44 protein-coding genes (1 of these 44 cut by a window edge) are annotated in these 51045 nt (G+C 43.9%); 27 read left to right on the top strand and 17 right to left on the bottom strand.

Features of this window, described 5'->3' with window-relative positions:
• Together DFQ01_RS16630 and DFQ01_RS16625 are read right to left on the bottom strand one after the other, a co-directional pair.
• Nucleotides 1–267, bottom strand: a 267-nt coding sequence (locus tag DFQ01_RS16630; protein ID WP_110045018.1) for a transposase, incomplete at its 3' end; no start/stop codon positions are given.
• 396 nt (nucleotides 268–663) lie between these two features.
• Complete coding sequence (locus DFQ01_RS16625; protein WP_110045017.1) at nucleotides 664–1110, bottom strand: hypothetical protein; 447 nt, start codon at nucleotides 1108–1110, stop codon at nucleotides 664–666.
• A 242-nt stretch (nucleotides 1111–1352) separates the two neighbouring features.
• Between DFQ01_RS16625 and DFQ01_RS32205 the strand changes: the two genes are divergently transcribed.
• A complete protein-coding gene (locus DFQ01_RS32205; protein WP_217490335.1) occupies nucleotides 1353–1550 on the top strand; it encodes a GNAT family N-acetyltransferase in 198 nt (65 codons plus the stop codon).
• 376 nt (nucleotides 1551–1926) lie between these two features.
• Here DFQ01_RS32205 and DFQ01_RS16615 read toward each other — a convergent pair whose 3' ends face one another.
• Nucleotides 1927–3147, bottom strand: a complete 1221-nt coding sequence (locus DFQ01_RS16615) for a protein kinase family protein (RefSeq protein WP_110045016.1) — start codon at nucleotides 3145–3147, stop codon at nucleotides 1927–1929.
• Between the two features lie 296 nt (nucleotides 3148–3443).
• On the opposite strand from DFQ01_RS16615, the gene DFQ01_RS16610 reads away from it, so the two are divergent.
• The gene (locus tag DFQ01_RS16610; protein WP_110045015.1) at nucleotides 3444–5708 is read left to right on the top strand and encodes an nSTAND3 domain-containing NTPase; all 2265 of its coding nucleotides are present in this window, start codon (nucleotides 3444–3446) and stop codon (nucleotides 5706–5708) included.
• Nucleotides 5709–6321: 613 nt separating this feature from the next.
• Here DFQ01_RS16610 and DFQ01_RS16605 read toward each other — a convergent pair.
• Entirely contained in the window at nucleotides 6322–7518 is a 1197-nt protein-coding gene (locus DFQ01_RS16605; RefSeq protein ID WP_110045014.1) for an IS110 family RNA-guided transposase, read from the bottom strand.
• Nucleotides 7519–7745: 227 nt separating this feature from the next.
• Here DFQ01_RS16605 and DFQ01_RS16600 point away from each other — a divergent pair, with 227 nt between their 5' ends.
• The 5 genes from DFQ01_RS16600 (at nucleotide 7746) to DFQ01_RS16580 (ending at nucleotide 9867) form a co-directional block, all read left to right on the top strand.
• Complete coding sequence (locus DFQ01_RS16600) at nucleotides 7746–7955, top strand: MafI family immunity protein (protein WP_110045013.1); 210 nt, start codon at nucleotides 7746–7748, stop codon at nucleotides 7953–7955.
• Nucleotides 7952–8332 carry a helicase C-terminal domain-containing protein gene (locus DFQ01_RS16595; protein WP_245946745.1) on the top strand — a complete coding sequence of 127 codons (381 nt, stop codon included), beginning with the start codon at nucleotides 7952–7954 and terminating at the stop codon, nucleotides 8330–8332. Before DFQ01_RS16600 ends, DFQ01_RS16595 begins: the two co-directional genes overlap by 4 nt.
• Before the next feature lie 130 nt (nucleotides 8333–8462).
• Complete coding sequence (locus DFQ01_RS16590) at nucleotides 8463–8891, top strand: metal-dependent hydrolase (RefSeq protein WP_110045012.1); 429 nt, start codon at nucleotides 8463–8465, stop codon at nucleotides 8889–8891.
• A gap of 30 nt (nucleotides 8892–8921) precedes the next feature.
• Complete coding sequence (locus DFQ01_RS16585; protein ID WP_110045011.1) at nucleotides 8922–9548, top strand: hypothetical protein; 627 nt, start codon at nucleotides 8922–8924, stop codon at nucleotides 9546–9548.
• Nucleotides 9538–9867 (top strand): hypothetical protein, encoded by a 330-nt coding sequence (locus DFQ01_RS16580; protein ID WP_110045010.1) that lies wholly within the window; start codon nucleotides 9538–9540, stop codon nucleotides 9865–9867. Before DFQ01_RS16585 ends, DFQ01_RS16580 begins: the two co-directional genes overlap by 11 nt.
• 871 nt (nucleotides 9868–10738) lie before the next feature.
• Here DFQ01_RS16580 and DFQ01_RS16565 read toward each other — a convergent pair.
• Entirely contained in the window at nucleotides 10739–11875 is a 1137-nt protein-coding gene (locus DFQ01_RS16565) for a hypothetical protein (RefSeq protein WP_110045007.1), read from the bottom strand.
• A gap of 1130 nt (nucleotides 11876–13005) precedes the next feature.
• Between DFQ01_RS16565 and DFQ01_RS16560 the strand changes: the two genes are divergently transcribed.
• The 15 genes from DFQ01_RS16560 (at nucleotide 13006) to DFQ01_RS16490 (ending at nucleotide 27982) form a co-directional block, all read left to right on the top strand.
• A complete protein-coding gene (locus DFQ01_RS16560) occupies nucleotides 13006–14541 on the top strand; it encodes an amino acid adenylation domain-containing protein (protein WP_110045006.1) in 1536 nt (511 codons plus the stop codon).
• A 76-nt stretch (nucleotides 14542–14617) separates the two neighbouring features.
• Nucleotides 14618–14878 carry an acyl carrier protein gene (locus tag DFQ01_RS16555; RefSeq protein WP_174812664.1) on the top strand — a complete coding sequence of 87 codons (261 nt, stop codon included), beginning with the start codon at nucleotides 14618–14620 and terminating at the stop codon, nucleotides 14876–14878.
• A 40-nt stretch (nucleotides 14879–14918) separates the two neighbouring features.
• Complete coding sequence (locus DFQ01_RS16550; protein WP_110045004.1) at nucleotides 14919–15974, top strand: hypothetical protein; 1056 nt, start codon at nucleotides 14919–14921, stop codon at nucleotides 15972–15974.
• Between the two features lie 9 nt (nucleotides 15975–15983).
• The gene (locus DFQ01_RS16545) at nucleotides 15984–16871 is read left to right on the top strand and encodes a phytanoyl-CoA dioxygenase family protein (protein WP_110045003.1); all 888 of its coding nucleotides are present in this window, start codon (nucleotides 15984–15986) and stop codon (nucleotides 16869–16871) included.
• A gap of 52 nt (nucleotides 16872–16923) precedes the next feature.
• Entirely contained in the window at nucleotides 16924–17667 is a 744-nt protein-coding gene (locus DFQ01_RS16540) for a YqcI/YcgG family protein (protein WP_110045002.1), read from the top strand.
• Between the two features lie 57 nt (nucleotides 17668–17724).
• Nucleotides 17725–18903: a DUF4915 domain-containing protein gene (locus tag DFQ01_RS16535; protein WP_174812663.1), complete on the top strand. Its 1179-nt coding sequence runs from the start codon at nucleotides 17725–17727 to the stop codon at nucleotides 18901–18903.
• Between the two features lie 41 nt (nucleotides 18904–18944).
• Nucleotides 18945–19475 carry a DinB family protein gene (locus tag DFQ01_RS16530; RefSeq protein ID WP_110045000.1) on the top strand — a complete coding sequence of 177 codons (531 nt, stop codon included), beginning with the start codon at nucleotides 18945–18947 and terminating at the stop codon, nucleotides 19473–19475.
• Nucleotides 19476–19538: 63 nt separating this feature from the next.
• Nucleotides 19539–20243 (top strand): adenylyl-sulfate kinase, encoded by a 705-nt coding sequence (gene cysC, locus DFQ01_RS16525; protein WP_245946743.1) that lies wholly within the window; start codon nucleotides 19539–19541, stop codon nucleotides 20241–20243.
• Nucleotides 20230–21051: a 3'(2'),5'-bisphosphate nucleotidase CysQ gene (gene cysQ / locus DFQ01_RS16520; protein WP_110044999.1), complete on the top strand. Its 822-nt coding sequence runs from the start codon at nucleotides 20230–20232 to the stop codon at nucleotides 21049–21051. The genes cysC and cysQ overlap by 14 nt, the downstream gene beginning before the upstream one ends.
• Nucleotides 21052–21087: 36 nt before the next feature.
• Nucleotides 21088–21483 carry an ectoine synthase gene (locus DFQ01_RS16515; RefSeq protein WP_110044998.1) on the top strand — a complete coding sequence of 132 codons (396 nt, stop codon included), beginning with the start codon at nucleotides 21088–21090 and terminating at the stop codon, nucleotides 21481–21483.
• 15 nt (nucleotides 21484–21498) lie between these two features.
• Nucleotides 21499–22035, top strand: coding sequence for a diaminobutyrate acetyltransferase (gene ectA, locus DFQ01_RS16510; protein ID WP_245946738.1), 537 nt, complete (start codon nucleotides 21499–21501; stop codon nucleotides 22033–22035).
• Nucleotides 22036–22112: 77 nt separating this feature from the next.
• Nucleotides 22113–23393 carry a diaminobutyrate--2-oxoglutarate transaminase gene (gene ectB / locus DFQ01_RS16505; RefSeq protein ID WP_110044997.1) on the top strand — a complete coding sequence of 427 codons (1281 nt, stop codon included), beginning with the start codon at nucleotides 22113–22115 and terminating at the stop codon, nucleotides 23391–23393.
• A gap of 101 nt (nucleotides 23394–23494) precedes the next feature.
• Nucleotides 23495–25273 (top strand): ABC transporter ATP-binding protein, encoded by a 1779-nt coding sequence (locus DFQ01_RS16500; protein WP_110044996.1) that lies wholly within the window; start codon nucleotides 23495–23497, stop codon nucleotides 25271–25273.
• Nucleotides 25260–26963: an ABC transporter ATP-binding protein gene (locus DFQ01_RS16495; protein WP_110044995.1), complete on the top strand. Its 1704-nt coding sequence runs from the start codon at nucleotides 25260–25262 to the stop codon at nucleotides 26961–26963. The genes DFQ01_RS16500 and DFQ01_RS16495 overlap by 14 nt, the downstream gene beginning before the upstream one ends.
• A gap of 50 nt (nucleotides 26964–27013) precedes the next feature.
• The gene (locus tag DFQ01_RS16490) at nucleotides 27014–27982 is read left to right on the top strand and encodes a fibroblast growth factor (RefSeq protein ID WP_146216890.1); all 969 of its coding nucleotides are present in this window, start codon (nucleotides 27014–27016) and stop codon (nucleotides 27980–27982) included.
• 374 nt (nucleotides 27983–28356) lie between these two features.
• Here DFQ01_RS16490 and DFQ01_RS16485 read toward each other — a convergent pair whose 3' ends face one another.
• Nucleotides 28357–28596, bottom strand: coding sequence for a TetR-like C-terminal domain-containing protein (locus tag DFQ01_RS16485; protein WP_245946737.1), 240 nt, complete (start codon nucleotides 28594–28596; stop codon nucleotides 28357–28359).
• 750 nt (nucleotides 28597–29346) lie between these two features.
• Here DFQ01_RS16485 and DFQ01_RS16480 point away from each other — a divergent pair.
• Complete coding sequence (locus tag DFQ01_RS16480) at nucleotides 29347–29952, top strand: P-loop nucleotide/nucleoside kinase family protein (RefSeq protein WP_110044992.1); 606 nt, start codon at nucleotides 29347–29349, stop codon at nucleotides 29950–29952.
• A 61-nt stretch (nucleotides 29953–30013) separates the two neighbouring features.
• On the opposite strand, the gene DFQ01_RS16475 is transcribed toward DFQ01_RS16480, so the two are convergent.
• Together DFQ01_RS16475 and DFQ01_RS16470 are read right to left on the bottom strand one after the other, a co-directional pair.
• Nucleotides 30014–30661, bottom strand: coding sequence for a peroxiredoxin-like family protein (locus tag DFQ01_RS16475; protein WP_110044991.1), 648 nt, complete (start codon nucleotides 30659–30661; stop codon nucleotides 30014–30016).
• Nucleotides 30662–30935: 274 nt separating this feature from the next.
• Complete coding sequence (locus DFQ01_RS16470; protein WP_110044990.1) at nucleotides 30936–33218, bottom strand: glycoside hydrolase family 3 C-terminal domain-containing protein; 2283 nt, start codon at nucleotides 33216–33218, stop codon at nucleotides 30936–30938.
• A 153-nt stretch (nucleotides 33219–33371) separates the two neighbouring features.
• Between DFQ01_RS16470 and DFQ01_RS16465 the strand changes: the two genes are divergently transcribed.
• Entirely contained in the window at nucleotides 33372–34553 is a 1182-nt protein-coding gene (locus tag DFQ01_RS16465) for a helix-turn-helix domain-containing protein (RefSeq protein WP_174812662.1), read from the top strand.
• Between the two features lie 59 nt (nucleotides 34554–34612).
• On the opposite strand, the gene DFQ01_RS16460 is transcribed toward DFQ01_RS16465, so the two are convergent.
• The 5 genes from DFQ01_RS16460 to DFQ01_RS16440 form a co-directional block, all read right to left on the bottom strand.
• Nucleotides 34613–35989: a GerAB/ArcD/ProY family transporter gene (locus DFQ01_RS16460; protein ID WP_110044988.1), complete on the bottom strand. Its 1377-nt coding sequence runs from the start codon at nucleotides 35987–35989 to the stop codon at nucleotides 34613–34615.
• Nucleotides 35990–35993: 4 nt separating this feature from the next.
• Nucleotides 35994–36254: a hypothetical protein gene (locus tag DFQ01_RS16455; protein WP_110044987.1), complete on the bottom strand. Its 261-nt coding sequence runs from the start codon at nucleotides 36252–36254 to the stop codon at nucleotides 35994–35996.
• Nucleotides 36255–36274: 20 nt separating this feature from the next.
• Nucleotides 36275–37459 (bottom strand): Ger(x)C family spore germination protein, encoded by a 1185-nt coding sequence (locus DFQ01_RS16450; protein WP_245946750.1) that lies wholly within the window; start codon nucleotides 37457–37459, stop codon nucleotides 36275–36277.
• A 37-nt stretch (nucleotides 37460–37496) separates the two neighbouring features.
• Complete coding sequence (locus tag DFQ01_RS16445) at nucleotides 37497–39077, bottom strand: spore germination protein (RefSeq protein WP_110044985.1); 1581 nt, start codon at nucleotides 39075–39077, stop codon at nucleotides 37497–37499.
• Between the two features lie 141 nt (nucleotides 39078–39218).
• Nucleotides 39219–40391 (bottom strand): YhgE/Pip domain-containing protein, encoded by a 1173-nt coding sequence (locus tag DFQ01_RS16440; RefSeq protein WP_110044984.1) that lies wholly within the window; start codon nucleotides 40389–40391, stop codon nucleotides 39219–39221.
• 187 nt (nucleotides 40392–40578) lie between these two features.
• On the opposite strand from DFQ01_RS16440, the gene DFQ01_RS16435 reads away from it, so the two are divergent.
• Nucleotides 40579–41232, top strand: coding sequence for a TetR/AcrR family transcriptional regulator (locus DFQ01_RS16435; protein ID WP_110044983.1), 654 nt, complete (start codon nucleotides 40579–40581; stop codon nucleotides 41230–41232).
• 152 nt (nucleotides 41233–41384) lie between these two features.
• On the opposite strand, the gene DFQ01_RS16430 is transcribed toward DFQ01_RS16435, so the two are convergent.
• The 4 genes from DFQ01_RS16430 to DFQ01_RS16415 are packed head-to-tail and all read right to left on the bottom strand — an operon-like array spanning nucleotide 41385 to nucleotide 49437.
• A complete protein-coding gene (locus tag DFQ01_RS16430) occupies nucleotides 41385–42719 on the bottom strand; it encodes a DUF4129 domain-containing protein (RefSeq protein WP_110044982.1) in 1335 nt (444 codons plus the stop codon).
• Nucleotides 42716–43819, bottom strand: coding sequence for a DUF58 domain-containing protein (locus DFQ01_RS16425; RefSeq protein ID WP_110044981.1), 1104 nt, complete (start codon nucleotides 43817–43819; stop codon nucleotides 42716–42718). Before DFQ01_RS16425 ends, DFQ01_RS16430 begins: the two co-directional genes overlap by 4 nt.
• 11 nt (nucleotides 43820–43830) lie before the next feature.
• The gene (locus DFQ01_RS16420; RefSeq protein WP_110044980.1) at nucleotides 43831–44793 is read right to left on the bottom strand and encodes an AAA family ATPase; all 963 of its coding nucleotides are present in this window, start codon (nucleotides 44791–44793) and stop codon (nucleotides 43831–43833) included.
• A 60-nt stretch (nucleotides 44794–44853) separates the two neighbouring features.
• A complete protein-coding gene (locus tag DFQ01_RS16415) occupies nucleotides 44854–49437 on the bottom strand; it encodes a DEAD/DEAH box helicase (protein WP_110044979.1) in 4584 nt (1527 codons plus the stop codon).
• Between the two features lie 189 nt (nucleotides 49438–49626).
• On the opposite strand from DFQ01_RS16415, the gene xerS reads away from it, so the two are divergent.
• Entirely contained in the window at nucleotides 49627–50703 is a 1077-nt protein-coding gene (gene xerS, locus DFQ01_RS16410; protein WP_110044978.1) for a tyrosine recombinase XerS, read from the top strand.
• 22 nt (nucleotides 50704–50725) lie between these two features.
• Nucleotides 50726–51045 carry the 5' end (the start) of an LLM class flavin-dependent oxidoreductase gene (locus DFQ01_RS16405; protein WP_110044977.1) on the top strand. Its footprint extends 685 nt past the window's final position, so only the first 320 of its 1005 coding nucleotides appear in the window; the start codon lies at nucleotides 50726–50728; the stop codon falls past the right edge of the window.

The following is a 51045-nucleotide window of genomic DNA, read 5'->3' as shown; positions in this document are numbered from 1 at the left end:
AAAACCGAGTGCGTCCTTGAGAATCTCATTCGCTCTACGCAACTCGCCTATTTCTCTTTCTAGTTCGATTTCACGCGCTGTCTTATCAGCAGATGAATAAGCGCGGCCGCTCCCTATGTGCGCTCCGTCGCCGTGTAGGGTTCTACGCCTTCTCCATTCTTGCAACGTATAGTAGGCCACGCCTAATTGCTCGGCGGCTTTCTTTGGTCCAATCTCATCACTCAATCTTACTGCTTCTTCTTTGAATACTTTGTCGTACCGTTTCATTGTCTCCCGTCCCCTCGTCAGCTTTCATTTTATTTCATACGAGGGTGTTTTTCGACTGCATTTTTATCGTAGCACTCCATACCTAGCTGGCCACAAATTCAATATAAATGAAAAGTGGTGAAGCAGACTCTACCTGATATGAAATGTAGCGGATTGGTGTGAAATCATATGAATAAAAAAGTACGGATCATAATATTCATTGTTGCTTTAATTGTATGTCTATTACCGTTGTCCTTGTTAATAGCAGGTGTGGGGAAAGAAGGGGAAACCTAAATACTGGATGCAACAGGGCGTCTCATTTTACTGGATTTTCGCTAGATAACAATAAGTGAAACAGCGGAAGTCCAGGACTTATAAAGTCCTAAACTGCCGCTGCACTGAGCCATTCAACGATCGTTAAAAGTCCGAATAAGCTGCTGCATTAAAGCTTTCCGGACCGACCCGTGACGGCAGCGTGCTGCTGGAGCTAATGAATGCGGAATACGTAAGCTGGTTGTTAAGAGGAGCCGGGACGTTGTAATCCGATCCTGTAGCGGACATAGGAATAATAAGAGGCCCGGCTCCCGGTGCTGTTGCCGGTACGGTTAGATTAGCCGAGTACACTACGGGATCCGATATCAAGGTTCCTCTTACAACATGGAATAAGATAGGCATATTTGTTGCGACGGTGCCTGGAAACGAAATGGTCGCAGTTACAGTAAATTGAACACGTATAATTCCGCCTGGATTTACGCATTCCAACCCCACCTGTCCAAATAATACAGGAACAAGTGTGATCGGCGTACTGATCGATTGTTGTAGACTGGCATTTTGCGATGTTCTGACATCTAGTAATCTTGGCATTAAAATCACTTCCTTACTTTCAAGCTACTCTATTATATGAAGCCTAGTGGGACAAGGTGCGCTGCTGATCGCCCGAGAATGCCCTAAGAAGCAAATGTTATAGAGTCATACTTAAACGTGAAGCAGAACTTCGCTCCCACATGCTTCATTACCAAAAGGATATTCATTAGTTACATTCAAGTCAGGGGATGAAGTAGCGTGGGCAGAAATTGAAGCTTCTGTCTTGGAATTTGATACGAAGGATGTTGCATTGGAAAATTGCTACATTTACAGCTTGGTGGAATTATACGGGAATTCGTCGATGTCCATTTGTTCATTGGGTTGCAGTGAAACCACATTTTCAAGGACAGGGAATTGGTAAAGCGATCATTGCTGCAGGCGTGAGACATATGATCGATTTAGAAGTTGATACTTTCCTGGTGGATACAATTCGGTTATAAACTGCGTTGCGCGTGCGCGTAAGAGGGAAACGGGAATGTTATAAAGTTCTTGTCATTTACTTAAAATCATTTGAGAAACTGCTTTTTAAGAAAACCTTAGCTAAACACAAACATTGCATTAAAAGATTCACTGGCTTACATTTAACGTGGCAACTGGCAAGAAATTCATATGAGGCATGGCTTAACGTTGCAAGAGAGCATGCAGCGCAAGCAATACGGCCAATTACAAAGTACGATGATGTAGGATGACAAGAACTTATATCGTTAGCCGAAAAGGGACAAGAACTTATATCGTTAACCGACGACAACATAGGCTTCGTAAATAATTGTCCTTGGAACTTCATGCAGGCACCAAGGTCAAATACCGTACGGACGTTCAAAGCCTTATTTTACTTAAATTTCGTATATAAGGAGTTAACTTTCTAAACGCTTCAGCCATTTCGTCTACAGATTTAAAACGAATATTGATCTCAGGATTTGTGGCAGTTTCAAAAAAACGGAAAATCATCTCATCCTTTATAGCAGAAAGTTCTTTTTTTCCAGTAAGGATATAGCAGATGATGAACGCAAGAGCAAATACTTCATGTCGTACTTCGTATTTTTCAAACCCGATTACTCTCAAGTTAGAATCGTTCAATGAACCTTTAAACTCTGTTCCTGGACGAGTCAATCGAATATGTGGGTGTTTGGCTAAGCCAAAATCGGCAACCTTCAAAAAGACACTGTCATCATCAAAGGACTTGATAAGAATATTGGTGTAAGAAATATCACGATGTAAGAAGCCTTTAGCGTGGATGTAGGAGAAGGCCCGAAACAGCTGTGTTATAAGTCGAATTCGTTCTTGCATAAATAACCGATCATTCCATATAAAGATGTATTTGTCGAGCGTATGAGAAGCTAATTCCATTGTGTACGAATTATTTGTATCGTCGTACTCATACGCCTTGATAATGAAAGGAGAGTCAAGTTGTTTCAAGTCATCAAATTCATTTCGAAATCGTATGAGTTCTTTAGAAGTTAGGTTACTTAGTGCTCGTTTATGAGCGACCCATAGGTCATAACACTCATCTCTATATTTAAATACATGAGCATATGAACCTTCTCCGACCAAAATCAACGGATACGCCTTCAAAGGATTGTTTGGTACTGAAACCGATTGTTTTATATAGAAAATATTTCTATGGTCAATCAGCTCGATCTCTTCCAGATCATCCGGGATAGGGCTGCCGTTGGTTGGTCGTAGAAATGATTTACATTTCTTTAATAGCTCATCATAGGTTGAGTCCAGATCAAACTCAAATTCCGTCTTTTTTAATGTTGACTTTAGTGAAACAATCATTTGAATAATAGCTGATAGCCTACGGCTTTCTTCTGCATTATAATGGCCATTTCCTTTGAATTTTGCAAATAGATGTCGTAAAAGTTGGTTCACCTCATAATGTAACGCGGAGAATAACCATTGCTGATCCTGATGGGGGAACGAGGCATAATAATCTTCATATATCCTGAGATTATCAGGTCCAAATGTATCTTTGACATCACGCAGCTTACGTTTCATCAGAACAACACTATCGTTATGAGCATGAATAGAACTCACAGATTATTCAACTCCTTAGGGCTGTTATAATTCAGGATATATATTTTTCTATTCTATCACAACAATCTACAGAAAATGGGAATGATTAAATCATATCTAGATACGCTCTCCTGATAGGCTTCTTGAAGCATTGACCTAGTATGCAAACCCGTCGGTACCGAGGGCGCTTGCTTATATTCAAACAAAAGGTAACCAGCACCATAAAGTCATCCAATAAAACCCACATAGATAGACAATGATGTGCTAAAATTATCCAAGTGTACATCGCTATTAACCATGAATGGAGATAACCTGACATGACTAACTATGACTTCACTTCGCTGTCAAGTTTTGACTTCGAGGTATTGGTCAGAGATATATTACAGAAGGAACTATCTTATATCACTTTGGAAAGTTTCAAAAGTGGTAGAGATGAGGGAATTGATCTTAGGTACAGTAAAGATAGAAAAAATGAGATTATAGTACAATGCAAACATTATGCGAATTCAAAGTTTTCAGACTTAATAAATTCTTTAAAAAACGAATTACCCAAAATACAAAAATTAAAACCAAAAAGGTATTTAATTGTAACATCATTAGGATTAACACCTGCTAATAAAACTACAATTATCAATTTATGTAACCCTTATATCCAAGATACGGGCGATATCATAGGTGGTACAGATCTAAATAACTTACTAGGGAAGTTTCCTGAAATAGAAAAAAAACACTTCAAGTTATGGTTATCAAGTGAAGCAGTTTTAAGTAGGGTACTACATAACGATATCTACAATATCACTAACATCGGCATTGATAATATAAAAGATAAAATTAAATACTATGTTCAAAATCAAAGTTTTTCAAATGCTAAGAGAATTCTGGATGACAGTAATTACTGTATCATCGCAGGATCTCCTGGAATAGGAAAAACAACATTAGCTGAGATGTTGATTCTAGACTACTTGGCACATGGATATGGAGCTTTTAAAATTTCTAGTATAAATGATGCTCTAAAAGTGTATAATCCAGCAATTAAACAAGTTTTTTATTTCGATGATTTTTTGGGTCAGACTAGTCTTGAACAGAAACTAAATATTAATGATGATGAAATTCTAATCTCCTTTATTACTAGGATTAGAAGAACAAAGAACACAAAGTTCATTTTAACTACGAGAGAATATATATTAAATCAAGCAAAGATGACATATGAGAAACTATCACATTCTGATTTCGACCATAATAAATGCATAATCAATCTATCTGATTATACTTCTTTTAATAAAGCTGAAATTCTATACAATCACTTATATTTTTCTGGTATGCCAAAAATGAATATTGAAAAAATCATTGAAAATAAAAACTACTTAAGAATAATTACGCATCCAAATTACAGCCCTCGAATTATCGAGTGGATGACCAAACTAAACACTACTGAGGACACAAAGTATGTTAGTACATTTTTAGGCCATCTAGATAACCCCTCCAAACTATGGGAACATGCTTTTGAATATCAAATTACAGAAGATGCACAAAGAATATTAATCGTATTAAGTACCCTGACTGATAGTGTATTAATTAATGATCTTGAAACAGCATTTAATGAATACAACAAAACTAATTCAAGGAATTCTAGTAATACTGAATTTAAAAAAGCATTACGTCAATTAGAAGGTAATTTTATCAACATAAGAAAAGTAAGCCATGAGTTCATAATCTCTTATAGCAACCCTTCAATCAGAGATTTTATTGAAAATTACTTAAATGACAATTTATACGAACTTAGGAAGCTGTGCCATTCACTTTATTTTTTTGATCAACACATATCACTATGGAATAACAAAAAATGCATTAACAAAATACATCAAAATTTATCTCAACAGTATATGAACTCTATACTAAAGCAATTTAACAACGACACTTTTAGATTACGAAATCTTGGAGTAGGAAATAATCACAAAAAAGAATCCTTAAAATTGATTGATAGGTTTGTTTTTATAATTTCGGCTGCAATTGGTTTTAACTATCCTCTTGATTGTCAGGACTTTATAGATATCGAAAATCAGTTATATAATGAAATCAGAACTACGAATTATACAGATAATTCAAAGTTACCACAGTTGCTTGAAAAACTTACTATAATTAATTTTCAAATAGGTATTTCTAAAGATAAATGGATAGATGCTGTTAAAGATTTAGTATTTCGTGCTTTAGATGAGTTTGATACTTATGAACTCATAAATAAAATAGACAACATCATTCCCGATTTTCTAGACTCTAATGAAATTCAAATATTAAGAAATAAGTTTAATGATGTTATTGATTCCGAACATAGATATTATCTGGATCAGGTAAATGAAAAGGATTATATTGAGGGCTTTTGTTCGACTCTAGAAGAGGTTTCTAGCTTTCTTAATGTAGATTCACAAGTAATAATGGACTCGTTATCTCGCAAAGTTCAACAAATGGATGAGAGCTCTCAAGAATTTGATGGGTCTGATTTCGAGTATGATTACTGGAAAGAATCTAGATATGATAAAGAAAGTACAACATCAATCGAATCCCTTTTTGATTCATTAAAATAATTCAGCATAATTAAATATAGGGAATTACTTGAAAGTATTTAATGACAGAATTCATCAACGTATAACAAAAAGAAGCGCGCGATAGATCGCAAGCTTCTTTTTGTTTGTTGACCTTAGATATTCTATTTGCAATCGGAAGGGCCGGGGGAGGTGGTACTCACTTGGCTTTGTGTGTGCTGCAGTAATCGTCGTCCGTTCCCTTTGGCGCCCGGATCGTGGTGCAAACTGGCCAAAGGCATTAAGCTCCCTCGAAATGATTCGGTTTCCTCACTCAGACTCATGAATTCGCAGGATTTCATCCTGTAGTTAAAGTGAAGAAGATGATGATGAAGGAGCCAGTAGCTGGGAGATAGAGAATTGGGTATGCGGAAATAAAGGTGTATAAGGATCACCCATAATGTTCCATTATACGCACGTCTCCACTTCGCCCTAGCGATTCTCACTCCCATGTCTCAACGGGTCTTAGCCCTTTCATTCCTTCGTCACATCTAACTACGGGGTGGAGGTCGGTCTTTCTAACGGAACGGGTCCGAGCCCTTTTGCGCAATGTCTCCCGATACTCCGTGCTTCTTGTCATCCTGCGAATACTTGAGCTGGTGAGGATCGTTAGGTTTTATGCTGCTTGCGGGAATACCCTGATTGGCTCGTATGATGAATTGTTCTTTGCCAGAGCTACGAGCATTCGTGCTACTTTACCGATTAATTTCATTATGGATTTCATCTTCTTTAGCTTTTTTTCCTCCACATTGTAACGGTGTTCCGCTCGGATTTCTGGGTTTGTCATCACCATACTCATCGTCATGAGATAAAGAAAGTGACGTAAACGAGGTCGGCCTCGTTTGCTGAGAACCATCTTTCCTCGCCATTTCCCTGAACTAGCCTCAGCTAGATTTAATCCAGCATGGCGAAGCAAAGCATTTCCGTGCGCATATCCGCTTAGATCACCAGCTTCGCCGAGTACACCCGCTAAATTTGTGACATAGACGCCTCGTATTTCAAGCAGCTGCTGTGCATATGGAATATGCTCAAGAATGAGATGAAGCTTGTAAGCATGGAGTGCTTGAGTGGTGCCTACACTGGTTTTTGCTAGTGAAATGAGCAGTTCAGCGCGTTTCACACCAGCATGACGTTTCACATATTGCTTCCAACCGGCAAGAACTTGTTCCGTGTTTAAACGACTGATTTCTTTTGGTAAAGGGAAGAGTCTAAGTGTTGCGATTGCACTGGTGCAAGTAAGGATTTTAAAGACATGGCGAAGCTCAGGGAAGACAATATCTACCCAGCGATGGATCTGATTAACCGCAGCATTGAGGCGCTTGGTAACCGTCTCTCGGTTTGCCATAAGAATGCGCAGTTCCTCATAAGATTCGGGATGAAAACGAACAGGAGAGTAGTAGCCGTTTTTGACCATGTCTGCAATGACAAGTGCATCTTTATGGTCACTTTTAGACGGTGTATTATCTCGGTTTTCCTTGTTCTTTTTGACGAGATGAGGGTTAACCAGAACAGCCTCAATGCCTTGATCGAGAAGCCAATGTGCTAGGCTGAACCAGTAGTGGCCAGTAGATTCCATGCCGACTATGACGCTGCTAAGCTTGTAGGATTTAAGTAGATCTTGAATCCAACGTCCGAGCAGATTGAACCCTTCACGATGGTTACCGAACTCGAGAGGAGTTCCCAGAGCTATTCCGCGGAAACTGACAGCGCGGGCAACATGAACTTCTTGTGCGATATCTACGCCGATGACTAGGTGAGAAACGGTAATGTTTTCAATGAGTTGATTTTGCTTGTCTTGTGACTTAAACTTCATAGTAGAGCGACCTCCTGATGGGCTTTTTGAGGCTTTTGACCTCGTGTGCAACCCCATCTTACTGGAGGCGCTCGTTTTTGTTCAAACGCCAAATTATTCGTATTACAGGAATTCTAACGGGAGACGTTAGCACCACGACATGACGGCTGCCGGCCACGCGATCGGTTGCCGTTGTCCTTGAAGAAGTAACTGGGGCGGGGCGTATAAGCACATAGAGGTGATAAACCTTGAATATTGAAAAAGAAATAAGAAACTTAACTGTTGAAATAACGGAATTAACTGAAGCGGACAGAGCCACAGTAAAAGAACTTTTAGAGCACAATGAGTGGGGAGTAGCATTTGAACATCTTTGTGCTGCGATATTTGAATTGAGCGCGGTTATAGCTTACTTGTTCAATTCCCCGGCTGCGATCGTGAGAAGATCATTCATCAATTGAAGACTAACCCTCGTACGATCGTGCTTGGTTGTTCTAGCTTTTGGACCGGTGTCGATGTAGCAGGGGATGCATTGACGACAATCGTCATCGTGAAGTTGCCGTTCCCGATGCCAAACGAGCCTTTAATCAAAGCTCAGATCGATTTGATCGAGAAGGCAAAGCGTAACAGCTTCGTCGACTATATGTATCCGAAAATGATGATTAAGCTCAAGCAAGGGTTTGGTCGATTAAATCGGTCTGTTAAGTGCCAAGTAGCTGTCATCATCTTGGATAGCCGTATGCGGACGAAGAGATACGGTAAGGCCGTATTAAAAAGCTTGCCTAAATGTAAGTACAGTGAAAAACTTGAGGACATTGTTCGAATTTTACCAGTTTAGTGGGGAGTGGAATACATATGATGGGTAAATCCCATTTAATCTTGGCTTAGCGGTTCTCTTGTATTTCTTCGGACAAGCCTTTGCACCTTGGAATATCGTCCTTGCTGGGCTCGTCGGGGTAGTGTCGTTTATGCCAAAGCGCTCACTTCGCAATATTGTGATGATTTTGATCGGCGTTGGCCTGATTGCATTCGGCCATACATTTATGCCTTGGAATATGATTGCGGGCAGCTTATTGATTATCTGTGCGCTGATGCCGCATCGAAGGCTGACACATTCGGTATATGCTGTGGTCGGCTGGACTGCACTGCTGTACTTAGCGACTCTGGACTACGGCAATACGATCTGGATTGCAGGTGTACTCTCGTACTTGCTTAATCTATTAGCGGACACTCTTACAAACCGCGGAATCCGCCCGATCCCGCCACTGGATTGGCGGCTTAAAATCAACCTCATGAGTACAGGCACGGCTACAGGCAAAATCGTTGAGAGTGGATTTATTCTGCTCACGTTTGCGATCGTTTTCTTCGTATTCTTTCGGCATATGCCAATCATGTAATCTCAATTCATAATAGGGGAGCTGATATAGATGGAACCTTATACGCCCCTCATCACGGCAATACTAACAGCTTTTACGACGTATATTCCGTTTTATATGAAGGACGTAATTCAGAGCAAGAAGAAGAATAAGCAAGCACTGACAAAAGAACGGCTTGAGAAATGTTATACACCGTTGTACTTGCGACTTCGTAGTTTGACTGATATGCAGCCCGGCAATGTACGAGAGTGGCTCGAGCCTATCCTTGCAGGTCATGGTTACCTTATCAGCGAAGCATTGATGAATCTATATGTTCAAGTTGCAAATACAAAGGATCGTATGATGCTCATTTCAAAAGAGATCGATGAATCGAATCAAACCTATGAACAAGCTATTCAGAAATTGAATGATAATAAACGACCCGCTTATCCTGCAACTCTTGTTTGTCACTCTTTATCGTATATTGCCGATGTGCTATACTTGCATCATTACATCGATTTAACTAATCTTCGCCGTCCATTTTCGGCAGAAGAACGAGAAGTACGGTATTTTACCGTCATTAAGTATCTAGTACGTTATAGACCAGGAGAACAGAAGTGTGCCTATTTCGGTGCGCTTTTTTTGTGCTTCTGGTCTTTTTTGCGTACCAAAACAAGGAGGAATTCGAATGAAACTTGATCTATCTCTGTTTAAAGAGAACCTGCCGGCACGTGAGGAGTACTTGCAATCTTACACTCCTGGTTTATTCCGTGCGATCGAAGCCGCACATACGATCACAACTAGTGCGAACGTCGATTGGGACAGTTTCACTGTGTCAGAAGCTAAAGCAGCTTTAGACATGGCTATGAACTATCTGGATACAGAGACACTCGATGAGAATGACGACGTTGCTAATAATGGAAATGCAATACATGAATTCCTTCATAGCAACTATTTCGTCAACGCATTTCGTCATCTAGTGCCAGAAAAAGAGACAGATGAAATTACCTTTATTTAAGGGGTGAGGAAATTGGAAATATCTTATATTTGGCCCGAGCAGATGGGAGAATTCCAAGCTTCTTACGATGCATTTGTTCTCGTTAAGATCGCGCATGATGCAGGTGCAGATGTGATATCCACGCCTATTGACTACTCATGCGACAATTTTGGAGATCAATGCTCTGTATTCTCGGAATGTCTACAACGAATATTCCCACACACCCAGGTGGTCCAAGAAGGAGAGAACGAGTATGGTGAAAGTGAGATCTTTTGAAAAATTCCACTCCCCACACTTAAACCATTCTTCGCGCTTTTAACTGAATCGGAGCGGAATCTGTATATTAATCGGTTTAATAACTCTCTCGAAACTTCAGATGATTACTTTTGTGAGTTTCGTTCTGAAGGAATGATGGCAGGAAACTGTTTCTACCTCACTATCATAGGTGGATATGGTTTATATTCGTCTATTCTTGAGAAGGTAGTGGAAATTCGTAAAACCGTTACTCGCGTTATATGTGAGAAACAAGAAAAACTGGTCGATAATCTGCGCAAGATCCTTGTGTCCAAATTGATTTATGAGCAAATTGGAACAGTGGTTGATGATCTCTTCGAAATATCCTTCAGTGAGTTACTAACAAGGATTGTTGAAAAGCACAACATCCCCTTATCGCTACATCATGAAGGATCGACAATCGTCTTTGATGAGATATTAACCAGCTTAAATTGCGCGATCACAAAGCCGGGAAAGCAATCGCCGGCCTAGGCCGCTTAGCCGCGCTGGATTTGCTGGTGTATGGGCTCTGTACTGTAATTTTTAATGATCAGACTATTGAATAAAATAATACCTCAACAGGCTTTTTATAATATATTTTCCACTCAAATAAGTTTTTTTAAACAATAGGTAGTAGTACAGTTGTATCCTTTGTTTTTTTTGACAATTCGTCAAGGAATGTTAAGATAGCATCTTTTTCGGATAGTTCAATGTTTTTATATATTTCATCTACTTTCTTGAGTATGCGTTTATCGGCTGTGAGATTATATTTTAGAACATAATTCCTAGCTTTCATGCAATTCGTACTAATATCATCAAACATCTGCAACAGTCCATTGTGATCTCTTATGCCAAACTCTTCTACGAAGCAAGCAAATAACGTTTTTAACACTGCTTTATGATTGCACATTAAGTGATAACTTCTAATGTCTAATTTCCCGCCATGCTCCATGTTGTAGGCTATGGCCTTATGAAATTGCTTGTATGTATGATGTCCGTATAAAAAGCCTTCATGTTTATAATGAAAATCATAAACAAAGTTATGATGTGAATAAGAATATTGATTTGTTGTTGATGAATCATAATGAGTGATGAGTCCATAGTTTGATCGATCCGTTCCGGATATATAATCAACTAAAATATTATATATGTTAGTATAATCAAGCGTGAACCTGCTATCAGGCAGTACAACTATCTTTATCGCAGCCTTTAATTCAATATTCTCAGACGATCTTCGTGCCTTCACTAAATCTATAAAGTTGACCTTAAGCGTTAAATATTTACCTTGAACAAAATTATCTGCTACATAAAATTGTTTATTGCCAAGATCATAGCCAAAAATGATCGCTTGGTGGTTTCGTTGGAACTTATGAAATGCGTCGGACCCTTCAATATAGAAATGATTGAGATGAATAGTTATGTATGCACCCTTATTAATATATTCAATTATCGTATCGCATAAATTATCATTAAGGATTTCATTTGTTACATCCTCTTCCGACAAAAAGTTATGGTTACTATATTCTAAAAAATACTTTTTGTTGTCACAGTATTTTGTGCGACATCTGTAATAGTCGAAATAATCACCATCACAAAAATCAAGATAATTGTTGTCATTGGCATAAGCGATTCTTATAAACCTAGTTAAGATCCAAGACTTTAACTGATCATGCTTAGAAATGATAGCAACGATATTAGCTTGATTACTATACGTATCAATAATTGGTGTGTCATCAAAGTCCAGTACTTTCTTCATAATGGCCCCCGTTCTGTAACATACAGATTTTTAATTAATTGTATAAAAATATACATTAATTTATACCCCCATGTCCATCGGTGTCTTTCAGCAATAGTGGCTAACTCCTCAGTCATTATACCGAATTTATGATTTTCGCAAGAGGGGCAGTTATCGAGCGGGCCTGAAAGAAAACAAGTACGACGTTTTTTACAGTGCTCTAAAAATGGCTCTAGCAATGAAAATCCTCCTAAAGGGAGGATTGAATACTAGAAGAGAACGCATGGTCGTTCAATAGTCATTTATCTCGAGGTAAACTCCATCACAACAGATTCCGAACTGATAATTTAATTATAGTGTGCAAGATTGAAAAGTATTGGATTAGATATTGATTATAGTTTGTGACTTGGACGACTATTTTGACAACGTAATGCTGAACGCATATCTGTTATCGGATAAATTTCTAGGAAGACTACTTCCAGCCCTGACAGCCCATCAAAGGTGCAGACCCACCTCCACGGTTTTTGAGACTCTTAAGTCCCTCACTCCAACCTGTTTGAACTCACATGACCTCCCACGTAAAAATTTGAAAATGTAGTGAGCGGTTGGACTCTTGTGGAATTCAACTGTTCCATCCTCGGGATATTATTTAATTTACGAAGCATCAGTTCCAGCCATTACTTGCAGTAATGTCGTAACAATATTTTAAAAGAGAATGTGCTCCGCATTTTTTTGGTATAGTACCCCATCAAGAGTATGGTTCTATCTTGGTGATCAGCAAGCAATTCTTGAGTATACCTTTTTCTTTATGTTCTGAGAAGACTCCGATTCCTACTACACAACTACTCTAAATAATCTGGTGACCGAGCTCATTCGGTCTCTGAAATGGTTAAAAAATGGTTAATAGTTACTATATGTTCTTTACATTAATAGATATATAAGGATATAATGACTTGGTGTCCAAAATATTGAAATCAAAAGCGTCGATTTTTAAATATGTGTTGTTATGTTGTAGGTGTCTTATCATTATCAATATTATCAAAATATTCAGTTTTAAATTGATATGTTGATATATCAAAGTGAAGGTAGTTTCTGCTTATGTTTCTGCAATTTCGATATCTTTTTTGACTAGTAAGGAGGATTTAATCTGTATGAGAAATGCAGCAACTTCTATACCACAATTATTCGAAGAGATCGTATCATGCCAGCCTCATAGCACAGCAGTACTATTCGACAAGAACTCAATGACCTATCAGGAATTAAATGACGAAGCTGATAGAGTAGCGGACAAGCTTATCGATATCGGGGTCGGGCCGCAGCAAAGCATAGGGGTATTCATGGAGAGATCTCTTCAATTAATTTCATGTATACTCGGCATTTTTAAAAGCAGGTCAGTCTATGTTCCCATCTCTGTGGAGTATCCCGAAGAACGAATTAAATACATTTTAAAAGATGCTGGAATTAATGTAGTGATTACGCAAGAGAATTTGGCGCCTTTATTCAGGAATATAGGAGGAATCGTACTTCTAGATATTAACCAAATCTGTTCGTACAGCTCGTTATCCGACAGTTACAGTTCTCCAAGAATGTACGATGCTAATGACACAGCGTACATTTTATATACTTCGGGAACAACCGGTAACCCCAAAGGCGTACCTATTCAACATGCAGGCATTTGTAACCGGCTTGTATGGATGAAAGAAACATATAAATTGCAGCCTGATGAGGTTTTACTTCACAAGGCGCCGATTGGCTTTGATGTATCTGTGTGCGAGATTTTTTATCCTTTAACAAGTGGTGCGGTTGTGGCTGTTGCAAAACCGGATATTAATAAAAACATTCGCAAGCTGATATCGGAAATCAATGATCATCGTGTGACAATGGTTCATTTCATCCCGCCTTTGCTTGATCTGTTTTTGGATTTTCTTGATCCGGGAGATTGCGAATCGATCAGAATCATTGTGTGCGGCGGTGAAAAATGGTCGTTTTCTCTTGGCGAGAAAACATTAGAGAAACTTAACAAAGCGGAGCTATATAACGGTTATGGGCCCACGGAAGCATCTGTTGGTGTCGGCTTTTGGAAGTTTGATGGTACTTATCCGGACAGGTTCGTTCCTATTGGAAAACCTATTTCGAATACACGCTTCTATGTATTGGATAGTAAGCTCAATAAAGTTGGAGATGGGGAAATTGGTGAACTTTGTATATCGGGAGTGTGTCTTTCGAGCGGCTATATTAATAAACCGGACGCAACCAAAGATAAATTTGTATCTAATCCGCATAACCATGACAACATCCCTTCTTATGCAAGATTGTATCGGACAGGCGATCTGGTCCGTCAACTAAGAGACGGCAATATCGTATACGTTGGTCGGGCGGACGGGCAAGTGAAGCTTCGCGGCATGAGGCTGGAACTGGGTGAGATTGAGAATGCTCTGCTATCTAATGAAGCGATCACAGGTGCTGTCGTTCTGTATCATGAATGTAATGGAAAAACATTTTTATCTGGTCATGTGGTAGTATCCAAGTTAAGTTCTGATGTGAATGTTAATCAATTACAGGATTATCTCAGAGATAGACTTCCCGAATTCATGATTCCTGGCTCTATTACGATACATAACAGATTTCCTACGACATTAAATGGGAAAACCGATAAAGAACAGTTAAAGAGACTGGTTGAAAAATGACATCGATAATACAACATATTCATAGGCGTGATGTGAAGATATGGAACTATTATTTATGAATAGGTGGGGAAACTTTATGAATGTGCAAGACAATATTATTAGCATTAATCACTCCGTAACTCGCATTGTTAATGCTGTCATTCAATCAAATCGTGAAATAGGTCAGATTGATTCTTTGTTTGAACTGGGCTTAGATTCCATTCAATGTATGCGAATAATTATCGAATTGGAAAAAGAGTTTAATATAGAAATCGAAGATGATGATTTGCTTATTAAAAAATACGAAACGATTAGCAGCATCTCGGAATTAGTCAATAAATTAGTATCGAAAATATAGTACTAAGCTCACGAACTATACAGGATTTGGAGGATTCCGATTGCAATCCGTATTGCTTCCATTAAATACGCCCTTGTCTAAAGCTCATCCTCATAATGCATATCAACTGTCAATATTGGCATGCAAAGAAGAAACACGAACATGGATCTACATGAATTATATACACTTGGTGGCTGAGGCTAAAAACGAAAATCATCCCATTGCATTCTTTTTACCAGATAATTCGGGTTACAATTGGAACTGCGTGACGCCTTGGTTTGAGTATAACGTTTTAACAAGAGATTTTATCAGTGAATGCCGCTGGGATTTTAGCACTATCGTGAAAAAAGCGATTTTTAACAATAACTATATTTATCTCTACATCAATGAGAAATACATACCGGGAACCTATTGGCATTCTAAAGGCATAGATTATAGTCACAGTCTTCTATTGCACGGGTATAACGAATTAACGAATGAGGTTTCTTTTCTCATCTATGATGCCAGTAGAGCATTATCTGTAAGAAGTATCCCTATGAATGAGATGGAAAAGGCGTTTTATGACAATCAATATCGATGTGAAAGATACGAGAATCAGATATATCTCTTGAAGCTGCGTGAACAATTAGGTTATAAGCTAGGCTTTGATCTTAAGTATATGATTGAACAATTGGTTACTTATCGGGACGAGAAACCTGTTGTATTTAACGTGCTGGATCGCCATACCGACGATAGATACAGGTATGGTCTGGCTGTCTATGACAGTATGATCAATTATATGGACATGATCTGTCATGGGCTTGTTACCAATGCCCGGGAAGGCATAATAATCCCGATGCACTTACTCATGGAGCATAAGCACATTATGGTAGAACGTTTGAAATTTTTAGCCGAACACTACACTCATTTAGAAGTAAGTTCATTTATTGAGGAGTTTGAATATTTAAAAAAATCGTTTGAATCGTTAAGAAACAACGCGCTTAAATTCGAGTTGACAGGTAACCCCGTTATTATATCAAAGTTAATTGGGTGCATGGCTGAGTTGAAGGAAAATGAAAGGAGCTCGTTAACTAAGTTGATTAACTTCCTGGAGAGTAATTATACAGAAAGCGAGTGAAATAATACATTGATATTAACGAACGAACAAATCGAACATTTCATTGAAAAAGGTTGGGTAAAAATTATAGGGGCGATTCCAAGGGAAATAGCATTAAAAGCGCAACAACAGCTATGGCAAATAGCAGAGCAGAAATTCGGGATTACAGAGGATCGCCAAACCTGGGGGGAACCCTTGTACCAATTATCAGAAAATTATAGAGATGGAGTATTCAGTCAATGCAGTACACCGAAATTGATGGATTCAATCAAAGAATTGCTAGGGCATGGGCGTCTCGATGAAAGCTACGAGAAAAAGGGAATTCCATTCGGCTGGTGGCCGATAAACCTGAGCGCAGGCGCTACAGAGGAGTGGAATGTACCCGTTCATACATGGCATTGGGACGGAATTCACTTTCGCTCGCACGTCCATAATCCTGACCATGGACTATTAATGTTTGTGTTGTTTTCTGATATAGGGCCTAGAGGAGGCGGAGCCTTGCTGGCCGAGGGATCACACAAGCTAGTCATCCAATTTCTTCAGAATTATTTGGACGGTACAATTGAATACAAAGAAGATGCCTTAACTCTTATTGATAAGAGTAACCCCTGGTTGGCTGAATTAACGGGCAACTTTACACAGCAGCGCGCTTCTGAGAGAATAGGCAAGTTTATGGAGCAAGAGTATTTGGATGAATCGGGAGCTCGACTTAAAGTCGTCGAATGTGTTGGCGAGACAGGGGATGTATTCCTGATCAACCCATTTATTTACCGAACGGGCTCTCAGAATCATTCTGGCAAAGCACGCATAATGTGCAATTTTCCAGTTCCTCTCAAAGAAAAGATGAATCTCCATCGAGAAGATGACGCAGGCTATTCGTTATTAGAACAAAGTATTAGGCGGGCATTTCGAACATAAATTCGGATTTGCTCCATTGCTTTGTTCAATATTTTCAAGAGGGAAGTGTGCCATGCAAACGATAGATAATGTTCTAATGTTAACTCATAAGGACATGAACGATCATACCAAAGTTCCCGAATGGTTGGAAAATGAATATGAGACCTTCAGCAAAATGGTTTTGAATCCAAAATTTCCGTGCTACTTCGGGACACTTGCTGAAAAAAGAGGTGAAATCCGATATACGTACGTTGAAAACAACGACTATAGCAAATTACCTACTACCTTAGCTTCTTTTTTAAACCTATCACGTGAAAATCCAGATAAACGTCAAAATTTAACTGTTTTTTTTGAGCCGGAAACAAAAGAAAGGCCATTGGAGTTTTACAAAAACAAGATGTGGGAAGTTCTTCAATATCTTCATAAAAACGATTCGAGCCCTTGGCCGGAGCATGTGCCCTATGATCCGCAACACCGATCCTGGGAATTTTGTTTTAATGGAGAACCTGTATTTGTATTCTTAGGTTCACCGGCTTACCTTAAGAGACATAGCCGCAACTACGGGAATTCGCTCATTTTAATTTTTCAACCAACTAGGATTTTCAATGGATTTGAAAGTGATGCCCCCGAGGGAATTAAGGCACGGAGCATCATACGTTCTCGCTTGTTGGAATGGGATGCTAATGAAGTAGATATTCCTGCGGACAGCTCGAAACTGGGTGAAAAAAAGGATTATTATTGGAAACAGTATGTTATTCCTGATAATAATGAACCGACAAAGGGCGGCTGCCCATTTCATACGAAAGATAATGATTGAACATGCACATCGAGTATAGCGATGAATATTTCATATTTAATAATTCGGAGGAAGCTAATGGATAAGAGGTTTTTAAATTTTAGACATATGCTTAATCTTAAACAAAGCTTGATAGCTTCGGAAAAAGAAGAAATTATTGTGTTCGGGACTGGAAGCGGATTGGATAAAGTGTTTAGCAGCTTGCCCCTCAATAAAATAAAATATGCTGTAGATGTCGATCAGAAAAATTGGGGGACTTGCACCGAACAAGGGTTGGAAATTAAGGATCCGAGTTGCTTACTACATGAAAATAAAGATCGTATATTCATACTTATCACTACTTCTCATTACTATGAGGCATATTCCCAACTTACGAACTGGGGATTTTGTGAAAATGTAGATTTTATGTATGCGCTTCAGAATGTTCCGGTTCCAACGGGACTTCATCCTGAGAAAGAGCTTCTTGTTTCTTGCTGTGGAACTGGGGGAGGGGTATTTCATATAAATCTGCGGGACGATAAGATCACCAAACTAATGAGCGGGGATTTTAGAGGTATTAGTTATACGCCACACGGCTATTGTGTGTTGAATGAAGCGTCAATGTTCTTTTTAGATGACAAGTTCTCCCTATATAGGGAGGAGAGGCTGCACGATAGCGATTATGATCTGCATGGTGTCGTCTATGATGACGGGCATTATTATATCATCGAAACAGCAACCAACACGTTAACGGTATATAACGAGCATAGCATGACAATTGAGAAAAGAATTAGTTTTAGTAAAACGGATGAAGATTTAAATCATATCAATGACATTTTTGTAGATGAAGAGAGTATCTATCTTTCCATGCTCTCCATGAAGGGATTAACTAAAAATCTTTGGACCGATAGACAGGATGGCGCGATCGTTGAACTAGATAAAGAGACATTGGAACCAAAGAATATATTGAAAGAAAACCTTAACTTTCCGCATAGTGTGAAGGTTTTTAATGGAGACCTTTATTATTGCGAATCGTTGAATTTCAATGTGATGATGAAGAACAAAGAGCTAGTGACATATGGAGGGTTCACAAGGGGAATTGAATTTGACGGCAAGTTATTATATATCGGACAAAGTACTTTTAGAAATGCAATTGCCGACACAGTAACAAGCGTCTCGATGGATGCGGGAATACATATCTTTGATCCTATGCATAGAACAACAAGAATGATAAAGTTGGATACTGATAACGTATACGGAATAATTCTTGTCAAGTAGTATAGTAACACTTTGTTAAAAGCAGGGGAGGGAAAGTATAGATGTTCTTCGATTTAAAAGGTGATGCCAGCATGTCTCCGATTGTAGGAATGTTATATTCGGCCGTAAAAGAAAACAGTGAACGACTAAAATTGATAACTGATGGCATGTCACAAGAAGAAGTGGATTATAAAGGTCCGAATACTAACTACAATAGTACTGCCCAGCTAATGAGACATGTTATGTACGTAGATCTAAATTGGATCTATCGAATAAAAGGACAATCTCTTCCAAATGCTTTGAGAGACCAATACGGCCCTCTGATCGATGTGAATAACAAGCTGCCGATGATTAAGGGTACAGCCTGGGATACACTTATATCTCAATATGAAACTGTAATCGTAATGTTGGAAGAAACATGCCAACAATTACACGACTCTGATCTTGATAACGTTGTTAGGTTTGGACATGAGAACGAAAAGCAAGCAACGATTCGGTGGGGATTATGGCATATGGCTGACCATAGCCGTTATCATCAGGCTCATATTAATCAACTTAGAAGATGGTATAAGCAAAATTTAACTACAGAATAGAATTGGGTAATGTTGACGACAATTTGATTCATTTAAAGCATTATGCATGGGGTGGGGGATCGAATGTCCAATGTCGCATCGACATATGAGGCCATGCAGCAATTGCATCATAGTTCAACGAATATTGTATGGCAAGAGACTGTTATCACAAGAGAGATCCGATCTCGGCAAAAAATGCAAACGCCGTTAACATTATGGTTTACGGGGCTTTCCGGTTCGGGAAAGTCGACGCTTGCCAACGAAGTTGAAAAACGGCTGGTGAATAGCGGGTACCATACGATGCTGCTGGATGGCGATAACGTTCGACACGGTCTTAACAAAAATTTAGGCTTTCAAGAAAGTGACCGGGTGGAAAATATTCGCCGAATTGCGGAAGTAGCAAAGCTGATGAATGATGCAGGATTAATTACATTGGCGTCGTTTATTTCCCCTTACGAACGAGATCGTACAAATGCGAGAGAAATAATTGGCAAGGAATATATAGAAATTTACGTCAGCACTCCACTTGTTGAGTGTGAGAAACGCGATGTTAAAGGCTTGTATAAAAGAGCGCGAACAGGGGAAATTCCACATTTCACTGGTATCTCCAGTCCATATGAATTACCGATAAATCCTGATATTGAAATCAATACGTGTCATTATTCATTGCAAGAAGCAACAGATCATATAATGACAAAAATTGTAGGCTACTTAACGCGAGATGTCGAACAAGAGTCTGTCATGAAGATGATAGGGGAAGTCGGGATGATAGAAGGTGGAACATATTAATTTACACCACTTATTTCATATTTCTCTGGAAGCAGGAAATGAAATATTAAAAGTATACGAGCAAGATTTTGATGTGGAATATAAGGACGATAGTTTCCCGTTAACAATTGCGGATCAAAGAGCACACGCTACGATAATGAAGGGATTAACAGCATTGGACCCCAACATTCCTGTATTGAGCGAAGAAGGCAGACATGTTCCATACGATGAACGTCGTGAGTGGGAGCGCTTTTGGCTTGTGGACCCGTTAGATGGAACAAAGGAATTTATTAAGAAAAATGGAGAATTCACCGTTAATATTGCTTTGATCGAAGGGAGCTATCCTTCAATAGGTATCATCTATGCGCCGGTTTTAGATGTGTTTTATTTTGGACGTGTTGGTGATGCTGCCTACAAACTGGAACGCGCCTCTGAGGCATCTATAACGAACGAAGACGAGTTAATGAATTTAAGCATTAAACTTTCTGAATTCAATGAGCGTTCTGTCACTCGAGTTGTTGCTAGCAGATCGCATATGACGCCGGAAACAGAAGACTTTATTGACAAGTTGGAAGCAGTACATGGACAAATCGAAGTTGTTTCATCAGGAAGCTCATTGAAATTTTGTTTGGTTGCAGAGGGGAAAGCAGACTTTTACCCGAGGTATGCACCGACTAAGGAATGGGATACCGGGGCGGGGCAAGCAATAGTAGAAGCTGCTGGTGGAACAGTGACAAGATATGAGGATAATGAACGGTTTTATTACAATCGTATCGATTTGGTGAATGGCTGGTTTCTTGTCAGAAGTAAACAATACCCTGTGCAATAAGTTAGATATTAAAAAGTATATTGAGGAGCGGCTTACATGATTGTTAAACATTTGGAAGATATTTTGGGGACAGAAAATGACGTAGATACTTCGACCTGGAACAGCCGTCGTCTGCTTCTAAGAAAAGACGGAATGGGGTTCTCTCTTCACGATACAATCATCAAGGCGGGAACAGAGACGATGATCTGGTATAAGCACCATGTAGAAGCGGTTTACTGTATTGAAGGAGAAGGGGAAATTGAAGTATTAGCAGAGAATACAACGTATCCGATCAAGCCGGGTACGCTATACGCATTAAATGGGAACGAAAAGCATTTTCTAAGAGCAAATACCGATAGCGATATGCGCATGATATGTGTGTTCAATCCCCCATGTACCGGACGCGAGGTACATGACGAGGATGGAGCATATGCATTAAGCTTTGAAGATTGAGAAGGGGTAAATGATTTGATCAGCAATATTTTTTATGTCATCAACCAACGTTGCAGTATTCCCGCTAATCAGAGCGTGCTGATTCGCAAACCATCTGCTGAGGACGGGGCGAAAGTATGGGAATTAGTGAAACATGCCGAAGTTTTAGATGTAAATTCAGCATACAGTTACATTATGTTGTGCGATTTGTTCAGGGGAACTTGCGCTGTGGCTGAACAGAACGGAAAAATTGTAGGCTTTGTTTCAAGCTTTCATCCGAGCGAGCGAGAGAATACTCTGTTTATCTGGCAAATTGCAGTCGCCAAATCGCATAGAGGGCAAGGCATAGGCATCTCCTTGCTAAAGGAATTGCTTGAGCGTGATGAAAATTCGGAAGTTCGCACGATTGAAACGACGATATCACCTTCTAACACTCCCTCCAAATCGTTATTCGGGCGATTAGCGAAGGAGCTTGGCTCGACCATTGAACAATATAACGGATACTCATCTAATTTATTCCCAGAGGGCGCTCACGAGGAAGAAAAATGGATACGAATTCAATTACGAAGTTAGGACTGGACCGGCTTATAATGCTTGTCCCCCGCAATATTGAAAGCAATTACGAACAAAGTTGTTAAGGAGGAACCGGCATGGAAGCTTTAATGTTTAAGAAGCCAGGGATGAATATTATCGAAGAGCTCGAGTCCGAGGTAAGAAGCTATTGCAGAAGTTTCCCGACTATATTTACACAAGCGTACAATTATATACTTCGCAATATCGACGGGAGGGAATATATCGATTTTTTTGCCGGCGCCGGCGCCCTGAATTATGGGCATAACAATCCTAAGCTAAAGAAGAAACTTATCGATTATATGATGAACGACGGGATAACACATAGTTTGGACATGGCGACTTCGGCTAAAGCTAACTTTCTAGCACAATTTAATGAAGTGATTTTAAAACCTCGCGGTCTGAAATATAAGGTTATGTTTCCCGGTCCGACAGGCTCGAATTCGGTGGAAAGTGCGTTGAAGCTGGCCAGAAAAGTTAAAAACCGAAAAACAATTATGAGCTTTACAAATGCCTTTCATGGCATGACGCTTGGTTCTCTGGCTGTAACCGGTAATAAGTTCAAAAGAGATGGTGCCGGCGTTCCACTGGAACACACCGTATTTGTCCCATTTGATAATTACTATGGTGATGAAGTAGATACTGTTGACTATATAGCAAAGCTGCTGAATGACAAGGGGAGCGGTATATCCGTGCCGGCAGCCATTATTCTAGAAACGGTTCAAGGAGAAGGCGGCATTAACGTTGCTGATTATGATTGGTTAAGAAGAATCGCGGAATTGTGCCAACGGCAGGACATTCTGCTGATCGTCGATGATGTCCAGGCTGGCTGCGGCAGAACGGGAACGTTCTTTAGTTTCGAAGAGGCTGGAATAGAACCTGATATTGTTTGTTTGTCCAAATCGATTGGAGGCTATGGATTGCCCATGGCTATTACCCTGATAAAGCCGGAATTGGACATTTGGAAGCCTGGAGAACATAATGGCACCTTCCGTGGTAATAATCTGGCATTCATTACTGCTGCAGAGGCACTGACTTACTGGGAGAACGATGAACTTAGCACAAGCGTGAACAGTCACGGAAGGACGGTTCGGCTTTTTCTGGAGGATTTGGCGCGCAAGTATCCGGAGATGAAAGGGGAAGTACGGGGAAGAGGTCTTATGCAGGGAATTGCCTTCGGTACTGATGGTCTGGCGGACCAAGTATGTAGAGTAGCTTTCGAACTTGGGCTGATTATGGAGACCTCAGGGGCGGATAAAGAGGTAGTCAAAATCATGCCTCCTCTAACGATTGACAACGAAGGACTTATGAGGGGCTTGAGGATTTTGGCGGATAGTGTGGAGGCGTGCAGCAATAACTAACACGAGTTCCCTTACCCAGGGAACTACCACAGGGGGGGAGAAATAGGTTTGTCTATTAGAAGACAGATTTTAATTACATAGAATGGGGATACAATGACAACATGCACGATAAGAAAAAAAGACTCGATTGGAAGTCTTATCTTTGGGCCTTATCCTACTTGAAATCGTATAAAAAAGAAATTGTTTTGTTAATTATATGTATCATGATCACAACAGCTGCGGAGAATGTTATTCCAAAACTTGTACAAATTCTTATCGATAACGTATTGCCATATCGCAATATAAAATTATTTGGAATCCTAATGGTTACTTTGCTTGTGGCTTACATACTAGTCTATATTACAAAGTCATTTGGCAATATTTTTGAACGCTCTATTTCTGAAAAAACGTCCCGAGATCTTCAATATTCGATGTTTATCAAGCTTAGGCAATTAGGATTTTCTTATTATGAGAAAAATCCAGCTGGCAAGACCTTATCGCTGTTGAATACCGAGGTAGCTATTGTTCTGGAATTATATCGATCCCATCTGCCTTCCATGATTAATCATTTTCTTTTCGTTACGATTTCTACTATGTATATGGTGTCTATAAATATTTATTTGACAATGATTTTGATTCCATGCCTATTAGTTTATTATGCTATTGGGCCATATTTGGAAAGAAAAACAGCTGATGCTTTCCAGCGAGTTTCTCGCAATCGAATGATATTTGGACAAAGAGTATATGAAAGCTTATCAGGAATTCGAGATTTTAGAGCGTTTGGTGCAGAACTGTGGGATAAGGCGAAGTGTATTAGTGCTTTTGAGCAATATTCCAAAAGTATGCGTTCCGGCATGATCATCACCAATATGCGAGGAAGCTATCGTAGATTGGTGTCCTATCTTGGTGCAGCAGCGATATTTTATTTGGGTTTTCAATTTATTAAGCATGATTTAATTTCAACAGGCGGACTGGTTGCATTTGTACTATTATATTTCACTGCCATGCTAAGGCTAACATTCCTTGTAACGTCGATAACTGAACAGAAAAACATTGTTGCGCAAATTAAAACGTTATATGAGTTCTATCATATGCCTGTCGAAGTGTGTGAGCCCGCCAACCCTGTCAAGCTGAATGATGTAAAAGGCGAATTGATATTTAAAAATGTTCGATTCGGGTATGCTCAGAACGAAACATTAATTAAAGGATTCAACTTACATATAAAGCCTGGAGAAAAGGTGGCTTTTGTAGGTACGAGCGGGAATGGCAAGTCTACCTTATTTAAACTTATTGGACGATTCTATGATGTAGCTGAGGGTGAAATTGTACTTGATGGAGTTCCGATCAATCAGTTATCGTTTGAACAATTGAGATCTACGGTCGGATATGTTTTCCAGGATGCTTATTTGTTTGGGGGATCCATAAAAGATAACATCCGATTCGGAATGCCACATGCAACGGATGAACAGATAATGGCATCGGCAAAAGCAGCTTTTGCCGATGAGTTTATTGAGAAACTCCCCGAGCAATATGACACAATCGTTGGAGAGAGAGGTATTAATCTTTCTGGCGGGCAGAAACAGCGGATTTCAATAGCACGGCTATTTCTTATGCAGCCTTCTATACTATTGTTGGATGAAGCAACATCTGCCCTCGATAATTCAAGCGAGATCATGATTAAGAGGGCATTGGATCGAATCACAATCGATAAAACAACTATCGTAATCGCTCACAGGCTATCTACAGTAATGGACTTCGACAAGATCGTTGTTATTCATGACGGCAAAGCAGCGGAAATGGGTACATTCGAACAATTAATGAAACAAAGAGGGTTTCTATACGAATTAGTTGAAGGACAACGGGACGATCTAAAGGAGAATCTACTGAATGGGGTATCTTAAATGGGGGGCGCAAGTTTGTAAAATTATTAAATGGGGATATTTATTGACGATTCTCCTTGTTCTTATTGAAGCGTTGTCTTCTACTTCGGTCGTTTATTTGCAAAAGTATATGATCGACAGTGTTTTTGTTACAGGCAATTATCGTTTGTTCGCTATCCTTCTTTCCGGTTTTGCAGGCGCTGCTGTCATTCATTCCATCATGTTCTCGCTTAGCAGTTTCGTGGCAATACGCAACGAATATTATTTAAGCAAATCAATCGTACTTAAGCTAATAGAAACGATTCAACGGATGCCGCTTCGTATTATCCAGTCCAATCGAATCGGAGAATATATTCAGACACTTACAACAACGGCGATTGAAGTCGGCAATTTGCTATGTTGGAGAATACCAAGAATTATGCTGCAAGAGGCAATTCAGTTGCTAATCGTCACTATAATTTTAGGGTCGATTTCTCCACTGTTTCTTTTATTTGTATGTATTGTTTCTATCGTATATGTGCTCATCGGGCGACAGTTTGCACCGATATTGAAAAATAATAGAGATCAAATATTAACTAAAAAAAAGGATTTAATCGTACGGATGGAAGAGGGAATATCCTCGACCCGCGAAGTAATAGCGTATCATCGAATGGACTGGGAACGTGAAATATATGATACGCTGTTTCAAAGCTATTTTAGGGAAGTGACCAGAGAGGGAAAACTAATCAATAGGCAAATGCTATATACAGATCCATTAAAATGGATGGTGATCCTTACTGTACTGGGGTTTGGTGGATATGAAACGATCAATGGAACGATGTCAATTGGAACATTGGTGATTTTTCTTCAATTCAATACCCAATTCACTGACTTGTTTATTAGTCTATTTCAATCGATCATGAAAATATCGGGCGATATGGCTTATATCGATCAGATTCGTTCATTGGAAAGCGGTCCACAACTATCAATGGGAAATAAGGTCATTGAAGGGCCTATAAAACATCTGGAAATGAAAAATGTGGTATTCCAGTATAACAAGGAGAAAGTTACACTCAATCAATTAGATATCAAGTTCCCAATCGGTCAAAAGATTAGTTTGGTTGGCGGGAGCGGGGGTGGAAAGTCTACCATTATTCATATGTTTAGCCGCTATTATGAGCCTGATGAAGGCTCGATACTCGTAAATGATGTGCCATTAAATAGAATTTCTTCACAAGAATGGGTTTCAAGAACAGCGGTTGTCCCACAAGATCCGTATATGTTTTCGGATACGATCCGCGAAAATATTTTGCTTGGACGCAACTATTCAGATGATGAGATTATTGAAGTTTGTCGGGTTGCACAAATTCACGAATATATATGCAGCTTATCGAATGGATACGATACTGATATTGGTGAAAGAGGCGTTAAATTATCGGGAGGCCAGCGTCAACGAATCGCAATTGCGAGAGCTTTGATTGGTAAACCGGAAATTTTACTGATGGATGAAGCAACCTCAGCTCTGGATATGGAAACGGAAAGACAAGTATTGTTTAATCTTCAGCAGTTTCGAGACAATACAACGACCATTATGGTTGCCCATCGCTTATCAACAATCATTGATTCCCAATTAATATATGTAATTAGCAACGGGCAAGTAGTAGAACAAGGCAATCATGAGCAGCTAATCAGGAATGAAAAGGAGTATTATAGACTAATTCATGCGCAATGACCACGCTAGAACTAATGCAGGAAGCTGGATGTATCCATAGGGGGAGTATTATGAAAGTAGAATTACCCGTACACGATACAATTATTAATACCTTCAATATATATGGCAGCATAACTTCAATTATTTCAAATAAGGAACAATGCTGGCCTTGGATGTATAACAATTTCATACAGATACGATATGTATACGATTGGAATGTTTATTTTTTCGATCATCATCATTTATTGATCGACAATTGCCCGTGGTTAGATCATCATGTTATACCTAAATATTTTATCGAAAGCAAGTGGAACTCCATTGTAGAATTAATAATTGATTCCTTAAACTCGGGTAACTATCTATATCTATTTGTTGATCGATATCACATTTCGGCTGCTAAGGAGTTTTATAAAAAAAGTCCATGTATACATGAGATATTTATATATGGGTATAACATTGAAACTAGAGAACTCTTAGTTGCAGATAACTTGCAGAATGGGAAGTACATACAAACCGTTTGTACTTTTGAAGAAATAGAGTTAGGCTACAACGCAGTTGATACTGACAATAATTTTTACCTTGATGTTCATTTGTTAAGTTTAAAAGAAGAAAATAAATACAATATAAATATATCTCAAATTGCACAGTCACTTAACAATTATCTTGATTCCACATGTTCAATGGATGTTTCTTTCAAAGAAAGGACGTTATTCGGTCAGAAAGCAATACTATTTTCAGTAGAGAATGTAGCTGATCAAAAGATAGATATAAGGGCTTTCCATTTATTCTGGGAGCACAAGCATCTGATGTTTAGCCGAATTAATTATTTAATTCAACACAATGTTTTATCGGAAGGCCAATGCCTCTTGGATAGCTACCGAAGTATTCGCGATAAGTTTGAATCTTTAAGAAATTTAGCTCTTAAGTACAATATAACGAAAGAAAATAAACTACTTACGAAAATTCATTCCCATATCGTAGAAGGACTGAGTGAAGAAAAACAAATATTGATGGAAGTGAAGGACCGTTTATATTTATAACAGTAACAGTTAAAGACGAATAATGCGGAGGGTCAGGCCATTATCCCACTGCCTGACCCATTTTGATAAAAGGAGTGAAATCCCATAATGAAATAAGCAGGTGTGTTTAGAACAGCAAAGAGCTTGATCGACATAGGCAAAGAGCTTGCTGGGCTTGTCCAATGCCTTTAGGTAGTAAGCATTCTGTACAAGTTGCTCCTTGATATAATCCAGGCAGTAGTTCAAAAGTGTATTAGGCAGCCTCCGAACGATCGGCTGCCGTCGTTACTCTAACGGGCAAGATAGTTGAATAAACGCCCAGGACCGGACTCAGATCATTACAGAAGAAATCAGTTCTTCAAAAAGGAAGAACTGATATTCTAGCACTTATTAATTTAGACAATTCTCTCCAACAAGATCCCCAATTCTTTTGCCATAATATCAGGAGAAGAAGGCATTCCTTCTTTTAACCACGATACCAATACCCCTACGTATGCATTAGCAGCGAATTTAACGATAACATCTTCACTAAGACCTTTATTTTTCACTTTGTCCATTTCATCTTTGAATTCCTCGATAAGAAACGCGATAAACTTATTGTGAAAAGAAGGAGCCCCTTTACTCGCACTAGACATGGATGATGCAAAAGATTGTACCGGAAAGTTATCCCGCACTATATACATATGTATAAAATACGGGTTTTGTGAAAAAGTATATACGGAACATCCAGGTGGCCATTAATTCAACCAATTTAAGCTCTTTCTTATTGTTGTTCATTTGTTTTCTTTGTTACGTTTAATTTGTTTTTTCTTTAAACATAAATTGCTTTTTCTTTAAACAATCATCATCAATCATCGAATCATTCGTTTCGTAATCTGATTTAAATCTCAATCTTTAATCCAGAGTTGTTGGATTAAATCGATTCGAGTTTAATCCAATTCAATTTCACACATCCGGGTTTGGATTGGTCGTTTGGATATTTGTGTAGCTCATTTACATATCATCGAATTTCATCCCAGTACAAATTCCAATCTACAAATTTTTCATTAGTTGTTTTCATCAGCTGCTGTAAGTATCCTTACAGTCACATTATTACATTACAATTGATCATTTATTCTCCAGTCGTGAAAACGTTTACATCTGTTATTCATGAATTCACTTATTTCATCCCGATCCTCGGTTATTACATAACGTCATTTATGTAACCTTCACCTTTTACACTCTTACTCTGCACTTTACAATCAATATGTCTTAGCTGCAGCCATACTGCTGCCCCAATATTTAAACATAATCATATTTATGTAAACAAATGGACATGCTATTTAGTTCTCCTCCAAACAATGCTATAATAATTCAATCTATCAACATATGTGGAGGCTATTACATTGCAAAAGCTTATTTTCTTCGTAGGCGTGGCCGGCACGGGTAAAACGACCGTTGCACGCAAGTTATCGAATCGTATTCCTGCAGCTTTCCTCGATCGTGATACGGTTGGCGGACGCTTCGTTGAGCACATGCTCGTTCAGAACGGTCTTGATCCGAATGACCGTGACTCTGATTTCTATAAGAAGAACCTGCGTGACCTCGAGTATGATACGACGAAAGACATCTGCATCGAGAACCTCGCAGCTGGTCAGAACGTCTTCATGATCAGCCCATTCACGGCTGAGCTGAAGAACAAACAATGGATCGAAGACGTTATCAGCGCTGCTGGTCTGTCCCGCTCCGACGTCGATGTGAAAGTTGTCGTCGTTACACTGTCTGATATGGAGACGCAGCGTACGCGGATTATCGACCGTCAAACCGTTCGCGACCAATGGAAGCTCGACAACTGGGATTCGTTCGCAACACGCGTTCAATTCGTTCCGGAAGTCAATTGGGACATTCCGCAATCGTCGATTACCGTATTCGATAACAGCGGTGTGCTGACAGACGAGAAAGTCGAAACATTGTTCCAATTCGTTGAAGGCAAGCAAACGGTCACTCTATAAGAAGCAACTACCATGATGCAGCAAAGCCGATGGCGGACAATCCGCCATCGGCTTTTTATTTTTACAGAAGCTTCTTTAACTCATCGATAACGATCTGCGGATCTGTTCGCTGCATGAAATCCGGATTCGACGCGGCATAACGAACGATCCCTTCTCGATCAATAATATACGTTGCAGGAACTGGCAATATCCATCGATCCGTCGCGTTGAATATCGTCAGATCCCGCTTCATGACAGTAAGGAATGTATGCTGAAGATTGCTCGGAAGCTCGAATAATAGTCGATAACGGGCTGCCACTTGACCATTGGAATCACTCAATACATGATACGATAACTGTTCTTTCTCTTTCTGCGTCAACGTATGGTCTGGATTTTGCGGTGATATGGCAATAAGCTGCGCACCAAGATTTCGAATTTCAGATATTCTCTGCTCATAAGCACGAAGCTCAATGTTGCAATATGGACACCAACTACCACGATAGAATGTTAACGCAACGGGACCTGTCGCAAGCTCTTCGTTCAGTGTAATCGGCTCCCCATGCGGACCAGTCAATGTAAAATTAGGCGCTTGTTCCCCTACCCGCAGACCGAACGCTTGACCCGAATCAAGTTGATCCTTTATGTGACCAAACACAGCATGCTGCGCTTCTTCCGGCAGCCTTGCAATAAAACTAGCTTTCGCTTGTTCCAGCTCTTCCCTCATCGTCATGGCTCTTCACTCCCCATAGGTTTCTCTATCCATGTTTTATCTAGCGTCAAAAAGATACCGTTCGGTATCTTATATTGTATCAGACATCCAACAATTAGCAATAGCCAAATATCAGGTTATACACGAGCTTTCCTTTTATAAAAAACACACCTGCACCAAAGGGATTGTTCTCCTTTGATACAGGTGTATAGGCGAGTAGCACTTACTCGAGATTTAAATCTCTGCGCGAGCTGCCATGATGAATTCGTATCCTCCGATGCCTTAACTTCGTGTACTAGCTCTCTACGGCAGCTCCATTCAGCTGCGTTAACAACCCATCAAGCATTTGCTCGGTAAAAGCACCTTGCGAGAACGTCACCATCGCACGAATCGGCATGAACTGCATCATCGCCATCATCATATCCGGCGCCTCTTCCGCTAACGACGCCGTAGTCGATTGAGCCTGGAACTGCTGCATCATCTGCCCAACAACTTGAGCCCCTACTGGATCTTTCAGCAGATCACCAAGCGTCGAATGACGAGTAAATGGGCTGCTTACCGGTACCGTAGATTCCACTGTAATCGTCTCCGTAAGCATGATGTCTTGAGACGATTTGCCGATGCGCAGTTCGAACTCGCCGCTCTCCACATGCCAATCGCCTAGTGTTGTGTTGTAGTAGGCAAAAGCACGCTTATCCAGCGTCATCTGCACCGTTGACCCTTCCCCAGGTGCAAGATCAACCTTCACGAAGCCTTTCAGCTCCTGCTTCGGACGTACGACAGTGCTCTCTTTGTCATGCACATATAGCTGTACAATCTCTTTGCCCGCAACGGTACCCACATTATGTACCGTTAAACGGACTTCTACTGTATCCGTATCCTTCAAGCTCTTCCGGCTTACGGATAAATTCGAGTACTCAAACTGTGTATAACTAAGACCATATCCGAACGGGAATAAAGGCTCGATTTCCTTCATGTCGTAGTAACGATATCCCACAAATCCGCCTTCATGGTATTCCACACGGTCATTGTGGCCTGGGAAGTTCAAATGCGATGGGTTATGGCTCAGCTTCTTCGGGAATGTCTCTGCAAGTTTGCCGCTGGGATTCACATCACCGAACAGAAGATCAGCGAACGCGCCGCCAAGCGCTTGGCCGCCGAGATAGCCTTCAAGGACAGCCTTCGCATGAGGCAGCCATGGCATCTCAATCGGAGCACCATTGCACAGCACAACGATTAAATTCAGCTGAACCTTCGCAATCTCTGCAACTAGCTGCTGCTGGTTTGCCGGAATCTGAAGATGCGAACGATCGTAGCCCTCAGACTCATACCGGTCAGGCAAGCCGATGAACAGCACGGCATGATCCGCACTTGCCGCTGCAGCAGCAGCCTCTGCAATCATCGCATCATCCGATTCATCGCTATCCAGCTTATAGCCTTGCGCATAGACAACCGATGCCGCAGCTCCCGCGCTGCGCACGATTTCCTCATACAGGTTATCCAGCTGCGTCGGTACAATATGCGAGCTTCCGCCGCCTTGATAGCGTGGTCGATAGCAGAACTCACCAATTACCGCAAGGCTGCCTTGTTTAGGTAGTGGCAGCACGGCTTCCTCATTTTTCAGAAGCACCATACTTTCTGCCGCTGCTCTACGTGCCAACTGATGATGCGCTGCTTGATCGTATTGCGAGCCTTCTTTGTGCTGATCCGCCGCTTGGAAGATCACCGTTAGCAGACGTCTTACGGCTTCATCAAGCACGTCTATCGATAACCGGCCGCTTTGCACCGCTTCGACGATTTTGCGGTCGTTCACGCCGCCAGTGGCCGGCATCTCAAGCTCAAGTCCAGCAGCAAGACCTGGAACACGATCTACAACCGCACCCCAGTCCGATACGACGAAGCCTGCGTGCCCCCATTCTTCTTTCAAAATTTTCGTAAGGAGCTGCTCATTCTGCGAAGCGAATTCACCGTTCACTTTGTTATAGGAGCACATGACTGTCCAAGGCTCGCCCTTCTTCACGGCACCTTCGAAGCTGGCAAGATAGATTTCACGAAGCGTTCGCTCATCAACGATGGCATCAACCGACATACGACGGTGCTCCTGATTATTTGCTGCAAAATGCTTCAGCGACGTGCCAACGCCTTGGCTCTGAACGCCGATAATATGGTTAGCCGCCATTTCGCTCGAGAGATACGGATCTTCGGAAAAATATTCAAAGTTCCGTCCGCACAGCGGTGAACGTTTAATATTCACACCTGGTCCGAGCAGCACCCCAACATTCTCCGCTTGGCATTCTTCCCCCAATGCGATTCCGACTTCTCGAATTAAGTCGCGATTCCACGAGCTGGCTAGTCCTGCTGCAGATGGGAAGCAAGTAGCCGGCACGCTGTCGAATAGGCCAAGATGATCCCCGCTTCCCTTTTGCTTGCGCAGCCCGTGAGGGCCGTCCGTCACCATGATAGATGGAATGCCTAGTCGTTCGATCGGTTTCGTGTTCCAGAAGTCGAGTCCGGAGCATAGGCTCGCTTTCTCTTCTAACGTCATCTCGCTAATCAGCTGCTGCAAATCTCTACTCATGAATGAGACACCTCTATCCGGATTTTATTGAAGCGTTTTCAACTTAGGTTCATCTTAATCATATGTAAATCGCAATAGCCATTATGGTATATAGATGATATTTTTAGTATCATTTTGACATGAGTACAATTAATTCCGATGAGGTCCATACGCATGCAAACCCGTATTAACATACCGTTTATTTGCCAATCGTTAGCAGGTGTCAGCCAGCTTTCAGTTGCTTTTTGCTATCAAGAAGGTTCTGCATATTACCCAGTCGATTTAAGATTGCATCCACCTCATGACCCCATCGACTACCCGCAGCTGCGGACTTCGAATAATGTGGAACAATATGCCCTAATCCCTTATCGCAGCTCTGATCATCAACTGATCGGAACGTTCATTATCGGCCCTTCCTTGTTAGAGGAAGTACCCGATCTCGTGCTGCAGGGCATGCGACACGATCAAGGCATGTCTGCTAGAGAAGCGGAGTCACTTGCCAAAGCATACAAACAGATGCCGATCTACTCCAGAACGCAGCTGCTGCATCTCGCTTCACTGTGCCACTACATGATCTATGGCGAGCAGCTACCGATCACGAGCATTTATCAGCACCATCTTGCCCCGAGTAATGGCACTACGCGAAGAAACGCAGAGGTGACGTTGTCCACGAACCGGGAGAATAACTTCCTCCATCATGATTCGAACATGGAGAAGCAGCTTTTCCAATGCATTAAGAAAGGGCGTAAGGAAGAATTCATTCAGATGATGAAGGTTTTGCCCCTTAAAGGGCAAGGTACGCTTTCACGGCATAGCCAGCTTCGTAACAGTAAGAATATCGCGATCACTGCGATTGCCTTGTCTACTCGCGCAGCGATGGACGGCGGCTTGCATTCGGAGATTGCCTATACGATCAGCGATCTATATATTCAACAAATTGAAGATCTTCACCGCATTAGCGATGTAAACGCCAAAATGTTTGAAGCTATGATTGAGTTTATCGATCGAGTCAGAGCGGTGCGGGAACAGTCTTATTCGAGGGTTATTGTTAGTTGCCAGAACTATATTTTCGACCACCTATATGAGGATATTCCACTGGACACATTGGCCAAGCTAGTAGAATTGAACCCGAGCTACCTGTCTCGCTTGTTTAAGAAAGAAACCGGCATGACGATCAGCGCATTTATTTTGTTGCAAAAGGTAGAAGAAGCCAAAAGCTTACTCTCCTTGACTAAGCTTCCTTTGTCCGATATTTGCGCGAGGCTCAACTTCTTTGATCAAAGTCATTTTACGAAAAGCTTCAGCAAAATAACCGGTGAGACGCCGATGCGTTTCCGCGCGAAACATGGTCAGTAGTGCTTACAATAAACAAACCTCCGGAATTCCCGGAGGTTCGTTGCGTTTCAGCATTGATTTTACGGAGGCTGAGTAGTTGGTGGCGGTACATGGTTCTGAACTGCGTTCGTCTGCGACTGCCGTCCATCGATTTCAGCTTGCACGCCAATCTTCTGCTGTGTGCCAGGAGCCGACTGCTGCTCCGATCCATTTTGTTGCTGCCCCTGTGCGACTGTCTGCTGAGCTTGAGCGTTCTGCACCGGCTGCGCCTGAACACCTGCTTGCTGGCTTTGTACGTTCTCCGGTTGCTGTGACTGGCTGCCGCCTTGTTGTCCCGATTGCTGAGCTTGCTGCTGCGCTCCTTGCTTCGCCTGTCCACCAGGCTTACTCCCGAAACGAAGTCGATCAATCATAATGAGCAGCAGTGGCAGCACGACTACAAAGCAGGTACAATACAGCGACCAGATCGCCGGCGTGAAATTAAGAAACTCCACGATATTCTGATACACAACAATCGACAGCCACATCACCAGCATGCTAAGCGGCAAGATTAGCACCCGATATCGGCGAAGGCCTAATGTCTCGGTCAGCGCTATAGAAGCACCATAGTAACTAATCGCCGCTTTGAAGAACAAAGCAATCAGCCAGATGATTGCCATGAAGGCATCGACACGCAGAAATTGTGCCACCGATATTTTCTTAGCTAATGAATAGCTTGCGAAGATGTTCCGTTCCGTCAGCTGGGTTCCGAGCACAAGCAAACAAAATGTTGTTGTAAGGATGACGGCGATGCCCCCAACGAGAATCCCTTTGAGCATCGCTATTCGTATCTTCTCCGGCTTACTGACATTCGGATATAACATGAGGAAGACAGCCACTTCCTGCAGCGTGAACAGATAGAATCCGCTAAGTATAATGGGTTTCGGTCCCCGCTCCAGCATTGGTAATAAATTTTCCGGCTTACTCTCTGGCAGCAGGAACAGCACCAATAACACGAGCAGGATGAGAACCGGGAAGAATAACATTTCTGATGCCCTTGCAATCGTCTCTATTCCATATGCGACAGCAGCAACAATAACTGCGAGCAGAATAACAATCACTGCTTCAATCGGCGTCTCCGGTAAGATCTGTGTCGTAATGAAATTACCAGCTACCCGAACGAGAAAAGCCGTCAGTAGAAACAGATAGCTGAACACCAACAACGAAATCAATTTTCCGATCCATTTGCCGACAATGACCTCGATCATTGCTGTGAAAGTAAGCGTCGGATACCGTTTGGCCAAAGCTTCATACAGGAAAACCGAGATGGCTACCAGTGCAATACCGAGGATAGCTGCAATCCAACCGTCCTGCTTGGCAACATATGCAAGGTTAGATGGTGCAATCAGGATCGAAGTCCCGAGCATGAAATGAATGACAAGTATCGTCAACTGTCGTACGCCAATGCGTTCCTGCATCTTGTTACTTCCCCACCAATCCCCACTGCGCAAGCGACTTGGCAGCCGGAGCCAACAGATCTCGTATTCCAATTAGCGGCGAAGCTGTCAGCCAGTCTTTGAACAACGCAATATTGAGCCCTATACCGAGGAACAATAAGGTAAAAAATGCGATTTTTTCGCCAACCGAACCTTTGTTCGCATTCGCTTTATTGAATATCATCCCCCACTGCAGACCCAGAAGGATGGCGGCAGCGATTAGAATCCATACGATAGATAACGACATGTCGACACCCTCCCTCGCATTTATTCGGAACCCTCTGATTCCAACACGTTCGTAACTGTACCTAGCAGACGAATCTTCACCTTAATATTTAGCTCCACAGGCGGCAGCTCTGCGAAATGCGTATCCCAATCATTCGAGAGCTTCTTCCAATACTTCGGATACTTACGATGTACCTCATCGCCAAAACCGAATATATCCGCCTTTAAGTCATGCTGCACACGATTCAGTGTCTTATTAATAATTTCTTTCAGCGTGTCTTCGGTACGTTTCTCTAAGTCGGAGATCGTTTCGTCCTTCGTCATCGGCAGCTTACATGCAACCTCTTCGACATTGGCTTCGATCTTTAAATCAAGACCAAGCACAAGATTGTCGCCCTTAAGCTTGCTCTTTAGCTTTGATTTAGACTCCTGCACTTCTAACGACACCTCATTGCCATCCGAACATTCCACATTGCCTGTGCCTTTATATGCTTTCCCCATCGCGATATTAAAGCCTCGGCTTTCTTCCTCCGTCAGCCAACCGATCAGACGATCTCGATGAAACACAGACAACCCTGTGAATCTCAACCGATTTTTCGGAGAAGTCGTCTGTAGATTCGACCGTCTGCTTCCTTCTTCTGAACTTCCAATCATCACAACGCCAGTCACGACCGGCTGCCTGCCTTTGGCGATTAATCCTTGAATCAGCTCGTCAAAATGAATGGCGATCGTCGGCGCCCAATGCTTCTCTGAATACTCAAGTGCCCGCATCAACTGAATCGCTGGTATCGATTCGATTGGTGTCAATATTTTGAGGGCATTGCCCGCCTTGTCGTTCTTAGCGATCACGACCGGGAAGTCCGTACGGAATTGACGGTCACGGGATATGAAATCAAGCACCTCACTGATCCCATGCCGCGCAAGCTTTTCACCAATGATAAGCACGCGGAGATGAGAGTTAAATATCGTACGTGGGCTTGATGTCGTCATCCGCTGCATCGCTTCCGCGATCGTTTTTCCCTTAGCCGAATAAAGAACAACAGGCGAACGGCCTAAACTGCCTTTCTGTGCAGAAGCTTCACCTGCGTCAACAACTTGAATGGAAACAATATATTTATCTCCGTCGGCAAGGTCGATTCCGAGCCCCATCGTAATTGCCATATCACTAAGCTCTAGCCGCCCCCAACAACCGACAAGTGGGATAAGCAGTGATAAGGCGAGTGCCATTTTGATCAATCGGAACAAATGTTCTCCCGCCCTTCATTTACTTATGATCCTCGTTTGGATTCGCTTGCGGCTCTGGATGTGGTTTGGGCGTTCGATTACGGGTGTTAGGCTCCACCGATAATTGGTGTGGACGTTTCTTGGCAGCCCAGTGAGGTAAGCGGATCAGCGTATCACCTGCGTCTTCTTCGGTGAAAGGTGCAAGTGGACTCATATAGGGAACACCAAATGATCTTAAGCTGCACAGATGGAGCGTCAGCAATATAATACCTGCCATCATGCCATACAACCCGAATGTTCCGCTAAGTACCATTAGCGGATAGCGAAGCAGCCTCAGCGACATCGACATGCTTGTCTCCGGAATGACGAGACTGGAAATCGCCGTAAAGGCCACAACGATCAGCATGGCTGGTGATACGATCCCCGCTTCAACAGCAGATTGTCCTATAATTAGCGTACCTACGAAGGATACCGTTGGTCCAAACATTTTCGGCATACGGACTCCTGCTTCTCGCAGGATATCGAATGTAATCTCCATCAGCATCGCCTCAATAAATGCCGGGAACGGGATACCCTCACGCTGCGAGATCAGCCTGACGATGAGCTGTGTAGGCAGCATTTCTTGATGAAAAGTAGTCAAAGCAATATAAAACGACGGACCAAGCAGCGTGAAGAAAACGCCGATAGAGCGAAGCAGTCGGATGAAGCTCGCCACGTCCGCACGCTGATAGTAGTCTTCAGGTGAATGAAAGAAAGATACGAATAATGCAGGTACGACGAGCACGATTGGCGTTCCATCGACCATAATGGCAATTTTGCCTTCCAGCAGCTCGGCTGCAATAACATCTGGCCGCTCAGTATGATAGACCGTAGGAAAGGTCGATCTTGCATTATCCTGAATCATCGCCTCAATATAGCCGCTTTCGAGAACAGCATCTATATCAATTCGTCTCAATCGGCTGCGCACTTCATCCACAATGCTGTGTCGAGCAATTCCTTTAATATAGAGAATCGACAAATTCGTCATCGTAACGCGTCCGGCCCTATGCCCTTCAATACGAAGATCGGGATGCTTGATTCGTCTGCGTACGAGCGCCGTATTCGTTCGAATATTTTCTGTGAAGCTGTCTCTCGGACCACGTACGACCGTTTCCGCCTCGGAGGGAGTGATGGATCGATCGGGATAATGCTTGACATCAATAGCAAAAGCACGATCGAACCCGTCCACAAACAGAATCGCTAATCCGGATATCAATGCGTCAAGCGTTTGATCGAGACGAGAATGCTCCTCTACGCTTCCAGCCTTTAGAATGGACTGGCGAAGCAATTCCGGGAATGGCATCTCTTTCATCTCGAATGGCAAATCATTCAACGACTCAAAGGTATGATCAAGCGTTAAGGAATCAATGACGAATTGCTGAAGCTGTTGCATGTCTACAAGGCCATCCGTCACTACGACTACCGCACGAATGCCATTGACCAGCTTCAAGTCACGATAGACGATATCACAGCTTCCACCGGTAGCCGTTCGTATAGCGTGAACGTTCGCATCCAAATGAGTGACAAGAAGGTCTTGCAGTGAGAACGATCTCTGTTGATCCTGATGACTTAATGATGTCATGATTTCGGACTCACCTCTTACCTGCATCGTGTTTGTATCCAGTATTGCCTTCGACAAAATATGCTAAACGAGTAAAACATAAGAGCCCCCCTCAGATCTTTGTCTGAAGGGGCTCTATGTTAGAGAATTTATCATCTCAACCTATTGGGCACTTGTTTGTCCAGCTGAAGCCTTGCTCTTCTTGAAGCCCGATGCCACCACGAGCACCAATCCTACAGCTGCAATCGACCACATTACGGTAAGATTCGTCGATGCCGAATCGATATCATTGAAGTACATCGAATTACGAAGTCCGGATGCTGCGAATCGGAACGGTGTCCACGAGTACAGCCAATCATGCGTCGTCTGCGGCAGAAACTCTGGCGCCATGTTCACGACAGGCAGCGAGAAGAACATCAGCAGAATGAGAATCGGCATAGCGGGAACGCCAAGCCAGTTCACAAGAGCCGATTGGAGCATGAAGAATGCAACACCTGCAACGAGCAGCATCCACCACGTTCCAGTCACATCGGCCAACTCCATGCCGTACCAGGATGTCGCCATCCAGACGAGATAACCAGATACAACCGTGATGAACACGATGCCGATAATCGCCTGTACGATAGCAGAACTCATTCGTCTTGCTCCTCCTGCTGCTGCCTTCTGGCTTGAGAAGAATAGAATGAGGCTCGTCGCCAAGCTTCCGATCCACATAATTTGCGTTAACATGCCAGGAGCGCTGCCACTTGCGTTATTAGCGCCAATCGCGTGAACGGTCTCCTCTTGAATCGTAAACGGCGTTAACAATGCCTTTGCTGTACCAACTGGCACCACTTCGGATTGGGTGCTGATTTGCGTCAGCAATTGATTAGACAGTTCACTGCTGATCGTCCGTGCAGCCTGCCCGAGAATTTGCTTCACTGCGCTTGAGGCTTGTGTGTTCATGCCTTCGTTCGCAAGGATCTTCACGACAGCGGGCTTTGGTTCAGCCGTCGATATGGAAGCAATGCCAGCGCTAAGTTCTGATGGAAGCACAAGCGCACCATAATAATCTTGTTGATCGAGACCTTTCCGAGCCTCCGCTTCAGATCCGACTACCGTCCACACGATCGGCAGCGCTTCATTAGCCGTGAGCTTTTCCTTTACCATTTGTCCAACATTGAGTTCGGTGCCATTCGGCAGGTTCACTGCCTGATCCTGAACGACGAGTGCAACCGGCAGATTCTGCGGCTTCGCACCAATAACCGATCCCATCATCGCTAGCCCGAACACCATAAGGACGATGACAATAATTACAATTCCGATCCATACTAGCTTTTGCTTCAATAGTGCCATATTTCTTCCTCTCCTTACCCTTCGTTAATGAACATGATGTTGATTAATAACCATGTCGTTAATTATAATGAGAAGCACGAGCTATTCAATCGTCAATGTTGGTCATGAATGATAATTAAGCATCACTTCGGATATGAAGTGTTCATTAACTTGATCAATTAATTGTGAACAGCAGGAGGTTAAGAAGATGGCCGAACGATTAGATCGACGACAAGCAAGGACGAAACAGCTGCTGCGCAAGGCTCTACTCGAGATTATTGCCGAGAAAGGCGTGGACGGCATTACCGTTACCGACATTTCGAATCGGGCTGATGTTAATCGCGGAACGTTTTATCTCCATTATCAGGATGCGCCTGATATGCTCCGTCAAATCATGAACGAAATTATAATGTCCTTATTTGCTCTGATGCAGGAAATGGACCCCGTCGTTATGCGTCAGTATGCGGTTAAGGATATTCCTTACCCGAATCTAGTGCGACTGCTTACGGAGTTTGCTAATAATGCGGATTTTCTGAAAGTCATGCTTGGTCCCAAAGGTGACCCTTCCTTCGCACAACAAATCATGACCGAGTTTACCTCGCGAATCAGCAACCGTCTTGCTTACTGGCAGCCAAGTGATGAGAACATGCTCATTCCTCGCGATTACTTGATCGCCTATATCTCTTCCGCCAACTTCGGGGTCGTGAAGTATTGGCTTGAAACCGACATCAAGCTCACACCTGAAGAAGTGACGTTAATTCTAATGCGCGTCTCGAATCTCGGTCCAATGTCGATGACGGGGTTGCCGAACAAGAATTTGATCGACACAGCAAAAAGCAGTGACGTGCATGGAACACCTTAAGGCTCCTGACGTCACTGCTTTTGGTTTGGTTAATGCGGTGTGTCATCGATCGAAATACGCTATTTCTCCAGGATAATCGACTGTGATTCGAAAATATTGAAAAGCACTACCGTCTAGTGCTCCTCGTCGTTCATTCTAGCTGATTTTCGCCCTTATTTCTTCTTCATCGTAAGCTGCTGCTCCAGTTCGCGAGCTTGCTGAGCTTCGCTCGAATCAATCGGCGACGCACTATAACGTGCACGCTCATACAGTTCAACAAGCGGCTTCGGCAGTTCAGCTGCGGCAAGGCTCTTCTTATGCTGAAGATCGACCGCCGTCTCTCTTGGCGTAAGCTGCGGCTTCGGCGCATAGCCATGGCGCTCACGGCGAAGCAAGGCGTTGCGATATAGATCACGGATGCGTGCTGCATTGTCCGGAAGCTTGTCCCACATATCCTCCGTGCGACCTCGCAGCAGTGACGACGACCATTTGCGCAAACGAGATGCTCCGCGTTCGTGTTCGACTTGCTCAATTTCGTCTTCATAGCCTGCATCCGATGCGGCAAGCCTTTCCTTTCGGGACAGCCGCTGCATCCATTGTTCAATCAGCTTCGCAATGATCGGCAGCTTGCGCAGCAGCTTATATCCGAGCCAGAGCACCAGCACAACAGCCAATGCACCGCCGATGAACATAAAGATTTTCTCCAACAGCTGCATGAACCAGCCATGATCTGCCGGCGGCTCTGACATCAAATTATCCGGCATGTTTTGCTCAGGCTGCTCAATTGGCTGGTTATCATCAGGCGATGTTGCCAATAAGCGTCGCAGCCATTCATAGAGGGAACCGAATACACGATTCAGCATCTCACCGATCCATGATATCGAAGCAACAAGAAAGACGAGGATTGCAACGATGGACACGAGTAACCGATTTTGTCTAACGATTGAGCGCGATACTGGCGCTCCGCTGCTGCTGTCCGAATACGACTCCTTATTCATATTGATATGATTGAATACGAATAAGCAGAGCACGAGCGTCAATATACCAGCTATGTTCATGAGCCATACATAACCTTCATGCTCGGTATTATTGCGATACCAGAACGTGATGATTAAATACATAAAGAAAGATATTGCATAGTATGCCTGGTGAACATCGAACAACTGTCCATTAGATGGGCGAATTGTCCCTTGGATCATGAAGAAACCATAGGCTAGCACAGTTACGGCACCCGCATTGGTCATGCCAAAGACGGAATAAACCGAAGTCAATACGATCATGACAATTAACGTCTCCGTTATCCAGCGGCGCCATTTGGACAGCAATCTACTAATCGCATCCCCTGCGACATGAACGAACGGAACAAGCACGATCCATAGAATGCGGTCCTCATCCGGAATAACGGATAAGCCAAGCGCAATAATGGCTGGTAGAAACAACAGTGTTACAAAGCATGCTCGCAGCAGCATCCGAGGCCCGATGCTCCACCATATAATCCGATTGATCATGAGGCATTCGCCTCACCCTCTGCATGAAGTAGTCGTACAATGACCCGGTGGCCTTCGGCTGCGAGTCGGTCGATCGCTTCCACTACACGATCATCTGCATGTGTGCTTAGCAGCAGCAGATCGGTCGGCTGATCAAGCCGCTCCGAGAGCATCAGCAGATACTCATAGAATGGCAGCTGACGCTCGATGAGCAGCATCGACATCGTCTCAAGAATCCCGAAGAGATGCGGCTCTCCGCCCGTTGGCGGGACATGAATGAACGACTGCATCTCATCTTTCAGCATACCATTACTTGCAAAACCCGCTTCCATACCGTTACGGATGAGATGTGTCGCTGTCCCTGCCGCAATCCGAATGCCTTGCTCGATCGTATCCACATCATTAATCGTACGCCAGACTTCTGCATGATCTTCTACATTAAGGACAATGAGTACGGCATAATCTGCGGTGGTGTCCAGCTGGTGCACCTGCAAATCACCGGTCCGAGCAGTTGCACTCCAATTCACCTGACGAAGCGAATCACCTGATCGGTATGGCCGCACACCGATTCGACGGAATGGATCCTCGACAACCCAACGCTTAACCGACATATCACCTTGCCAGCTCCGCGGCGGCAGCGCCAAATCATCCGGCAGGACTGGCTGCGGATATACGATGAGCCGTTCCGAGAAATTTAACGTGTTGGATGCAGCGCTCAGTCCGAACAAATCGCCTGTCGACAGTGTAACCGTCGACAGCTCATAACATCCGCGATGAGACGCCTTGACATGGTGCGTTCTGCGGATGCGGCGCCACGGCATGAGACTAAAGAAACTGCGATGATTTTGTAGAAATTGCCCTGCGCTAATATCGAGGTTCGATGCGTGATCGTGACCGAACCGCAGCGATGCGCTTAACAGCGATTCTACGCGCAGCCATGGAAGCGGGAAACGCTTCTCGTTCGCGATGGTCTCGACTAAGGCGACCTCGTCGCCTTCGAAGCAGGTTCGCCGATCGAATTGCCTGGAATAGCGTACTCGGCGCAAGCTAACCGCTTTGAAAATACGATTTTGGATGAATACAATAAGTCCCGTTATTATAAGAAACCAATACGCCGTCATCAGCCGGACCTCTAGGAATGAAGCCGTTCGGCAGGCACTTCAACGCTGTCGAGCACTTGTTCAATGATGCGTTCAGCACTCGTCCGATCGCCGCGTACGCGTGCCGAGCTTTTCAAGACGAGACGATGCGCAAGTGCCGGAACAGCAAGCCGCTTCACATCATCCGGTGTAACAAAATTTCTTCCTGCAAGCGCCGCATGTGCCTGAGAAGCACCCATCAGCGCTTGCATCGCACGAGGGCTGACGCCAGTCGCAACTTCCTCGAGCGCACGTGTTTTCTCGCCGATTGCGACGATGTAACGCAGTACATCCTCATTCACTTCGATCTGTGCAACAGCACGCTGCGCCTCAACTATTGCCTCTGGCGTTGCGATTGGCTGCAAGCTCTCAAGCGGCTTCGTGCCTTTGAACCGACTCAGGATGCGGACACTTTCTTCCGTTGTTGGGTAGCCCATGTTGAGCTTGAATAGGAAACGGTCAAGCTGTGCCTCTGGAAGCGGGAACGTACCTTGCTGCTCGATTGGGTTCTGCGTTGCGATAACCATGAATGGCGGCTGCAGACGATGCGTCTGACCATCGATACTGATCTGGCGCTCCTCCATACACTCAAGAAGACTCGATTGCGTACGCGGAGTTGCGCGGTTAATCTCATCGGCAAGCAGCAGATTCGTGAACAAGGGACCTGGACGGAATTCGAATTCACCAAGCTTCTGATTGTAGAAGTTAATGCCGCTCAGATCGGATGGCAGCAGGTCCGGTGTAAACTGTACCCGTTTGAAGCTGCCGCTGATCGACAGCGCCAGCGACTTGGCAAGCAGCGTCTTGCCCGTGCCCGGCACGTCCTCTAATAGGACGTGGCCCGATGTGAGCAGCGCGATCAACAGCATGTCGATCATCGCTTCTTTGCCAACGATAACCTGCCCAACGTTATTGCGAATTTGTTCAGCTAATGCTTGTACGGATTGAATGCTCATAGTCAGTTATCTCCTCTAATGTCTAATGGTTATGTATTTCATCGCATGAACAAATCGGCTTCAGCGCAGCGAGCTTGGCCATAATACAAGTCGTTGACCATCCCGCTCCGCCCCCATTCCACGCAGCTCTTCACTAATTGCACAATCCAAGATCGGTTGTCCGTTCCACAGCTCAATCACAATCTTAGACATGCGTTGACGACGCATAATGGCCGCCAACGCGGAACGAAGCTCAGCTATAGCTGATGAATCTGATAGATTGATTGCGTGAGATCTAGTGTTGCGCTCATCGGTTGATCCAATATGACTTGAATCCGACATCATATGGATGCGTCTGCCGTTATTCTCAATCCAGAATAACCATTGATCGCCGCGCAATACAAGATAATGTCCAGCCTTTCGTGCAAAAGCACAAGTCTCTGCTGTCGGCCAATCGGCGATGATGCCATAAGGATTAGCCGGATCTACCGAAGCTAGCACGGTGACGGCGCTATCTGCCGAAAGCGGCGTTTGTGCTCGTACCGCTTCTGCAATTTCTGCAGTCGTAAACTGCAAGACGGCTTCGCCATCCACGAACGTGCCGCGCGTAATCGTGCCCCATTCCTCCAACTGCTTCAAGACAGGAAGCAGCACCTCCCATGACAATGGGGATACAGCTGCAACCAGTTCCTTCGTAACAATGCCATAGTTATCAAGCAAATGACGCACCCAATGCATCGCAGATGATTGTGCATGATTACCCGCTCCAGCAACAACAGAAGCAGCATCAGCAATCGGAAGTCCTGTTGGAGACGTATTTACCGTTTCTATCGCAATATCACTAGCTAATGAGCCCGTCCAATACCAGCGGCCAAGCCCTGATCCAGAGCGAGCCCAATCTGCCTGCTTCTTGCCTGCATGCAGCCGGAGTGGTGCGAACTGATCGTTCGACGCCTGCCCCTCCCATACAAGATCCAGCAGCTCCGTCAGCATATCGGTTGGCGTACGACCAGCATCGCGTGCCAACTTCGTTAGGAAGCTGGCGCCCCCTGCCTGAAGCTGTTGCAGCAGTGCAGGCTGAGTCGAGTCCTGACTATCCAATCCTGTGAGATAAGGAGCGTACAACGGTTTGCTCTCTGCAAGGAAGAAGGCGATACGGCCTTCTCGCTCCGCATTGGACTTCCGGCCAAGCCAGACTACATCCCCAGTTGCACATAGCAGGTCAAGCTGTTCTGGCCGATAATCAAGCAACCGTGATGGGAATATGATGGTTTCCCAATGCGATAGCGGCAGGAACAGTCCTTGCAGCCTGCTTATCACAGCGCGCAGACCTTCTTCACCACGCTGCTGCGTTCCACCTAATGCATACTGGCGCATCGCCATCTGCACGAACCATTTGTTCGGATGCGCAGGCTGCGATCGCTTGCGCGCTTCTCCGATCGACATCCGTATGAGACGCTGCGCCGTACGTCGTCCTGTCCACAGCCGTTCGTTCGGCCCATCTGCGAACGGTGCCTGCTCGACCTTGCCTTGTTCGATCAGCGTATCGACGACTTGGTGAGCTTCCGGCAATGTCAGCTGCGGATATCGTTCGCACAGCGATGGTTCCGTGAACGACAGCTCATGCTCCGCATAACGACCGATAATGAATTGAACCGAAGCAGCATCCGATGGAAAATGTGCATACACCTCTTGCTCGTCGCGGCATATCCAGCGCGGCAATTCATCGTCCGCATCCGCATGACCGAGCTCGACCTGCACGATTGCACCACGCTCGCATAGCTCCGCGATCAGTGGGAGTACCGACTCGCCGCCAGCTTTCACGAGCTCGTCCGTTCCCATATCGCCGCGCTGCTTCAGCAGCGTTAGCACATCGTCTGACGTGGATAACTGTCCAGCAAGCTCTGTCATCCTCCGACGTTCAGCTTCCAGCAGCTCCGGCGTCACCGCGCCCCGAACAGCATCCTCGCCAAACACGCTTCCGGCAAGCTCACGACTCACATTCAGCAGCTGCATCCGAATGGTATCGTCCAGCCCATCCCCTTCATAAATACGCATATTCACGTATTCCGCAATGAACTGAGTCGCCATCGGAGACGGGTACTGTGTCTCACGGATATCGAATGCAACCTCACCCGATCCAATGGCCGTAAGCACCTTCTGCAAGCCGTCCACATCGAGAAACCGATTGAGGCACTCCCGCATCGCTTCATCTAAGAATGGGAACTGCGATGCATACGGCATCGCTTCCTTTAACAGCTCTTCGCTGCGAAGCCGCTTCTGCCATAGCGGCGTCCGCGTGAAGCTTCGCGATAGCAGCAGTGATGTTTCGGCCAGATGACGGAACGCAATTGCAAGCAGCGGCGAGCCCGTGATCGCGTCCATGATTAACGGCTCCACATTGCCTGGCGTTACATGCCAGATCGACTGCAGCCACGAAGGATCCCATTCTGACAGTACGAACTCAATGCCGTTATCCTTCGCATTGCCGTACAATCGGTATGGCAGCAGCTGCTCGAACTGGCGCTCGATCGCAAGCAGCCATGTCCGGTTCAGCCGTCTGCCAAGCCAGTTATGGATGATGACATGCGTCTTGTTCGAAACGTCCTGGTAATGCTCGACAATAATACGCCGATCGGTTGGCAGCCCGCAAAATGAATGTTGGTGGTTAGCATAGTCAATCAGACTATATGCGGATTTGGCATCCATTCGATAAGCGCTCATCAGCCACTCTGCTGTCTGACTTTCGGTAACGGTGCGTACGAAGGTCTGATCCTCTTCAGTGAACGATTGGTCCACATCATCGCTCGAATCTATCATTAGTCGCTCTTCAAGCTCCCGTACAAAAGCACCAATCTTCATACCCAGCTCCGATGATCGTCCGCCTGCTTCATTGCGCCAGAACGGAATCTCACTGAAGCTGTTGGCCGCTTCCGTCACATACACACGGTCGCGGTCAATGCGGCGGATCATCCAGCTATTCGTGCCAAGCTGGAACACATCTCCGACATTGCTCTCGTGCACATATTCCTCGTCAAGCTCTCCAAGATGAACGCGGCTCTCCAGATGGTGAACAGGAAATGCCGAGCTGCTCGGAATAGTCCCTGCTCCGGTCAATGCTGCAATGCCACTGCTTCGCCGCCCAGCCAGAACATCGGTATCTCGATTCCAATCGAGCAGCGGTCGTGCGAACGGATAGAACCCGCTCAACACCTGAAGCATCGCTAGCAATCTCGTATAAGGAATTAGCCGGAAGGTATCGCTCCGAGTGACGAGCTGATAAAGCTTCGTCGTCGTCCATTCTCCGCCCGCCACCATCGATACCGTATGCTGCGAGAGCACATCAAGTGGATGTCGTGGAATCTGAATCGGCTCAATCTCACGCTCCGCAACAAGCTTGGCAAGCACGGCAGACTCCGCCAATGCACCACGGTGCCGTACGATGATCGCTCCTCTGCTGACATCTCCGACCGAGTGACCGGCGCGGCCGATACGCTGAATACCGGATGCGGCATCAAACGGTGGATCAATCTGAATGACAAGATCCACGTGACCGACATCGATACCAAGCTCAAGCGATGAAGTTGCGACGATGCAGCGCAGCTCGCCGGACTTCAGCATCCGCTCGGCTTCAAGCCGCCGCTCCTTAGCAAGGCTGCCATGATGCGCTCGGCTTAGTTCGTAACCTGCGGCGTCATTCAGCCTTAGACAAACGCGCTCGCACAATCGACGGCTGTTGACGAATATCAGCACCGTCCGGCAGCCCTCCATCAGAGAAAACAATCGCTCAAGCAACGGCTGCCATACCGCTTCGCGAGTCGTCATCGGCTTGGACAAGTCCGGCATCGTCACGAGCACCTGCATCGCCTTCGTCATGACACTCTCGATAATATCGACCTGCCTTGGCACATAGCCCAGCGGGTGCGGAGCCTTCTCATCCGCATCCGCATCGGACGGCAATTCAATAGAAACGTTAGTCTGTCCGCTTAGTGCTGGCTCCCAGCCGCCTAAGAAACGAGCAACACGCCACATCGGCTTCTGCGTCGCCGATACACCAATGCGTTGAAACGGCTGATCGCACAAGTCCGCGAGCCTTTCTAATGATAGCGATAAATGTGAACCACGCTTATCCGACGCAAGGTCATGGATCTCATCGACGACAACGTACTGAACGGTACGCAGCATTGCTCGCCCCTGCTCGGAAGTCAGCAGAATATAGAGAGATTCCGGTGTAGTGAGCAGCACATCGGGAGGCCGCTTCGCCATTGACGCTCGCTGGGACGACGGCGTATCGCCAGTTCGAACCGCGCAGCGAATACCCGGCCAGCCCGGCTCCCGCTGCGCCGCGCTGCGGTCAATCGCTTCGATGAAAGAAACGAGATTGTAATGCACGTCATTATTAAGCGCTTTCAGCGGCGATAGGTATAACACCTTAACACCGGCACGAGGCTTGGCCGTTTGTATTTTTGTTGTAACAACGTTATTCAGACATGGCAGCATCGCAGCCAGCGTCTTGCCTGATCCAGTAGGCGCTGCAATTAACGTATGCCGACCAGCTTGGATCGACGCCCAAGCGCGAGTCTGCACATCGGTCGGCTGACCGAACGTTCCGCTGAACCAATCAGCAATAACAGGGTGAAACGTGTGAAGCGGCGAGTTGTTCAACGGATGATCAGCTCCTGCTAATACTTATTCTCCTTAATTATACCAGTTGGCGGCTGTTCAATCCATGACGTTCGTCTCCGATTATCGAATACTTGTTCTCCCCTGTGAAGCGGGCGTATAATGGTAAAGATTACGAGTGAGACACGATGCTGCTGACCAACTCTCCATAGCAAGGAGCTGACCACCGACATGAACGTCATTAAGATTAAAGACCGCCAAGAGCTGGATCGGAAAGTGCCGCTCATGCCTTGGTATGTCGACAAATTCATTCAGTTCAAGCTGCCTGACCTATCGCCCTCTTCGCTGCTGGAGTATGTGCGCGATTATGATACCTTTTTCTCCTACCTGCTGGCGGAAGGACTTGCAGAAGGCCCTGCGATCAAAGATATTAAGCTCGAGGAGCTGGAACGTCTCCATATGGACAGCATCGATGCGTTCCGTATGTTCTTGATGACGAGAGTTGAGCACAACAATAAGCGTGTATCCGTCACTCGCAAGCTGTCCTCGCTCCGTTCGTTGTTCCACTATTTGAGCCAGATTGCGGAGGACGAAAACTTTTACCCGCTTCTCAAACGGAATGTTATGGCCAAGGTATCAATCAAGCGGACGCATAAGCCGAAGGATACTGCGGCCAAGCTCGAAGGTAAGCTGCTGCAGGAGGAAGAAATCTCCTCTTTCCTCGCCTATGTAAGTCATGACTATGAGCATGATGTGGCGACGAACAAGCAGGCATTGTACAGCTATCAGCTGAACCGTATTCGCGATACGTGCATTATCAGCCTCATTTTGCACTCCGGCCTCCGGGTCTCTGAGGTTGTGAATCTGAATGTCGATGATATTGACCTGAAGAAGAAGCTGACTTATGTATTCCGTAAAGGTAAAAATGACGATACGTTCAAAACGCCCGTCTACTTCCGTCAAGACGCAGTTGACGAACTGACCAGTTATTTGCAAATCCGGGATACGTCCTATAACGCGCCGAAACGGGAAAAAGCTTTCTTCCTCGCTATTGCGAACGGTAAGAAGGAAGGCTCGCGCATGACGAAGCGGGCTATTCAAGAGATGGTGATCAAATACGCTAAACGGTTCGGCAAGCCTTATCTCTCGGTGCATAAGCTGCGGCACTCATTTGCAACTGACTATTATTTACGCAATGATATCTATAAAACGCAAGAACAGCTAGGCCACTCGTCCCCTGAGACGACGCAAATCTATGCCCATCTGACTGACCGTACGATGGCTGAAGCAATCGACCATAACTCGTAAGCAGAAATGAGGAGAATACACCATGAAGCTAAGCGTACTCGACCAATCCCATATCGGCGAAGGGAAAAACGCCAAAATTGCTTTAACGGAAACAACACAGCTTGCACAGGAGGCTGATCGACTCGGCTTCCATCGGTATTGGGTATCCGAACATCATGCAACGAGAGCGCTCGCGCACTCCAGTCCTGAAGTATTAATCGCTCATCTGGCCGCGCATACGAAGCGCATTCGCCTTGGCTCAGGCGGCGTCATGCTGCCGCATTATAGCGCGTATAAAGTAGCGGAGAACTTCCGCTTGCTTGAGGCGCTTCATCCTGGCCGGATTGATATCGGTCTCGGCCG

The organism is Paenibacillus cellulosilyticus (genome assembly GCF_003182255.1).
GTDB lineage: Bacteria > Bacillota > Bacilli > Paenibacillales > Paenibacillaceae > Paenibacillus_T > Paenibacillus_T cellulosilyticus.
The sequence above is the reverse complement of the archived record's forward strand: the minus strand, read 5'-3'. Positions and strand labels throughout refer to the sequence as shown.

What these genes read in the sequence shown, in the direction of transcription:
- DFQ01_RS16625 (WP_110045017.1), bottom strand. Translation starts at nt 1,110, where the DNA reads ATGCCAAGATTACTAGATGTCAGAACATCGCAAAATGCCAGTCTACAA.
- DFQ01_RS32205 (WP_217490335.1), top strand. Translation starts at nt 1,353, where the DNA reads ATGTTGCATTGGAAAATTGCTACATTTACAGCTTGGTGGAATTATACG.
- DFQ01_RS16610 (WP_110045015.1), top strand. Translation starts at nt 3,444, where the DNA reads ATGACTAACTATGACTTCACTTCGCTGTCAAGTTTTGACTTCGAGGTA.
- DFQ01_RS16605 (WP_110045014.1), bottom strand. Translation starts at nt 7,518, where the DNA reads ATGAAGTTTAAGTCACAAGACAAGCAAAATCAACTCATTGAAAACATT.
- DFQ01_RS16590 (WP_110045012.1), top strand. Translation starts at nt 8,463, where the DNA reads ATGCCAAAGCGCTCACTTCGCAATATTGTGATGATTTTGATCGGCGTT.
- DFQ01_RS16585 (WP_110045011.1), top strand. Translation starts at nt 8,922, where the DNA reads ATGGAACCTTATACGCCCCTCATCACGGCAATACTAACAGCTTTTACG.
- DFQ01_RS16580 (WP_110045010.1), top strand. Translation starts at nt 9,538, where the DNA reads ATGAAACTTGATCTATCTCTGTTTAAAGAGAACCTGCCGGCACGTGAG.
- DFQ01_RS16565 (WP_110045007.1), bottom strand. Translation starts at nt 11,875, where the DNA reads ATGAAGAAAGTACTGGACTTTGATGACACACCAATTATTGATACGTAT.
- DFQ01_RS16560 (WP_110045006.1), top strand. Translation starts at nt 13,006, where the DNA reads ATGAGAAATGCAGCAACTTCTATACCACAATTATTCGAAGAGATCGTA.
- DFQ01_RS16555 (WP_174812664.1), top strand. Translation starts at nt 14,618, where the DNA reads ATGAATGTGCAAGACAATATTATTAGCATTAATCACTCCGTAACTCGC.
- DFQ01_RS16540 (WP_110045002.1), top strand. Translation starts at nt 16,924, where the DNA reads ATGCAAACGATAGATAATGTTCTAATGTTAACTCATAAGGACATGAAC.
- DFQ01_RS16535 (WP_174812663.1), top strand. Translation starts at nt 17,725, where the DNA reads ATGGATAAGAGGTTTTTAAATTTTAGACATATGCTTAATCTTAAACAA.
- DFQ01_RS16530 (WP_110045000.1), top strand. Translation starts at nt 18,945, where the DNA reads ATGTTCTTCGATTTAAAAGGTGATGCCAGCATGTCTCCGATTGTAGGA.
- cysC (WP_245946743.1), top strand. Translation starts at nt 19,539, where the DNA reads ATGTCCAATGTCGCATCGACATATGAGGCCATGCAGCAATTGCATCAT.
- DFQ01_RS16515 (WP_110044998.1), top strand. Translation starts at nt 21,088, where the DNA reads ATGATTGTTAAACATTTGGAAGATATTTTGGGGACAGAAAATGACGTA.
- ectB (WP_110044997.1), top strand. Translation starts at nt 22,113, where the DNA reads ATGGAAGCTTTAATGTTTAAGAAGCCAGGGATGAATATTATCGAAGAG.
- DFQ01_RS16500 (WP_110044996.1), top strand. Translation starts at nt 23,495, where the DNA reads ATGCACGATAAGAAAAAAAGACTCGATTGGAAGTCTTATCTTTGGGCC.
- DFQ01_RS16495 (WP_110044995.1), top strand. Translation starts at nt 25,260, where the DNA reads ATGGGGTATCTTAAATGGGGGGCGCAAGTTTGTAAAATTATTAAATGG.
- DFQ01_RS16490 (WP_146216890.1), top strand. Translation starts at nt 27,014, where the DNA reads ATGAAAGTAGAATTACCCGTACACGATACAATTATTAATACCTTCAAT.
- DFQ01_RS16485 (WP_245946737.1), bottom strand. Translation starts at nt 28,596, where the DNA reads ATGTCTAGTGCGAGTAAAGGGGCTCCTTCTTTTCACAATAAGTTTATC.
- DFQ01_RS16475 (WP_110044991.1), bottom strand. Translation starts at nt 30,661, where the DNA reads ATGACGATGAGGGAAGAGCTGGAACAAGCGAAAGCTAGTTTTATTGCA.
- DFQ01_RS16470 (WP_110044990.1), bottom strand. Translation starts at nt 33,218, where the DNA reads ATGAGTAGAGATTTGCAGCAGCTGATTAGCGAGATGACGTTAGAAGAG.
- DFQ01_RS16465 (WP_174812662.1), top strand. Translation starts at nt 33,372, where the DNA reads ATGCAAACCCGTATTAACATACCGTTTATTTGCCAATCGTTAGCAGGT.
- DFQ01_RS16460 (WP_110044988.1), bottom strand. Translation starts at nt 35,989, where the DNA reads ATGCAGGAACGCATTGGCGTACGACAGTTGACGATACTTGTCATTCAT.
- DFQ01_RS16455 (WP_110044987.1), bottom strand. Translation starts at nt 36,254, where the DNA reads ATGTCGTTATCTATCGTATGGATTCTAATCGCTGCCGCCATCCTTCTG.
- DFQ01_RS16450 (WP_245946750.1), bottom strand. Translation starts at nt 37,459, where the DNA reads ATGGCACTCGCCTTATCACTGCTTATCCCACTTGTCGGTTGTTGGGGG.
- DFQ01_RS16445 (WP_110044985.1), bottom strand. Translation starts at nt 39,077, where the DNA reads ATGACATCATTAAGTCATCAGGATCAACAGAGATCGTTCTCACTGCAA.
- DFQ01_RS16440 (WP_110044984.1), bottom strand. Translation starts at nt 40,391, where the DNA reads ATGGCACTATTGAAGCAAAAGCTAGTATGGATCGGAATTGTAATTATT.
- DFQ01_RS16435 (WP_110044983.1), top strand. Translation starts at nt 40,579, where the DNA reads ATGGCCGAACGATTAGATCGACGACAAGCAAGGACGAAACAGCTGCTG.
- DFQ01_RS16430 (WP_110044982.1), bottom strand. Translation starts at nt 42,719, where the DNA reads ATGATCAATCGGATTATATGGTGGAGCATCGGGCCTCGGATGCTGCTG.
- DFQ01_RS16425 (WP_110044981.1), bottom strand. Translation starts at nt 43,819, where the DNA reads ATGACGGCGTATTGGTTTCTTATAATAACGGGACTTATTGTATTCATC.
- DFQ01_RS16420 (WP_110044980.1), bottom strand. Translation starts at nt 44,793, where the DNA reads ATGAGCATTCAATCCGTACAAGCATTAGCTGAACAAATTCGCAATAAC.
- xerS (WP_110044978.1), top strand. Translation starts at nt 49,627, where the DNA reads ATGAACGTCATTAAGATTAAAGACCGCCAAGAGCTGGATCGGAAAGTG.